This is a genomic window from Paenibacillus sp. 2003, assembly GCF_031455635.1.
GTDB lineage: Bacteria > Bacillota > Bacilli > Paenibacillales > Paenibacillaceae > Paenibacillus > Paenibacillus amylolyticus_B.
The window spans coordinates 173,014-230,684 of sequence record NZ_JAVDTB010000008.1 but is presented as its reverse complement, the minus strand read 5'-3'; the positions used below and the strand labels follow the sequence as shown (position 1 = coordinate 230,684).

At 44.4% G+C, this 57,671-nt stretch carries 46 protein-coding genes (2 of these 46 only partly in view); 34 read left to right on the top strand and 12 right to left on the bottom strand.

Annotated features, from left to right (window positions below):
• A protein-coding gene (locus tag J2X75_RS25275) for a DNA polymerase IV (RefSeq protein ID WP_310341383.1) crosses the window boundary here: on the bottom strand, positions 1 to 1,102 show its 5' portion. 143 nt of this gene lie to the left of the window's left edge; the window shows 1,102 of its 1,245 coding nt (coding positions 1–1,102); the start codon lies at positions 1,100 to 1,102; the stop codon falls past the left edge of the window.
• A gap of 857 nt (positions 1,103 to 1,959) precedes the next feature.
• Here J2X75_RS25275 and J2X75_RS25270 point away from each other — a divergent pair.
• The 6 genes from J2X75_RS25270 to J2X75_RS25245 all read left to right on the top strand — a co-directional run bounded on the left by J2X75_RS25270 (position 1,960) and on the right by J2X75_RS25245 (position 10,169).
• A complete protein-coding gene (locus J2X75_RS25270; RefSeq protein WP_310341380.1) occupies positions 1,960 to 4,188 on the top strand; it encodes a hypothetical protein in 2,229 nt (742 codons plus the stop codon).
• 26 nt (positions 4,189 to 4,214) lie between these two features.
• The gene (locus tag J2X75_RS25265; RefSeq protein ID WP_091018251.1) at positions 4,215 to 5,423 is read left to right on the top strand and encodes a HEAT repeat domain-containing protein; all 1,209 of its coding nucleotides are present in this window, start codon (positions 4,215 to 4,217) and stop codon (positions 5,421 to 5,423) included.
• Between the two features lie 22 nt (positions 5,424 to 5,445).
• Positions 5,446 to 6,846 (top strand): glycosyltransferase family 2 protein, encoded by a 1,401-nt coding sequence (locus J2X75_RS25260; RefSeq protein ID WP_179198584.1) that lies wholly within the window; start codon positions 5,446 to 5,448, stop codon positions 6,844 to 6,846.
• Positions 6,847 to 6,911: 65 nt separating this feature from the next.
• Complete coding sequence (locus J2X75_RS25255; RefSeq protein ID WP_310341372.1) at positions 6,912 to 7,715, top strand: response regulator transcription factor; 804 nt, start codon at positions 6,912 to 6,914, stop codon at positions 7,713 to 7,715.
• A gap of 154 nt (positions 7,716 to 7,869) precedes the next feature.
• Positions 7,870 to 9,237 (top strand): nucleotide sugar dehydrogenase, encoded by a 1,368-nt coding sequence (locus J2X75_RS25250; protein ID WP_150364294.1) that lies wholly within the window; start codon positions 7,870 to 7,872, stop codon positions 9,235 to 9,237.
• Between the two features lie 8 nt (positions 9,238 to 9,245).
• Complete coding sequence (locus tag J2X75_RS25245) at positions 9,246 to 10,169, top strand: hypothetical protein (RefSeq protein ID WP_310341369.1); 924 nt, start codon at positions 9,246 to 9,248, stop codon at positions 10,167 to 10,169.
• Between the two features lie 242 nt (positions 10,170 to 10,411).
• Here the strand turns inward: J2X75_RS25245 and J2X75_RS25240 are convergent, their stop codons facing one another.
• Complete coding sequence (locus J2X75_RS25240; protein ID WP_310341366.1) at positions 10,412 to 11,284, bottom strand: helix-turn-helix transcriptional regulator; 873 nt, start codon at positions 11,282 to 11,284, stop codon at positions 10,412 to 10,414.
• 735 nt (positions 11,285 to 12,019) lie between these two features.
• On the opposite strand from J2X75_RS25240, the gene J2X75_RS25235 reads away from it, so the two are divergent.
• The 8 genes from J2X75_RS25235 (at position 12,020) to J2X75_RS25200 (ending at position 20,910) form a co-directional block, all read left to right on the top strand.
• Positions 12,020 to 13,201, top strand: a complete 1,182-nt coding sequence (locus tag J2X75_RS25235; protein WP_310341410.1) for an LLM class flavin-dependent oxidoreductase — start codon at positions 12,020 to 12,022, stop codon at positions 13,199 to 13,201.
• Positions 13,202 to 13,427: 226 nt separating this feature from the next.
• The gene (locus tag J2X75_RS25230) at positions 13,428 to 14,702 is read left to right on the top strand and encodes an ABC transporter substrate-binding protein (protein WP_310341363.1); all 1,275 of its coding nucleotides are present in this window, start codon (positions 13,428 to 13,430) and stop codon (positions 14,700 to 14,702) included.
• A 3-nt stretch (positions 14,703 to 14,705) separates the two neighbouring features.
• Positions 14,706 to 15,578 (top strand): carbohydrate ABC transporter permease, encoded by an 873-nt coding sequence (locus tag J2X75_RS25225; RefSeq protein ID WP_017687487.1) that lies wholly within the window; start codon positions 14,706 to 14,708, stop codon positions 15,576 to 15,578.
• Between the two features lie 49 nt (positions 15,579 to 15,627).
• Positions 15,628 to 16,443: a carbohydrate ABC transporter permease gene (locus J2X75_RS25220; protein WP_192134087.1), complete on the top strand. Its 816-nt coding sequence runs from the start codon at positions 15,628 to 15,630 to the stop codon at positions 16,441 to 16,443.
• 113 nt (positions 16,444 to 16,556) lie between these two features.
• Entirely contained in the window at positions 16,557 to 17,774 is a 1,218-nt protein-coding gene (locus J2X75_RS25215; RefSeq protein WP_124116114.1) for an MFS transporter, read from the top strand.
• A 672-nt stretch (positions 17,775 to 18,446) separates the two neighbouring features.
• Complete coding sequence (locus J2X75_RS25210; protein ID WP_310341407.1) at positions 18,447 to 19,073, top strand: cell wall hydrolase; 627 nt, start codon at positions 18,447 to 18,449, stop codon at positions 19,071 to 19,073.
• 307 nt (positions 19,074 to 19,380) lie between these two features.
• Entirely contained in the window at positions 19,381 to 19,797 is a 417-nt protein-coding gene (locus J2X75_RS25205) for a DUF1259 domain-containing protein (protein WP_124116115.1), read from the top strand.
• A 351-nt stretch (positions 19,798 to 20,148) separates the two neighbouring features.
• Positions 20,149 to 20,910: a DUF2935 domain-containing protein gene (locus J2X75_RS25200; protein WP_240662101.1), complete on the top strand. Its 762-nt coding sequence runs from the start codon at positions 20,149 to 20,151 to the stop codon at positions 20,908 to 20,910.
• A gap of 225 nt (positions 20,911 to 21,135) precedes the next feature.
• On the opposite strand, the gene J2X75_RS25195 is transcribed toward J2X75_RS25200, so the two are convergent.
• Positions 21,136 to 21,693 carry a hypothetical protein gene (locus J2X75_RS25195; RefSeq protein WP_310341357.1) on the bottom strand — a complete coding sequence of 186 codons (558 nt, stop codon included), beginning with the start codon at positions 21,691 to 21,693 and terminating at the stop codon, positions 21,136 to 21,138.
• A gap of 646 nt (positions 21,694 to 22,339) precedes the next feature.
• Between J2X75_RS25195 and J2X75_RS25190 the strand changes: the two genes are divergently transcribed.
• The 7 genes from J2X75_RS25190 (at position 22,340) to J2X75_RS30400 (ending at position 33,859) form a co-directional block, all read left to right on the top strand.
• A complete protein-coding gene (locus J2X75_RS25190; protein ID WP_176872558.1) occupies positions 22,340 to 22,498 on the top strand; it encodes a hypothetical protein in 159 nt (52 codons plus the stop codon).
• Positions 22,476 to 23,354: a prohibitin family protein gene (locus J2X75_RS25185; protein WP_310341354.1), complete on the top strand. Its 879-nt coding sequence runs from the start codon at positions 22,476 to 22,478 to the stop codon at positions 23,352 to 23,354. Before J2X75_RS25190 ends, J2X75_RS25185 begins: the two co-directional genes overlap by 23 nt.
• Before the next feature lie 214 nt (positions 23,355 to 23,568).
• Positions 23,569 to 24,321: a peroxide stress protein YaaA gene (gene yaaA / locus J2X75_RS25180; protein WP_310341352.1), complete on the top strand. Its 753-nt coding sequence runs from the start codon at positions 23,569 to 23,571 to the stop codon at positions 24,319 to 24,321.
• Between the two features lie 365 nt (positions 24,322 to 24,686).
• Entirely contained in the window at positions 24,687 to 27,983 is a 3,297-nt protein-coding gene (locus tag J2X75_RS25175) for an RHS repeat domain-containing protein (RefSeq protein ID WP_310341349.1), read from the top strand.
• A 31-nt stretch (positions 27,984 to 28,014) separates the two neighbouring features.
• A complete protein-coding gene (locus tag J2X75_RS25170) occupies positions 28,015 to 32,688 on the top strand; it encodes an RHS repeat-associated core domain-containing protein (RefSeq protein WP_310341346.1) in 4,674 nt (1,557 codons plus the stop codon).
• 11 nt (positions 32,689 to 32,699) lie between these two features.
• Positions 32,700 to 32,930 (top strand): hypothetical protein, encoded by a 231-nt coding sequence (locus J2X75_RS25165; protein ID WP_310341344.1) that lies wholly within the window; start codon positions 32,700 to 32,702, stop codon positions 32,928 to 32,930.
• 665 nt (positions 32,931 to 33,595) lie between these two features.
• A complete protein-coding gene (locus tag J2X75_RS30400) occupies positions 33,596 to 33,859 on the top strand; it encodes a DUF4279 domain-containing protein (protein ID WP_397384267.1) in 264 nt (87 codons plus the stop codon).
• 200 nt (positions 33,860 to 34,059) lie between these two features.
• Here the strand turns inward: J2X75_RS30400 and J2X75_RS25160 are convergent, their stop codons facing one another.
• Together J2X75_RS25160 and J2X75_RS25155 are read right to left on the bottom strand one after the other, a co-directional pair.
• Positions 34,060 to 34,284 carry a hypothetical protein gene (locus J2X75_RS25160; RefSeq protein ID WP_310341342.1) on the bottom strand — a complete coding sequence of 75 codons (225 nt, stop codon included), beginning with the start codon at positions 34,282 to 34,284 and terminating at the stop codon, positions 34,060 to 34,062.
• A 286-nt stretch (positions 34,285 to 34,570) separates the two neighbouring features.
• Complete coding sequence (locus J2X75_RS25155; protein WP_310341340.1) at positions 34,571 to 35,137, bottom strand: DUF4879 domain-containing protein; 567 nt, start codon at positions 35,135 to 35,137, stop codon at positions 34,571 to 34,573.
• Positions 35,138 to 35,786: 649 nt separating this feature from the next.
• Between J2X75_RS25155 and J2X75_RS25150 the strand changes: the two genes are divergently transcribed.
• The 10 genes from J2X75_RS25150 (at position 35,787) to J2X75_RS25105 (ending at position 44,789) form a co-directional block, all read left to right on the top strand.
• Positions 35,787 to 36,995 (top strand): WXG100 family type VII secretion target, encoded by a 1,209-nt coding sequence (locus J2X75_RS25150; RefSeq protein ID WP_310341335.1) that lies wholly within the window; start codon positions 35,787 to 35,789, stop codon positions 36,993 to 36,995.
• Between the two features lie 4 nt (positions 36,996 to 36,999).
• Positions 37,000 to 37,329, top strand: a complete 330-nt coding sequence (locus J2X75_RS25145) for a hypothetical protein (protein ID WP_310341332.1) — start codon at positions 37,000 to 37,002, stop codon at positions 37,327 to 37,329.
• 407 nt (positions 37,330 to 37,736) lie between these two features.
• The gene (locus J2X75_RS25140) at positions 37,737 to 38,204 is read left to right on the top strand and encodes a hypothetical protein (RefSeq protein ID WP_310341329.1); all 468 of its coding nucleotides are present in this window, start codon (positions 37,737 to 37,739) and stop codon (positions 38,202 to 38,204) included.
• 158 nt (positions 38,205 to 38,362) lie between these two features.
• The gene (locus J2X75_RS25135) at positions 38,363 to 38,581 is read left to right on the top strand and encodes a WXG100 family type VII secretion target (protein WP_310341326.1); all 219 of its coding nucleotides are present in this window, start codon (positions 38,363 to 38,365) and stop codon (positions 38,579 to 38,581) included.
• Positions 38,582 to 38,645: 64 nt separating this feature from the next.
• On the top strand, positions 38,646 to 39,275 hold the full coding sequence (locus tag J2X75_RS25130; RefSeq protein ID WP_310341323.1) for a hypothetical protein: 630 nt from the start codon (positions 38,646 to 38,648) through the stop codon (positions 39,273 to 39,275).
• Complete coding sequence (locus tag J2X75_RS25125; RefSeq protein ID WP_310341321.1) at positions 39,209 to 39,508, top strand: CdiA C-terminal domain-containing protein; 300 nt, start codon at positions 39,209 to 39,211, stop codon at positions 39,506 to 39,508. The genes J2X75_RS25130 and J2X75_RS25125 overlap by 67 nt, the downstream gene beginning before the upstream one ends.
• A 16-nt stretch (positions 39,509 to 39,524) precedes the next feature.
• Positions 39,525 to 39,749: a hypothetical protein gene (locus J2X75_RS25120; protein ID WP_310341319.1), complete on the top strand. Its 225-nt coding sequence runs from the start codon at positions 39,525 to 39,527 to the stop codon at positions 39,747 to 39,749.
• A gap of 1,140 nt (positions 39,750 to 40,889) precedes the next feature.
• Positions 40,890 to 43,448, top strand: coding sequence for an N-6 DNA methylase (locus tag J2X75_RS25115; protein WP_310341317.1), 2,559 nt, complete (start codon positions 40,890 to 40,892; stop codon positions 43,446 to 43,448).
• A 4-nt stretch (positions 43,449 to 43,452) separates the two neighbouring features.
• Complete coding sequence (locus tag J2X75_RS25110; protein WP_310341315.1) at positions 43,453 to 44,328, top strand: hypothetical protein; 876 nt, start codon at positions 43,453 to 43,455, stop codon at positions 44,326 to 44,328.
• Positions 44,329 to 44,507: 179 nt separating this feature from the next.
• On the top strand, positions 44,508 to 44,789 hold the full coding sequence (locus tag J2X75_RS25105; protein WP_310341313.1) for a DUF6809 family protein: 282 nt from the start codon (positions 44,508 to 44,510) through the stop codon (positions 44,787 to 44,789).
• Positions 44,790 to 44,924: 135 nt separating this feature from the next.
• Here the strand turns inward: J2X75_RS25105 and J2X75_RS25100 are convergent, their stop codons facing one another.
• Both J2X75_RS25100 and J2X75_RS25095 read right to left on the bottom strand, forming a co-directional pair.
• The gene (locus J2X75_RS25100; protein WP_310341311.1) at positions 44,925 to 46,304 is read right to left on the bottom strand and encodes a right-handed parallel beta-helix repeat-containing protein; all 1,380 of its coding nucleotides are present in this window, start codon (positions 46,302 to 46,304) and stop codon (positions 44,925 to 44,927) included.
• A 656-nt stretch (positions 46,305 to 46,960) separates the two neighbouring features.
• Complete coding sequence (locus J2X75_RS25095) at positions 46,961 to 48,553, bottom strand: catalase (RefSeq protein ID WP_310341309.1); 1,593 nt, start codon at positions 48,551 to 48,553, stop codon at positions 46,961 to 46,963.
• Positions 48,554 to 48,809: 256 nt separating this feature from the next.
• On the opposite strand from J2X75_RS25095, the gene J2X75_RS25090 reads away from it, so the two are divergent.
• Positions 48,810 to 50,774, top strand: a complete 1,965-nt coding sequence (locus J2X75_RS25090; protein WP_310341307.1) for an ATP-dependent DNA helicase — start codon at positions 48,810 to 48,812, stop codon at positions 50,772 to 50,774.
• A gap of 500 nt (positions 50,775 to 51,274) precedes the next feature.
• Here J2X75_RS25090 and cysK read toward each other — a convergent pair whose 3' ends face one another.
• The 4 genes from cysK to J2X75_RS25070 form a co-directional block, all read right to left on the bottom strand.
• Positions 51,275 to 52,231, bottom strand: coding sequence for a cysteine synthase A (cysK, locus tag J2X75_RS25085; protein ID WP_310341305.1), 957 nt, complete (start codon positions 52,229 to 52,231; stop codon positions 51,275 to 51,277).
• A gap of 133 nt (positions 52,232 to 52,364) precedes the next feature.
• Positions 52,365 to 52,754 (bottom strand): YhjD family protein, encoded by a 390-nt coding sequence (locus J2X75_RS25080; protein ID WP_310341302.1) that lies wholly within the window; start codon positions 52,752 to 52,754, stop codon positions 52,365 to 52,367.
• 454 nt (positions 52,755 to 53,208) lie between these two features.
• On the bottom strand, positions 53,209 to 53,442 hold the full coding sequence (locus J2X75_RS25075) for a hypothetical protein (RefSeq protein ID WP_017687536.1): 234 nt from the start codon (positions 53,440 to 53,442) through the stop codon (positions 53,209 to 53,211).
• Positions 53,439 to 54,476 carry a nucleotide-binding protein gene (locus tag J2X75_RS25070; RefSeq protein WP_310341297.1) on the bottom strand — a complete coding sequence of 346 codons (1,038 nt, stop codon included), beginning with the start codon at positions 54,474 to 54,476 and terminating at the stop codon, positions 53,439 to 53,441. The genes J2X75_RS25075 and J2X75_RS25070 overlap by 4 nt, the downstream gene beginning before the upstream one ends.
• Before the next feature lie 948 nt (positions 54,477 to 55,424).
• Here J2X75_RS25070 and J2X75_RS25065 point away from each other — a divergent pair.
• Positions 55,425 to 56,159, top strand: a complete 735-nt coding sequence (locus J2X75_RS25065; RefSeq protein WP_036614465.1) for a YitT family protein — start codon at positions 55,425 to 55,427, stop codon at positions 56,157 to 56,159.
• Positions 56,160 to 56,284: 125 nt separating this feature from the next.
• Here the strand turns inward: J2X75_RS25065 and J2X75_RS25060 are convergent, their stop codons facing one another.
• Entirely contained in the window at positions 56,285 to 56,713 is a 429-nt protein-coding gene (locus tag J2X75_RS25060; RefSeq protein WP_310341292.1) for a DUF2188 domain-containing protein, read from the bottom strand.
• 391 nt (positions 56,714 to 57,104) lie between these two features.
• Here J2X75_RS25060 and J2X75_RS25055 point away from each other — a divergent pair, with 391 nt between their 5' ends.
• On the top strand, positions 57,105 to 57,671 hold the 5' portion of the coding sequence (locus tag J2X75_RS25055) for a lipid II flippase Amj family protein (protein ID WP_076216967.1). It continues 234 nt past the right edge of the window; only the first 567 of its 801 coding nucleotides appear in the window; it begins with the start codon at positions 57,105 to 57,107; its stop codon lies beyond the right edge, outside the window.

Genomic DNA, 57,671 nt, shown 5'->3' with positions numbered 1-57,671 from the left:
GGTCGTCAAACCAGGACAGCTGCACTTCAGAATCGGGTACAAGTCCGGTCAGTGACACGCTGATGCGGCGGATGGGTAATCCGTCCCAATGGCGAAGGAACAGAGCTGCTGCCGCATCATATACTTCATCCGTAATGTTGGTGGGTTCATTCACCTTCATCTGGCGGGAAAAACCGGTAGGCCGATCATAATCCTGTCCGCGACATCCAACCGAGACCACATGGCCCATGAGTGATTTGTCCCGGGAACGTCGACTGACAAGTTCCGCCAGTTCAAGCAGTACCACTTTGATATCTTCCCACGAGTCATAGTCCCGGGGCAGTGTCATCTGATGTCCGATTCCCTGCTGCTGATGAGCATATGTCCCGGGTTTGACCGGGGAATCATCAATACCGCGGGCGATACGCCACAATACCTCGCCATTCACACCCCAACGTTCTCTCAGCCGGGACAGTGGAGTCTGGGCCAGATCACCGATCGTATGGACCCCCATCTTATAGAGATGCTGCGCCATGCGGGAACCGACCATGAACATGTCTCGGACGGGTTTCTTCCAGATGGTGGACGGCAGATCCTTGCGAGGTAGCGTGCAGATGCCACTGGGGACTTTTTTGGCATACAGGTCACAAGCCATCTTACTGACGACTTTGGTATCACTGATGCCGATACGAATGTACACACCCGTCTCTTCCATCACCCTGGATTGAATGCTGCGCGCAATGGTCTCGGGATTGCCGAACAGATCCAGGCTTCCGGTGACATCGAGAAACTGTTCGTCAATACTATAGGGTTCCACCAAATCGGTGAAAGACTGAAGGATGCGCGTAATGTGAAGGGATACCCGAATGTACTCGGCCATCCGCGGGCGAACAACAACAACATCCGGACATTTGGCGAGCGCTTCGCCCAATCGTTCTGCTGTTGTAATTCCATAGGACTTGGCGAGTGGACAGGCCGCAAGAATAATACCCGAACGGCGCGCCGGATCTCCCGCAACAACGAGGGGGCGGTCCTTGTATTCGGGATGTGCAGACTTCTCCACGCTGGCATAGAATGACTGGCAGTCGGCCAGCATGATGACACGTCTGTCTTGGCGGGGCATAAGACTTCTCTCCTTATCCGTGATGCTGTACTCTACTTTAAAGTGTCGATTATCTTCATTTGAATATCTATAATTAACATTTTATTTACAGTATGGAACAAGTGTTCTTGTTTTATAAGCATATCCGACAATTCGAAATGCGGCAACCGGAATTATTTTGCAAATTGGACACAATTGCCCTAAGGCCATATTAGAGTCAGAAATTAGGAAATAAGATGTGCTTTTTTACATTTAATGTGAGAGATCCGTGACTTGAGGGTGATGACCGGGCGTTCATTTCGCTTTTTGTAAAAGGGTTATAAATGGGTACAGTCCTATAGAGGGGGACTGATGTCCTTTTTTGATTTTCTGCACTTTTCAGAAAACCTTGATGTGACGCGGAATATCGCTGATGCGTTATCGGACTATAGTATCAATTTTGTAATCTTTATGGTTAATACTGTAAAAAGGTCCGCAACTTTAAAATATAACTCGCGTTTAATGGGGTATGTGTTCAAACGGCAAACGTTGCCTGTACCCGCGTTGCACATAACAATAAAGGTTTCAGAAGTGCAAGATCAGCAGGGTATCTAATCCATGCGATTCCAGCAAATATTAGTGTTTGGGAATCAGACGTATCCTGGAGGCTTTCGGATGCTAGTTGATGGCGCTTTTTACGAATTATGGGCAGAATGTTCCATTTCATGTTTGCTTCCATCAGCCTAGTTACAAATGCAGAGTCTTAGCGCTATAGTGAGAACTACACCGCTGACATCTCTACCAAGCGGACATCCGAAGCGGAATGATTCGTAAACTTCATGTTGGACCATTCGATGTTGAAGCAGGATGCATATTAGAGAGGTGAGCAATCTAAAGACATGAGCAGACAAAGACGAAGACGCTGGCTATTAACGGTGTTGACAGGAGCAGTGGTGGTGACCGGTGGGATATTTGCCGGATGGCACTATATGCAACCCAAGCTCGTTACGTACACAGCGGAGAACGGCACGGAGATGAAATTCAAGACCGATGGAGACCGGTTCATGGAATACGGGCCAGATGGAACGTGGAGGGAGATGTTCGTCAAAGGTGTCAACCTGGGCGCAACTTCACCGGGGCATTACCCGGGAGAATTCCCGCTGACCAAAGAGGATTACTTGCGGTGGTTCCAGCAGATCGAGGATCTGGGAGCCAATGTAATCCGGGTATACACGGTTCACGAACCGATTTTCTACTCCGCATTGGTCGAATATAACCGCGGCCGGGAGCAACCGTTATATTTTATACAGGGCATATGGTCACCTGAAGAAGAGCTGATTGAGAAACAGGATGCCTACGCGGCCCATATTGAGCAGACGTTCAAGCAGGAGATTGAAAAGGCCGTATCTGCTGTCTATGGCGATGCGGACATTCCTGCCAAGCAGGGAGAGTCCAGCGGCAAATACAAAACGAATGCAGGAAAATACCTGATGGCCTGGCATGTGGGGACGGAATGGGACCCGGCGATGGTAGACAACACAAACGCAAAACATGCGGACGTGCCGCAGTACAAGGGAGTTCATTTCTCGGCGAGTCCAGAAGCGTCACCGTTCGAGAACTGGCTCGCAGAGCTGTTGGATCATACGGCGGTCCTGGAGAAGAAGTATGGATGGGAACATCCGATGACCTTCACCAACTGGGTAACGACCGATGTGCTGGATCATCCCGGCGAGCCGTTGTATGAAGAGGATCTCGTCAGTGTGGATGCCCGACATATTCAGCCGGAGGCGTGGCAGGGAGGTTATTTTGCAGCCTACCATGTGTACCCGTATTACCCGGATCTGTTCCATATTGATAAAACGCTCCAAACCATCAAGGATGAGAACGGTGAGTACAACACGTACAAAAGTTATCTGCGCAAACTCAAAGCCGAGTTTTCCGATATGCCTGTAATGATTACAGAGTATGGCGTACCTTCTTCTCTTGGTATTTCCCATCTGGGTATGGGAGGCCGGAATCAGGGTGGACATAACGAAGTAGAGCAGGGAGATATTGACGCGTCACTGACGCAGGATATCTATGATGAAGGATACTCGGGAGCGATTGTGTTCATGTGGCAGGATGAATGGTTCAAAAAAACATGGAACACGATGCCACTGGAAATTCCGGCTGATCGCCGTGCATATTGGCTGAACGTGCTGACAAACGAGAAAATGTTTGGTCTGCTTGCCATGGACCCGGGCAAACAGGAACAGTTGACCATCGATGGAACACTGGATGACTGGAATGATCTGAAGGATGAAGAGGTCACGACCTGGCAGGGCCAAGTGGACGGCATTCAGGAAATGAAGATGACCCATGATGAAGCCTATCTGTATATTGGGCTGACCTTGGATCAACCGTTTGACCCGGAGAAGACAGTGCTGCGAATTGGTACAGATACACTTGCTGGAGGCAGTCAGCCTGATAAGCTACTCCCGGGGCGGACACTCAGTGATGGTCTTGAGACAGTGATTACACTGGGGCAGGATGAAAAATCACAGGTGGAGATTGCCAAGGATTATGACTTTAATCAGCGTCTGTACGGCAAAGAAGGATACGATATGCTGCCAGATCAGCAGTCAGATTCCGTAGATAATCCGTTCCACCCATGGAATCTGGCAGTCAGCCTGAGGATGACACCGCCTGATACCCGATCTGCTCATCCATTCATGAATGAAAAGGTCGGAACATTGAAGCGGGGAACCACGGCTCCCGGTCAGCCTGATACGGATTCATTAACGGCATGGCAGTATAACGGCAATCAAGTGGAGATGCGAATTCCCTGGATGCTGCTTGGGTTCGGTGATCCGAGTTCGCTGCAAGCGATCGACTATGGACCGCTCAAGAATGGACGTGAGTTCTCTACAGTTGCTGTGGAAGGCGTTACTCTCATTCCGTGGTTAACGGACCGCGCCACGAAGAAAGTATCTTGGCCTGGGGGTGAACAGACGACCCTGGACCTGAAGACTTTGCCGGTATATAGCTGGCAGCCTTGGGAGCAGGTGCAGTATAGTGAACGCCTGAAGCTAAGCTACGAAAAAATGAAGAAGAGCTATGAAAAAATTCCTAGTTTTCAGATCGAATAAATGAGTATAAAGGAGGACCTTTTCACATGTTTCCAAGTTTGGCTTTGGCCTATCTGTTTTTGTACATCTGTATCGCACTTGTTGTTGTAGGCGTCATCGTATTGTTTGCCATGAAAATGTCCCACAATGGCAAACGACGCAAGACGGCGTTTTATGAATTGAAGCAGCGTGACTACTTCACCTATCTGCAAACAGCCTTGACTGAGAATAGTCCACTCAAATTGCCACCAGGCAAACTGGCTCCGCTGGAACGCAGAGTCATTCAGGACAGATTGATTGAATGGATCGACCAGTTCAAGGGTGAGTATCGCGACAAATTAATCGCACTGTGCCGTGAAGCAGGATTCGTAGAGCATGATCTGAAGGAACTGGGCCGTCTGCGTTATGGTCGCCAGATTGATGCAGCTTATCGCTTGGGTGGCATGCGTTGTCCTGAAGCCGTTCCGGGTTTGATGGAATTGCTGAAGGATGAGAAACCGGGCCCGATGGCCATTATGATTGGTCGATCCATCTCCAGATGTACGACTCGGCAAGGTGAACTGAAAGACATGCTCGCGTTGCTGTTAACCAAAGGTAAGTCCATTCACCATCTGGCAGCAGATATTCTGCTCGAAACGAGCCTGGATACGAGCAGAATTCTAATTGAATTGCTGGAAGATCGGAATCCTGATTTTGTAAAAGTCGGACTGGTTGCCATGTGGGGACAGGCTGTACCTGAAGTGATGCCTGCACTCGACAGACTGGTAGGCGCAGAACATCAGGATGTACGTGCCGAAGCAGTAAAGCTATATCTTAGCGCAAGTCCGGCACTCCGGGATGAGACAATTCTGAAGCTGATCCAGGACCCCGACCCGGAAGTTCGCGCCGAAGTGGTACAAGCGCTTGGTTCGAAACATGCATCTGGCAGTATTCCATTGCTGCGCAAAGCGCTGCGGGATGAGGACTGGAGAGTTCGATATAACAGTGCGGAGAGTCTGAGCAAGCTCGGTGAACCGGGATTCGAAGCGCTGTGTCAGGCTGCGGTGCAAGGTACAGTTGCTGAGCGCGAGATTGCGATGCAGCAGATTGAGAGTACCATGCAGCACACGAGAACCGATGACAGAGCTGTAGAGCAGATGATTGCACATAACAAAAAAAGACTGCTGTACGATCGCTATTTTGGCCCTGTCCGAGAGAACAGAACCAGCAAGAAACGCACAGGTGTCGCTACGGTAGGAGGGGATTACACTGCTTAGGGATCTACTATTAATCTACGGCATGGTCGCAATCTACTATGTTGTTTTTGTAAATACGCTCTATTTTTCCATTCTGGCCTTATCGTTCCGTAACATCTGGACGATCTTCCGCCGGTCACATTATTCCAAATACAATACATTGTCAGGCTCGGAACTAGTGCCTTCGGTTTCTCTGCTGGTACCGGCATACAACGAGGAACTGACGATTATTGAAAATGTGAACTGCCTGATGACGCTGAATTATCCAACCTATGAAGTGATCGTCGTAAATGACGGCTCCAGTGATGCCACACTGAAGATTTTATTGGATGAATATCGGCTGAAGCCAGTACCCAATACGAAGATTCGGGGCAAGATCGCCTGTCAGAAAATTCGTGGGATCTATCATAACCCGGAGTTCCCGGATCTGTATGTCATTGACAAGGAAAACGGCGGTAAGGCCGATTCCCTCAATGCCGGGATCAACCTGTCCCATTATCCGTTGATCTCTTCCATCGATGCCGATTCTTTGCTGGAGAAGGATGCCCTGATCCGCATGGCACGCATGTATATGGAGAATCCGGAAGAGACGGTAGCCATCGGTGGAGATGTAAGGATCGCCAATGGCTGCAAAATTGAAAACGGGGCAGTGCAAGATGTATCGCTGCCACGCAAAATCTGGCCCATGTTCCAGTCGATTGAATATCTCAAAGCTTTCCTAGGCGGACGGATTGGCTGGAGTCACATGAACGGTCTGATCATTGTCTCCGGTGCCTTCGGTATGTTCCGTAAGGACGCTGTTATCGCCGTAGGTGGTTACCGGGATGGTTATCCTGGGGAAGACATGAACATCATCATTAAACTTCACCGTTATATGCTGGAGAACAAATTGAAGTATCGCGTTGCCTTCTGCCCTGAGGCCGTATGCTGGACGCAGGCGCCGGATTCCTACCGGATCTTGTCCAGTCAGCGCAAGCGCTGGGGCCGTGGGAATCTGAAGAACATGATCGAGAATCGCGGCATGTTGTTCAATCCGAAATATAAAGTCATGGGTATGGTAACCATGCCTTATAACGTCCTTTTTGAAGCGCTGAACCCGTATTTCCGGATTACCGGCCTTCTGGCTCTCGCTGGATATGTCCTTCTGGATATGACGCAATGGCCGATTCTGGTTCTGTTCGGACTGCTGAACTTCGTGAGTGGTTATCTGCTGAGTGTAGGCGCACTTGTCCTGGAGGAGATTGCTTTCAAGCGGTATAACAAGCTCTCCGATCTGGTCAAAATGCTGGTCTACTCCGCGCTGAAATTCGTGGGTTACCACCAACTGGGCGTACTGTGGAGATTGCAGGGACATGTGCAGTTCATGCAAAACAACAACTCATGGGGTACCATGACACGCCAAAGCTGGTCCGAGGATGAGAAGAAAACAAGCGAAGCCGCTTAAGTACAGAGATCATGGTAAGTTACAGCAACTTGTATAGATAATCGAGGAGAAGGGTGGAAAAGAACATGCCAAATACGGCGACATTGCAGCGTGAGGCTGCCGTTAATGTGTACCGAAGTGTAGAACAGGGATTGAAGGATACGGGTGCCAAAACATGCGGCTTAATGTTCATCCATTGTGCAGGACACGCTCAACCTGAGCAGCAGGTCAGGACACATCTGGAGCAAACGAGTGAGACATCCTTCCAGGTGTGGAAGGATGGGGCTACCCAAGCGATTGCCGTCCTGCTGCCAGGGTTGTCACTGGATGAAGTTCATTATGAAGGACTTCGGATCAAACATGAACTGCAAGAGACCGTTCCCGGTGCCGATCCACAGATTACACTGGCCAGTTTCCCGGAAGGGGAGCGCCCTTCGAAGGCAACTATTCAGCATATGGCTGAGTCCTCAAAGCTCGTAGATTCGTCGGAGATTCATATCTACACGCTAGACAATACGGCGGACGAGCCGGAACGAATTTTGATTGTGGACAACGATCCTACGGTACGCGAATTCCTGCAGTTGCGGTTGAAGATGCAGGGATACGAAACCTATGAAGCCGTCGATGGACTGGCTGCACTGGAGTTGATCGAGAAGGTTACACCAGACCTGGTGCTCACGGAGCTGAATCTGTATGGCATCGACGGTCTGCCGTTCATCCATCATATTCAGAACCTGGAGATGGAGCAGCCACCCAAAATTGTCGTGTTGACCGAACAACGTGTCGAGCAGACGATTAGTCAATGTTTCCGCAGCGGAGTCGATGATTACATGACCAAACCGTTCTCACCTGTAGAGTTGGATGCACGAATCAGACGCTGCCTGCATTAGAAGACGGCTTGGAACAACTGATTGTGTGAAGTGCAAAGTAAGAGTTTTTTTTACACTATGAATCAGATAGATTAGAGCAACATTTAGAGCACAGACACTCATCTATTTATATGGATTTTAAGCACTACCAAATACACTGCCCGGAGGGAATATCATGGAGAATCAACAATTCCACACATTACTGAATGCGATTGAAAATAAAGAAGCTGTACTCGGCGTCGTCGGGCTCGGTTACGTAGGACTTCCACTTGCCGTGGAAATGGTCAATCAAGGTTTCACGGTAATCGGAATTGATCTGGATGCGTCCAAAGTAGAGAGTATCTATCAAGGGGATTCCTATATTCACGATATTTCGTCCGATGAGTTGAAAAAAGTAATGCAAAGCGGCCGTTTCCAACCAACGACAGATTACAGTATGCTGCGCGTGATCGACGCACTCAGTATCTGCGTACCGACACCGCTTAGTGAGAATCAGGACCCGGATACGTCTTACATCGAGACCGTTGTGGATCAGATCAAACTGCATATGAAACCAGGCATGCTGATTACCTTGGAGAGCACTACTTATCCAGGTACGACGGAAGAATTGATCCAGCAGCAACTGGACAAGATCGGACAAGAAGCAGGTAAAGACTACTTCCTCTGCTTCTCGCCTGAACGTGTGGACCCGTCCAACGGACGTTTCACAACATTTAATACACCGAAAGTCATCGGGGGCACGACCGAAGCTTGCTTGAAGCTCGGAACAGCGCTATATAGCAAATATGTAGAAACCGTAGTACCGGTATCTTCGCCAAAAGTGGCTGAGATGTCCAAACTGCTGGAGAACACATTCCGCAGTGTGAACATTGCCTTTGTGAATGAAATGGCGATGATGTGTGACCGCATGGGAATCGATATCTGGGAAGTTATTGACGCTGCGGCGACGAAACCATTTGGTTTCATGCCATTCTATCCAGGGCCAGGCATCGGTGGACACTGCATTCCGCTTGATCCGATGTACCTGTCATGGAAGGCCAAAGGCTTCCGTTTCTATAGCAAATTCATTGAGCTGGCGCAATCCACCAATGACAACATGCCATATTATGTGCTGAACAAAACGTCAACGATTCTGAACGAATACGCTAAATCCGTACGTAAATCCAATATTCTGCTCCTTGGTATGTCGTACAAACCGAATATTGCCGACCTGCGTGAATCACCAGGACTGGAAGTATATGAATTGTTCAAGGAAAGTGGAGCTAACGTAAGCTACTACGACCCACATGCGGATTCCTTCAAGGACAAACATGGCGAGACCGTACACAGCGAAGTGTTCAATCTGGAGCAGTTCAAAAAGTACGATTGCATCGTGCTGATCACCAACCACAGCGATTTGCCTTACTTTGATATTGCCGAGATGGGTGTGCCGATTCTGGATACACGTAATGCGTTCCGTTCGTACACACATCCGCATATCTACAAGATTGGTCACTCGGTGCAGCATCCTGTGCTTGAGCCAAGTGAAGCGTTGCTCGTCTGAGGAAATATATGAGGCAACGGGGCAAACTGGTGGGTATGGCGAAATGGGCCATTCTGGCTGTGGTGTTGTGCCTGCTGCTTCTGTCCTGGATGTTCAAATGGTTCTCGGCGGAGGAACACAAAGCGACTTGGCTGTGGGACGCGTCCATTATTGCAGAACAAACGCCTGAGATTATTGCTTTTTCCAAAGAACAGGGCGTGGATACCATCTTCCTGCAAATCCAGGATGAGGTGCCTGATGCAACATATCGCAAATTCATTGCGGCTGCAGGGCAGGCTGAGATTGAAGTGCATGGACTTAACGGTCATGCAGACTGGGCCTATGAGGAAAAGCGGGATGAAGGGCTTGCTTTTATCGAGCGAGTACGGGCATATAATGCAGCTTCCACCAAGAATGAACGCTTCGAAGGCATTCAACTGGATGTGGAGCCGTATCAGCTGAAGCGCTGGGAGAACGAGGAGAGCAGCGTCATTGCAGAGTGGCAGAACAACATGAAGGCCTGGACAAAAGCCGGCGAGGATGCCGGACTGTACATGAGCGCTGCCATTCCGTTCTGGCTTGATGCCCGTCAGTCGGCTGAAGGTGAGGGTACATTCAGTCGCTGGGTGATCTCCCACTTCGATGCGGTGGCCATTATGGCTTACCGGGACAGTGGGCAGCAGATGTATGATCTGTCCAAAGAAGAACTGGACGAAGCGGATGATCTCGGCAAGAAAGTCTGGATCGGAGCGGAACTCGCGGATACACACGAGGGGGATCACCTGACCTTTTTCCGTAAACCGGTTAGCAATATGAATGAGGAGATGGCGAAGGTGTTTGATCTCGGTTCCTCTCATTCTTCTTTTGCAGGTGTGGCTGTGCATCATTATGAAGCATGGTATGCGAAGAAGAACGGTATTCCACTTGCGCGCAAGGATGAAAAGAAGGAATAGTGTTAGGTCAACGTAAAAAGTTCCTGGTTTCGAGTACGTGCGTCAAGACTATAGTATAGAAAGAAGGCAAGTCCCGGGTAGATGGGGCTTGCCTTCTTTGGTGACGGATTTCGTAATGGGTTTTGCAGCACTATGCTGTGCGGGATATGAAACTCAGGAGTCCATTGTAATTTGGTAGAGGTGACATCTTACACAACGTATACAGGCGTGGATTATAGGCTGGGGAGCGAAAGGTCGCTCCCTCATTCTTTAGTACTCTCCGCTGTACGATAACGATTGGGTGGCAAACCGACTTGTTTTTTGAACGCTTTGGAGAAGGAGAACAAGTCGGGATAACCCACGGAGTGAGCCACTTCAGTTAAGCTTAGCGGCGTCTGCACCAGCAGGCGTTTGGCCTGATTCATTTTCAATTGTTGGATATATTGCACAGGGGACAGACCATAGGCTTTGCGGAACTGTTTGGCAAAATGGGTTCGATCCACACCCGCATGAGCGGACACGCCTTCCACGGAGATGCCGCCTGCAAAATGAATATCCATGTATTCCTTGCCTTTCTGGAGCCAAGGTGTGGCTGAATCCGGTTGCAATCCTTTGATTGCGGGGGACCGGGCAATTCGGTCGAAGAGGTTTAGAAATCGGGTGAGTCGTCCCAGATCACTCGCTCCGTCCTGCGGTTTGCGAACATCCTCCATGAACGAACGCATGGCGCTTGCAGTCTCCGGCGTCAGTACACCTGAACGATACGGTGAGTCGGGTGTAAGTCCAATTCGAGACAGTAGCTCGGCTGCATGTGCGCCGTCAAAGGCAATAAATATTTTCTGCAACGTGTCCTCCGGGTCCGTCCAGTACTCATGCGTAACATGTGGAAACAGACAGAACGCATCCCTGGCACGAAGGGCGTGACGCTGTCCGTTCTGTATGAATGTACCTTCCCCCTCCAGTACAAACAGCAAATAATAATAAGGCGTAGTGCGCGGGCCAATATGATAGTTGGTCTTGGCTATATTACGGCCGATGCGAATCGGCCAGGCGCCACCAGCTTTCTCGAATTCAGATGGAGTGAAGAAAATAAGTTCCAAAAACTCATGGTGGTCCTCCTTCATACTCTCGGTCATCAGGAACACCTCTTTAATGTATAAGTATCGTAGATACGATCTAAAAGTTTCACTTACAGATGTAGTCTAAAAAGTCCACTTTTGATTACGAATCATGTCAAGTGGCATTATCAACATCGAAGCTGAAATTCAGCCGAAATAAGCGGGAGGCTTACGAAGTATGTTTCCTTTGGAAACATTGTGGTTGCTCACGTAGGTTTCCTACGCTCCGCTACTCCATTTCTAACTTCATTCCATCTTCTCGGTACTGAAAACCAGACTTTTTGAACATGTATTTAAACCTATTATACAGGTGGGTTTTATGCATATTCAAGATCGGGAAGACCTAAATCTGTGAAAAGACCACAAAATGACAAAATGAAATTGCCGCGAAATGACATTGATCACAGACAAATCAATTGATATGATGTCCATACCTATTAAACCAAGTTAATTAATCGGCATTTGGGTGCCTACTTTGAAAATGAGTTATAAATTAGGCACACTTTAAAAATCAATTTCAACCAGTGCAAACGTAGTGGAGGGGACGAAATCGATTCTGTAGAAGCGAAGCGGTCGCCTTTATCCTTGAATTTTTACCTTTAAAAAGGAGAATCAAAAAAATTCAAGGATAACAGTGATCGGAAGAACGATTCGTAACCGGAACGGCCGAGTGGCAGAACAGTAATCTTATTTTTAACATGAGACTTTATTTATTCATAGAAGGGATTGACTTTTGTGAGCGAACAGGAAGAAATGGAGTTTGGATGGTTTTTGCCTACAGCAGGGGATGGTAAGTATGTAGGGGTTGTCCCGGAGCGGGAGCCAAGTCTGGATTATCTGATCGATGTGGCACAGACGGCGGAGAAGGCAGGATTCGAATTTGTACTAATTCCGACAGGGGGAGCCTGTCTAGACGCATGGGTGGTTGGCTCGGCAGTAATGAGTCACACAAAGACATTGCGTCCCCTTGTGGCCATTCGCCCGGGTTTGGTTACACCCGTACTCGCTGCACGAATGGGAGCGGCACTGGATCAGCTCTCTGGTGGTCGCGCCATGATCAATGTGGTGACAGGCAGTTCTGTTCGCGATCTGGAGGAACTCGGCGATCCACTGGCACATGCGCATGATGAACGGTATGTACGAGCGAGTGAGTATATGGAAGTCATGAAGCGTTCATGGACACAATCGACGGGACTGAATCTGACGGAGTTTGCCGGAAGTGGTTCAAACTCTGGTGCAGATGCATTCAGCGATCCCAATCCTGAATTCAATGGCCAGTATTACAACTTCAAAGGACCGGTAGGCATGCCGGAGACGGTGCAAAATCCGCATCCACCATTCTATCTGGGAGGAAGTTCTCCGATTGCCAAAAAGGTCGCCGTTGAACATGCGGATACGTTCCTTATGTGGGGCGAGCCTCATGACTGGATTCAGGAGCAGATCGAAGAGATTGAGGTCATTCGTCAGCAGGTGAAAGAGGAAACGGGACAAGATCGTCAGCTCCGTTACGGCATGCGTGCTCAGGTGCTCATTCGGGATACTGAAGAAGAAGCATGGGCAGCAGCTTGGGAGATTATTAGCAAAGTACCACCAGAAGCGATTGAGAAAGCCAAAGCCGCTTTTGCCGAGACGGATGCAACCAATCAACGCAGACAGAACGAGTTACGGGAACTGTCCGAGAAGCAGCAGTTTGTCGTAGGTCCCAACCTGTGGACAGGCTTGTCCGTTGTGCGCTCCGGCGGTGCAATCCTTATTGTGGGTACAGCTGAACAGGTCGCAGAGCGTTTGATGGAATATGGAGATCTCGGCGTTACAACCTTCATTCTGTCCGGTTACCCGCATCTGGAAGAGGCAGAAATCTTCGGACGTACCGTGATGCCGATCATTCGAGAGCAATGGAAAACAAGACAGAAGCAGCAAGTTACTACTAACTAAGTTACTACCAATCTAAGTAAGTGCCCCTTTTTTTACACTTTAACGGAGAGGGAGAACCGATCTGAAGAAGCGGAGCGCTCGCCTTTATCCCCGAATTTTAACCATTAAAAAATGATTCAAAGAGATTCGGGGATAACAGCGATCGGAAGATGGTACTGCACTCGGAGTGCGCCATGTAAAAACTTTCGTGCAACTTACATTAATCATCCTCAGGAGGTCGTCTTTCATGAAAAAAAATAAAAAATTGCTCCTACCGCTCGTCAGTATGCTGGTCATGTCCATCCTGCTGTCGGCTTGCGGCGGCGGGGATAACGCGTCATCTGGTGAGAACGGCTCCTCGGGTTCAGGCAAAGTTACGATCAGCTTCATGCACTGGCGTGGAGAAGATGTGGAAGCACTGAACAAGAACATTGACGCATTTGAGACAGCAAATCCAAACATTAAAGTGGAGATGCAGACACTGCCTTCCGATCAATATCAGTCCACCGTACAATCCAAAATCAGTGACGGTTCGGTAGGAGATGTATTTGCATCTTTCCCAGGTGCACAGTTCGAAGCTTTCACCAAAGCCGGCTTGTTCACGGATCTGACCGGATCATCGTTCCTGTCGGTCTACAATTCGAAGCTGATTGCATCAGGACAGCACGATGGCAAGCAATATGCAATTCCGTATCAACTCGTATATAACGATCCAATCTATAACGTAAAACTGTTTGAACAATATGGCTTGACGCCGCCGACCGATTGGGAAGGCTTCCTGGCCCTTTGCCAGAAGCTGAAAGACAATGGCATCATTCCGATTGCCTTTGCCGGAGCGGACATTGGCCCAGGGCAATTCATGAATACGATGGTGATGAACAATGCACCGAGTGACGACATTTTTACCAAAGTAGAAGCTGGCGAAGCCAAACTGACGGATGAGTTTTGGGTGAAAACGTTGACTCAAATCAAGGAACTGAACGATAAAGGTTACTTCCAGCAGGATGCACTGGGTACCAAAGACCCTGCGGCAGGCGCATTGTTCATTCAGGAAAAAGCAGCCATGCTGGCAAGTGGATCATATCAACTCGCTCAGAACAAACAGCAAAACCCGAATCTGGAGCAAAAACTGCTTGCACCAATTACAGTAAGTGCGGATCAGGCGAAATATGAAGGGGTGCATACCACTACATTCATGCTCGCGGTGAATAGCAAATCGAAACATCCGGAAGAAGCGAAGAAGTTCCTTGAATTTTTGAGCAATCCCGATGTAGCAAGTGACTACGCCAACCAGACAGGACAGAATGTAACGGTAAATGATGTGAAGTACGATACGCCTGAGCTTCAGGTAGCCGGAGAATGGGCGAGCAAAAAAACCGTGTTCCAGCCACGGTTCACCATCCTGAACGGAGATAATCAAAAAGCAGTAACCAACTCCATTCAGGCTGTACTGAGCGGCACTTCTCCAGAAGAAGCAGCACAGCAGGCACAAGCGATCATTGATCAGCATATCGGGAAATAAACGATGAAAAACCGTCTTCAGCTATCCCTGTTTCTGATCCCCGGGTTGCTGCTGTACGTTGGATTGTTCGTATTTCCTACATTGACGGGGCTGTTCTATTCCTTTACGGATTGGGATGGGGTATCCCCGTCGTATGCATTTGTAGGGCTGGATAATTACAAGGACAGTCTCAGCAGCATCGTATTCCGCAAAGCCTTTGGCAATAACGTGGAGTTCATGTTAACGGTTGTTATTGCACAAACCTTTATTTCACTTGTCCTGGCGCTGCTCCTGGTACGCAATACCAAGACACGCATTGTGCTTCGGGCATTGTATTTCCTGCCAGCGATTCTGTCCTCCGTATCGGTCGGACTGATCTGGGCATTTATGTATGATCCATCCATTGGATTGATCAATTATGGGTTGAATGAGGCGGGGATGAGCAGCATCGCTCGTAACTGGATTGGTGATCCCAAGATCGCCATCTATTCCATCGCTGCGGTACAGGTATGGGCCCATGCCGGCCAGATGATGATTGTATTCATCGCAGGTCTGCAAGGCATCCCGGCAGAACTGTATGAAGCGGCTCGCATGGATGGCGGCAGCAAATGGCAGGTATTCCGTACCGTGACCTGGCCGCTGCTGGCACCTTCGGCAACGATTGTGGTGGCCTATACGACCATTCAGTCGTTCAAGGCATTTGACCTCATTTTCACCATGACGGACGGAGGCCCGAACTACGCAACTGAAATTTTGACAACCTATATCTATCATACCGCCTTTGGCAGCTATTCATTTGGTCTGGCTTCTGCCGGTTCCATGATCTTCCTGGTGTTGCTCGCGCTCTTGACACTGTTGCAGTTCAAGGCACTGCGTGCCGACCGGGTAAGCTATTGAGGTTGATGTTGGAGCATTCATCCTGCAATCGAGGCAGAAGGGAGTTCACATGGTTTTAAAATGGTTCAATCGACTGATCCTGTTGGTGTACGCGCTGCTGATTCTTGTTCCGCTGTATTTTGTATTTGTATCTTCGTTCAAAACAAGCAGCAACTTCTTCACCAGTCCATTCAGCTGGCCGGATCCGTTCACGTGGGATAACGTCATTGGTATGTTTCGCAATCAGCCGATGTGGCAATACTTCGGGAACAGTATGGTCGTAACGCTGGGTACGGTTGCGATTGAGCTGCTGCTAAGCAGCATGATAGCTTACGCTATTGTCCGCTGGGGCGGCAGCGTAGGCAAAATCGTATTTGCGCTGTTCGTGGCAGGGCTAATCGTTCCTTCACAGGTGAGCATGCTGCCAATCTATTCCCTCACGCGTACACTCGGGTGGTCGGACAGTCTGACGGGATTGATTGTCGTATCTGCCGCGATGCTCATGCCTGTCTCAGTATTTATGCTGACAGGTTTTATGCGCATGCTCAATTCGGAGATTCTGGAAGCGGGCAGTATGGATGGAGCAAGTGAATGGAGACTCTATACTCGGATTGCACTGCCACTGGCTGCACCTTCGCTGGCTGCAACGGCTACGTTCCTGCTCGTCATGGTATGGAATGACTTGCTTATTCCGATGTTGATGCTCAGCAGTAAGTCCAAGCTCACTTTACCGCTTGCGCTTATGCAGTTCCGCGGGGAATACGTGACGAACTATCCGATGATGCTTACGGGTGTACTTGTTACTGCTATTCCGATGATTGTGCTGTTCCTGTTACTCCAGCGTTACTTCGTTGCAGGTCTGACAGCGGGTTCACTCAAGGGGTGAGGTATCGTAGAAATCGGAAGGAAAAGCTTATTTTGCATTGATTTCTGGAGCATTCTGCATAATAATGATTTAGTGTCAGAGTGACTACATAGAGATCAAGGGAGCTATAAGTGATGAGCAAACTGGAAGTATTGCGGAATCCCAAGCAGCGTAAGCTGCTGTTCAGTGCCGGCATGAGCTGGCTGTTTGATGCGATGGAAGTCGGAATGATCTCTTTTATCGTGGCTGCACTCGCCAAGGAATGGAGTCTCAGTCCCGGACAAGTCGGTGTGCTTACGAGTATCAACTCCATCGGTATGGCATTAGGCGCTTTGCTTGCAGGGGCACTTGCGGACCGTTTTGGACGGAAGGCCATTCTAATGTGGACCTTGTTAATCTTCACGATTGCAAGCGGTCTATCTGCATTGGCGACTGGATTTGCCGTATTGTGTGCACTACGTCTGGTTGCGGGTATTGGACTTGGCGGAGAGTTGCCTGTGGCATCCACACTGGTATCGGAGTCGATGCCTACAGCAGAACGTGGACGTGCCGTTGTATTATTGGAAAGTTTCTGGGCAGGAGGCTGGATTGTATCGGCGCTCATTGCCAACTTTGTCATTCCGGAGTACGGATGGAGAATTGCTTTTGCCATTGGTGCGCTTCCGGCGTTCTACGCATTATATCTGCGTCGTGCCATTCAGGACCCGCCGCGGTACAAGAATCATGCCAAGCTTCGTAAAATCACGTTCCGCGAGAAAGTGGCTACCGTCTGGTCAGCACCACATCGCCGTACAACGTTGATGCTCTGGATTTTATGGTTTACCGTCATTTTCTCTTATTATGGCATGTTCCTGTGGCTGCCTTCGGTTGTAATGGCTAAAGGATTTACGTTGGTCAAAAGCTTCCAATACGTGCTAATCATGACGATCGCACAATTGCCAGGTTACTTCACCGCGGCGTACTTCATTGAACGTTACGGTCGCAAGTTCGTACTTGTTGTTTATCTTACATTGACTGCGTGCAGTGCGATTGCATTTGGACTCGCAACCACGGAAGCAACGATTCTGGCTGCGGGGATCTGCCTCTCGTTCTTCAACCTGGGTGCCTGGGGTGGATTGTACGCGTACAGCCCGGAATTATATCCGACTTCCGTTCGTTCGACGGGTGTCGGTCTTGCCACATCGGTAGGCCGGATCGGTGGTGTACTTGCTCCACTGATGGTCGGTATGCTGGTTCAGCGTGAAGTGGCAATCAGCCTGATTTTCACGATTTTCTTCGTGACAATCCTCATTGGCGCAGCAGCTGTACTGTTCTGGGGCCGGGAAACGAAGGGTCAAGAACTGGCTGAGTAATTGTCAATAAATACAACGCAACTTTTGTACGGGTCTGCCTGCCTACGGAAATAACGGGTTGGACAAGCGGTATAAGGTTGATACAAGAAGGGGCATGACCATGGTGTGACCATGGGCTCATGCCTCTTTTTGTTATGTTCAGCGTCGTTTTTTCACTGCGTCATCGGTCCGATAGACTTCATTTTTTCTATATCCTATAATGACACTCGGGATGTCCAACTGTGTGGATTCAGAAAAGTGGAGGTAACTGGAATGATGAAGAAGTATAAGCAGATGGCACAAATGAATGAAACGTCTCGTGTGAATACAGTAAATGGAAGCCAAAATAACGTGATTGACATGGTGCGTGCACATATGAATAACGACATACATGTAACGTACAGCGATAATAACAGTAATGAACTGAGTCAGATGAACGGAATGTATGATGTGTATGTTGTGGACGAAAGTAAACCTATGAAAGAGATGGAGGTCACTAATATGATGAATAACATGACGATTACAAAAAACATGGACAACACGGGAAGCGAGAATGCACTGATTAGAACCAGTAGTACAGATGAAGGATCTGATGTGCGGACGTTTGCTGACACCATGGAACCTATCACTGTCAGTCGGAAAGTCACTCATGGGAAGGGGAGAACGGCTGGCAAAAGAGCAGGGCGGGTCAGCATGCTTCTCGGTACCTGCGCATTGACTCTGGGATTGACCGTGGCAGCTCCTTCTGCAGGAGCACAGAAGTTGGAACAGGGCGTTCGTAGCGAGCATGTGCTGCAATTGCAGGAGCAATTAAGCGATCTGGGCTACTTCGATGCTGGAATGACTGGATATTACGGTACCATCACCAAAGGTGCTGTCCGCAAGTTCCAACAGGCGCAGGGACTGAGTGCAGACGGTATTGCAGGTCCCGCGACACTGAACAGGCTGAACAAAAAGGCCAAAGCCGAGGGCGAAACGCTGCGCCAGTTGGCGAAGCTGATCCATGGTGAAGCGCGCGGGGAATCTTTTGAAGGGCAAGTCGCTGTTGGAGCAGTTGTCTTGAACCGAGTGCACTCGAATGCATTTCCATCATCGATCTCCAAAGTCATTTTCCAGAAAGGTCAGTTCACGGCCGTGGACGATGGGCAGTTTAATACCAAGCCAACCCAGACTTCTTACAGGGCAGCTCGTAAGGCATTGAATGGCGCTGATCCGACAAACGGAGCGCTGTATTATTACAATCCGAAGATTGCCACTTCGGTGTGGAGCAAGAGCAGACCGACGTTGCTGACGATTGGTCAGCATGATTTTACACGTTAAGTTAGGTAGAGGAATTAAGAAAAATAATTGTAAATATTAAATAACCCCCGGCTATGCGCTGCTGAATGCAGACGCGCCAGCCGGGGGTTTGTTAGTTTGACAGCTGAAACGTTAAGAAGTCAGTTTTGCGGAGAGTGCTTGACGTGACATTGCATGTTTTGGTGATGAGCCATATATCTCTGTCCTGATATGAGCTCTAACGGTATGTGAAAAATATACGAGTATACTCTATCAAATGTTCCTATCAGATTAAAATTGTTAATCATATTATATATTGTTCGTTGAATTCATAAGGGAGGTTTTTAATATGATTGAAAAAGCTTTATGTGCGCGTTTAGCTAAAATTATTGGCGGACAGGTAGCAGCGACTAAACCAGCTTGCGTTGTTCAAACTTTACGGAATTTAAATGTTAAGATTCTAGGTCGGCGCAGTAGATCTCCTTTAACATTACCATTTGCATTATCTGTAGAATCTCGTGACTCCCGTGGGCGCACTCTAAACTTGGGGGAAACAGTCATACTGGAAAGTGAAATCAATCCTTTTGTCTCAGAATTACGTAAGCGGGGTATCAAAGTTAGTGCAATTCATAACCACTGGATATTCCAAAATATTCAATTCAAATATATCCACTGGGAATCCATTGATAATCCGGTTGCGTTTGTAGAAAAAAGCGCTGCTGCTGCAAGGGCTGTAGGAATACTTCCAAAAAAGACTAAAAAGTAAAATACAGGGCGGTTTTAGTTATTAATCTGTTAAAGAGCAAAAAGGCGGATCCATTGGGACCCGTCCTTTTCGTGTTTAGTGTGAAATCCAATCCCTGTAGGCGGGTTTGTGAAATATATTTGAAAATTTTCCTCACTCAGAAGGCAATTGTAAAAAGTATTTAAATTCACACCTTATTAATCTTGATTTTTTATTTTTCGATAGCATATTGAAACATGGCATCCCCATATACTCTGCTATTATGGCATATTTAAATGGTCTACTTATTAATTGTGCTGAAAGGTGGGATAAGGTTTGTCGGATCCTTTTGTTGTCAAATCATTAGACGAAATACGGTTTTGGTCACGCATTATGAAAGAACATTCCTTCTTTCTTCGACTAGGATTTCGGTGTGAAGATACGCAGTTAATTAATGAGGCTAATCAATTCCATGCGATCTTTGAGGATATTGAAAGAAGATCACATTCTTTTCAAGCAGATACGGATCCGCAAACCATTAGACAGTTTAATTCAGAAGTTCACAATGCGGCTGCACACATATGGGCATTTAAAAGAAAAGTGCTTGGGCTTATACTACGGTGTCAACTTCCGGGGGGAACCAATTTCCCTTTGCTTGTGGATCATGTTAGCCGAGAAGCCAATTACTTTAGAAATCGGTTAGAGGAGCTCAATAGCGGGAGGCTTGAACCATTACCTGATGCGATTATCGATGAGAATGTATTTTTCCTCAAAATCATGGCAGACCATGCAAAATTTATAGGTCATCTTCTTGATCCATCCGAGCGAAAATTAGTGGAACAAGCAAGGGAATTTAGTCAAGATTTTGATACGCTGATGTTTCAAGCCATCGATTTAAGTTCCATGCGTCCACAATCGCAAACCCATCCCTTACTAAGTCAATTTGTTGATGAAAACCGCGTTTCAGTTCAATCGTTACGAGACTTTAAGAAGACTGCGCGCGACTTAATTGAGGAGTGTCGAATCAAAAGTATCATTCACCCCTTATTAGCAGATCACGTTTTTCGTGAAGCCGAAAGATTCTTATTTGTTCTTGACATGTTCGATCAGTCATTGTCTGGCATGAAGGTAAACAAGAAAGAAATCATGCATTAAAATACAGTAGATAGCAGGTCATAAAATGATAGTCATCTGACCCTAAGTTAAACACCACATGATGGTTTTACCCGTGATAGTATTTAAACCATAGAAAAAGGTGAATATGACCATGAACCTCCGGCTGTACGCTGCTGAATGCAGAAGCATTGCCGGGGGTTTGTTGATGTGAGCGAAACTGCTGAATATTCCTTATTTGAAAAAGGGCTGAAACGTGGGTGGACACTACTCTTGAAAGTTAAAAGGAATGTTCAACGAAGTGGGCTCTACAATGGTTTTCCCAGTCTCGTAGTCATAAATTCTATTGAAAACCAGTTCAATGGATTCCAGCTCATCCGGGTCATCGGTATATACCAAACCATAACGCGTATTATCGATGACTACGCCATCATACTGATTGTAGACATATGATTTTCTCATAAAATTGCGATCTGCGGAGATGGGGTTGCCCGTGTTCGGATGGACGGAATTCAAACCATAGAATCCGATATTCTGATCGGTTGTATTTTCCACAGTGTAGAGGATATTGATATAAGTGATCTTAGAACCGATATCTTCTCGATTCAGAATGGAAATGTTTTTCCGGGAATTCTCAGGAATATCAATGGCCTCTAATAATTGAGCATGAACAACATGAATGGTTAGTGGACCACGTTCAAAACGTGCATCCAGAGGTACAGACTTAAGCAATTTCAGATGTCCGCCGTAATCGAAAGTTCCTGTATCGCCAGGTTTGGATAGGATCGGTGATACAGCACTCTGGTAAAGCTTATCTTCAAGCATGCTGGCAGCCTGCTCGAATTCATCGAGTTCTGGCTCCCATCCATTATAATTGCGTTCGGACCGGAAAGGTTCTAAACCAGTTTCCATGACTTGTTCAGGAGAAGCATCCATAGGCTGCTATGATTATTATTACTTTGGGCTTAAGTTCATTCCACCAATACCATATCAGTGATATTATTTTTCAGATAACAACCAGGTGGGGTTGATGTTCCTATTTAATTATATTTTAGAGAGAAAGGGTGTCCCTCACATGTTTATTGTTCAATTACTACTCGCTATCGCACTGCTGGGCAGCTCAGGCAGCTCAAATTACGCCACTTCTACACAACTAGAAATCAACCAATCATTGCTCGAAAAGCCATCAAACAATTTGATGGCTCTTTTTTTGTGTCAGTAGGGCAGCATCGGCCACACGTACGCCACTTTCTGGTTAGAAATAACCGGGTACTGGAAGTCCCTCACTCACCATTTTCTTCCGCATATCGTTTTTAGAAATTCTAGGGCTACAAGAAGCGGCGCTGGATATCATTGAAACCAAATCGAATATAATAAAGTATATATAAAGAAGAATATAAATTATTAATTATAAATTTGGTTGAAGGGAGAAGTAGCATTTAAACAGAGCATTTTACGAAGGAGGACGAATATGCCATTTATTGGGGGAATCATTTTGATTTTTATCCTAGCATTTATTCTATGGGCATTAATGATCCCGCTATTCAATAAAATAGGTAGTAGAATTCTGAAGAAATACAATAAATTTAAACAAGAGGAGAATGTTGATGAAAAATTCAAAGACGTTTAGGGTAGGGGCAATTGCGGTTGCATTCGTTATTATTGTGGGAGTGCTAATGGTGACCTTCTTTTTAACACGAATTCCTAATGGATATGTTGGTGTCGTTTATTCACCAAATGGAGGCGTAAAAGATAGCACACTGAGTCAAGGGTGGAAACTCGTTGGAGCGTTTGATAAAGTGACGAAATATCCGATCCGAATTCAAACGGTGGAATACAGAGACATTCAGATTGCAACTTCTGACGGAAAAAACATCACCATCGATTTTGCTTACAACTACCAAGTAGAACCAAGTAAAGTATCTTCTATCTTTAATACATTTGGGCCAATTAGCATTCAAGAAATTGAGGATACATATCTCAAAACACGTTTCCGTGACGCAGCCCGTAAAGGAATTTCCAAGTTTACAGTCATTGATGTGTATGGTGAAAAGTCATCTGAAGCAGGCGTCGATGTTCAACAACGTTTCTCTGATGACGTTAAAGAGTTAGGATTTATTGTATCCAACGTTACTGTAGGTGTTCCTCAACCTGACGCTAAGACTCAGGAAGCAATCGATAAGCGTGTCGAAGCTTCTCAAGAGCTGGAACGTAAAACGACTGAACTTGAGATCGCCAAGAAAGAAGCAGATCGTAAGCGCGTAGAAGCGCAAGGTAATGCAGACAAACTATTGATCGAAGCAGAAGGTCAAGCTAAAGCCAATAAAGAGCTTCAACAATCCTTATCGAGCCAACTCGTTGAATATGAAACCATCAAGAAATGGGATGGAGCCCTTCCATATGTAAGTGGGTCCAATACGCCAATGATTCAATTGCCGACTACAAAAACAGAGCAAAATAGCGGCGCGGGGAACGTATCTCCCTAATAGCGGTTGAAAATGCACTTAATACTTACTAATCCAATTGAATTTATTGAATCTAATGAACAAGCCGGTCCAATTGTGGGCTGACTTGTTCATTTTTGAGTCTTTTTAAAGATACCGCAGGAGAAACCGTTAGCTTCACCATTGGATTCACTTAGCCAATCCTGTACAATGGATAACGACAATAACAACGGTAGATTAAGGATGGATCAGCACGATGAGAATTATCATATCACCAGCTAAAAAGATGAAGATCGATACCGATCTTATGGCTATCGCGGAGATGCCACAATTTATAAATGAGTCAGAACAGCTATTGAATTTGCTTCAAAAGTTATCCTATGACGAGCTCAAGGCGATGTGGAAGTGTAATGATGCAATCGCCGAACAGAACGTGGAGCGGATTCGGAATATGAATATAAAAGCAAATCTTACGCCAGCCATCTATGCCTATGAGGGCATTCAGTATCAATATATGGCGCCAAGTGTTTTTCAACATGAGGAACTGGCGTATCTTCAGCAGCATTTACGTATATTATCCGGCTTTTATGGCATGTTGCGGCCTTTGGATGGGGTTACCCCTTATCGGTTGGAGATGCAGGGCAAGCTGCAAGGTCCAGGTTTCAAGTCACTCTATCAATTCTGGGGCAGCAAGCTGGCAGATCAGCTTCAATCGGAAAGCAACTGCATTCTGAATCTGGCTTCCAAAGAGTATAGCAAGAACATCACGCCTTTCCTGAAAAAGGAAACCCGGATGATCACTTGTGTGTTCGGACAAATGGTTGATGGAAAACTTGTTGAAAAGGCAACCTGGGCTAAAATGGCCAGAGGTGAAATGGTACGTTATATGGCAGAGCACAAGATTACAGATGTGAAGGACGTGAGAAACTTTGATCGGTTAAACTTTGCCTTTTCAGAAGAGCGATCCGATGAGAGTACGTATGTATTCATACAAGCAGAGGGAAAGTAGCCTGCTGTCCGCTGATCATATATCAGAATGTTAACTATTTATTCACCCAAAAGTCGCCAACTGGCGGCTTTTTTTATTTTTTGGATATTAAATCTAAGTTCTAATGAAAATAGGAAAGACGATTAATTCAAATGAAATAGCATTTGAAATACATCTAAGCTATTATTCTATTTTGTATCAGGATAATGACAGGTTATATTTTAAATTGTTATCTGAGATATAAAAGGAAAAAAGTCCCTGAATTTAGGGACTAATTTACTATGTCCTAAAATAAGGAAAATGACGATAATTATTTATTAGGCTCCATTTATATATCTGTTGAGGGAGGAAATGGAGGAAAAACATAAAGGAGGAATATGAATTCCATGAGTTTAAGAAAAGGTTTTATTGTTTTTCTGATGGCTTTGTTGTTGATTGGAACCGTGTATCCGACTAGCGGTTATGCGCTTTCGGATCAATCGGATGCCATAATAACAAGTGAAAGTAGCGCGGAGAATGTTGATGTTTCTATGGAGGAATCAGCTTTAACAGACAGCGAGTATCTGGATGTTATTGATCCGGATGTCTACGAAGAACCAGAAGGTGTAGACGAAGTTATCGAAGAAGCAGAAGATGAAGCGACGGTAACTGATGATACATACGGGGAAAACTCTTTCTCTCCTCAAGCTATGGCCATGGCAGACGGAACTTTGACCATGAGTCCCGGAGATTCCTATACGTTCACGAATAACGGAAGTGCCGCAAGATCGTTAAGTACCAATGCCGCGACTTCAAGAAGCAGTGCATACGATTACGTTATTTATAGACCAGATGGCAGCATCATGAGCGAAAACATGGACTCTACTAGTAGTTTATCAGTAGGTTCAGGTTATACAGCTGTGATCACCTCGACGGGTCAGAATCCTTTTACAGTGACAATTCGTTCAGAATTTTCCTACAGTGTATCAGCTAACCCTGCCATGCTTAGGGTTTTGTTATCCAAAGGAGAGAGCTATCGATACTTTAATGAAGGGACACAGTCAAGAGTTTTAAGTGCCGATACTTCCACGGCTCAGGACAGAAAAATAGACTACGCTTCTTACAAAGAAGATGGTAGTCTTGTAGCTTCCAATTTTGAAACGACGGGAAAACCTTCACTTGCAGGAGGGAATGAAATTATTATTACTGGAGCGGGCTCGCAGCCTGTTAGTGTTGGTTTTCCCTATGAAGTCTATACCGGTGAGTGGAGCGATGAGCCAGCCTATACGCGTACAACGCTATATCAGGGCGAGAGCTACCAGTTCACCAACATCAGTTCCAAATCGGATGCGCTCCAAACGGATGGAACGACCAAAGATAAGCATGATTACGTTGTTTATCTTCCGGATGGAACGGAAAGTTCTACAGGGACGAATACGACCACTAAACCTACTGTAGCAGCAGGAAGAACCGCCGTTGTAACCTTGGTTACAGCAACGCCTGTAACATATGGTGTGCCCTATCGGACATTTGATGTCCAAAAAGCCGGTGGTGATGCGATTACTCGAATCACTGTATATCCTGGAGAATCTATGATTTTCAGTAATAATGGTTCGTTGGCCAATCCGATAAAAAACAATGCAAGTAGTACCAATGGAGCCGTTTTTGACTATGTTCTTTATACAGCAGAAAACGTTGTTCATTCGGATGGATTCAACAAAAATACTAATCCGATCATTCGCTCACAAGGTTACGCAGTCGTGACCGTAGTTGGGCAAGTCCCAATTGAGTTTAGTTATACGGATGATTTCTCGGTTGAAGAAAGCATGGAACCTGCGTACCATCGCGTAACACTGAAACAGGGAGAAAGCGCGACATTTTGGAATAACAGTACCGACCGGGAATATCTAGATAGTGATGCGTCCACCACCCAAGGGCGGATATTTGATTACGTCACCTATTATCCGGATGGCACAGAACGGAGTACAAGAAAAGCAACAGCGGTTGAACCAGTTGTTTACTATGGAAATAAAGCAGTAATCACAGGCGTATCTGCGGAGCCTGTAACCATAGGTGCGATTTACACCATTTTTGATGTAGAGGATCGACCAAATGAAGCACTAACTAAGATTACGGTATCACCGGGTCAATCGGTAAAATTCCATAATGGAGGCTCACTCAGCAACCCAATACGGAGTAACGCCAAAAAATTAGGTGCACTGTTTGATATTGTGGTGTATAAGGCAGACGGCAGAGCACATAGTGACAAATTCAATAGCAATGTAAGTCTCGCTACCATTCCTTCTGGTGGTGAAGCCGTCGTTACCGTAGGGGGAAGTACACCTGTAACATTTGAATACACGGATGATTTCTCTGTAGTGGATAGCCAGGAACCAGCTTATCTGCGCGTTACGTTGAACAAAGGCGAGAGCTATGCCTTTACCAACATAAGCTCAGATTCGAAAAGGGTCCGAAATGATGCTTCCAGCAGCGCGGGACGGGTGTATGATTACACGATTTACAACGTAGATGGAACAGTGTCAAGCAGTAGAACAGCAACAGCGATCGAGGCGTATGTCTTGGGTGGTAAAAAAGTTGTTGTTACCAACATCTCGGATCAACCCATAACGTATGGTGGGATTTACCGCGTTTTCCGTGGACAAGATGATCAAGTCCCTTCACCAGAATCGGAAATCACTGTTAACCAAGGGCAGAGCGCAGTATTTACAAATCCGGGTTCGGAACCTGCTCAGTTGAATCGGATTAGAGCAACCAATTCCATTGTGGATTTTGTGGTCTATGAAGGAACAGATAAATATCGGTATCTAACAGAAGGTTCAAGTCTTGAAACATGGGAAGTTCCAGCGGGTGGAACGCTAGTCTTAACCGTAGTATCTTCAGAGCCGGTAACGATTGAGTATGACATTCCTGTGACAGCTAGTCCTAGTCAAGAGCCTGCACTCATCAAACGGAGTTTGGCTCCAAATGACACGGTGTTATTCTCCAACACATCATCTTATTCAGCACCGCTCATTACATCTCATGTAGAAGGGTTGACCTATGATTACGTTATTCGGAATCAGAATCAAGGGGTTGTTAGGGAAGGGAAGAATGCGATAGGATCACAAAACATACCTGGGAAGTTTGACTTTCAGGTGCATAATGTGTCATCCCAATCGCTGAGATTTGTAGGTCCTTACCGTAACTTTACGGTCAAGGAAGTGGAAGTGGAGTTTCTGACTTTGTATGAAAATACAGAGACGGCGCTTCCCACAGTTCAGCAAGGGAATGTGTACTACCGTTTTAGCCCCTATAGCTCTGACAAGTATCGGATTGCGATAAAGGAATCAGGTGATTTTTCTATTGAGCCTCGGATCGAATTGTATTCAGATAAGGAATTGAGCATTCCGGTAGCTGCTTCAATAGAGCAAGAACAGGTATATGGTGAGCAATATACCGTTCTTGAATGGGAGCTTGAAGGTGGACAGAATTATTATCTCAAGCTAAGTGAAAAAGAAGGAAAACCGATTCAGGGAGCCATAAAAGCAGCATGGATGAACATTCGTAATGACAATAGCTATGAGTACGGCTATGGCAATCAATTGCTTAAAGTCGTTCTATTTACAGGAGATCAAATTGTGTTTGAGTATGATCGCAACGGTAATTTAACGAAACGAACGAAAAAGATTTTCCCATTTAATTAATGATTGTCTAAATCTAGGTTGAGGTGATGGAGTGTTTAAGAAAATAACGATTACTTGGTTATGCGTCATATTGGTTCTTAGTGGATTCGGTTCTTTTGGATATGGAGGACAAACAGCAGCGGCGGCAGAAGGCAGGGATTCCCTTCCTTCCGCTACCTACATTACTATCCATAGTTTAAAAGAGCAATTTGGTATCAAGGAAGATTGGATTGAGAAAAAACTAGATCAAGGTTACTCGCTGTACCAGTTGTATAAAGCTTTACAGACAGATCGCACAGGCGGCGAGGCTGCTGAGAAATGGCTAGAAGCACAAGAAATAAGCGAACCAATTCAAATGGAGGGGCTACGCCCTTCCGGTTCATCACAGCAAAACAACTTCTCGATTAATGCTCTTAATGAGGATACTCCAGGTACGGGAACGACCGTGGACGAAACTGGACTTAACCATGTCGATATCCGAGATGACGCATCGCTTTATATGACGTCTTATGGAGCAGAATCCATCTCAACCGCTACAGGGGAAATGATGATTCAGAGTACTGACCTTTCTCTACCTGGTCTCATTCCGTTTGATCTGACACGCGTCTATGACAGCGCTAGAGCGAGTGGACAGCTGGGCGTTGAATATGACGAAACGACACAGACATATTCCAATATGGTTACGCCACGCAAGGAAGAACTCTCTGCTGGATTGGGGCAAGGCTGGCGTTGGGACATTCCTTTCATGGAAAAGCGTGGTGATAATCAATATATTCTGATTCCAGGCGTGGGCTATTACCGCTTAAACTCGAACCTGGAACTGGAAGGTTACGTATGGAATGACTTAACCGTTAAGCGAGATGCGACCGTGACTGTTGATGGCGTATCTAGCAGTTATCGTCTATCCATCCGTAACGGCTATGATTATCTATTTAATGAAGCCGGAGAACTGTTGCAAATTACAGATGGCTACCGCAATAGCGTGAATTTTCACTATACGACATTGAATGGAAACCAAGCCATTGCAAGAATTGAAAACAGTGAAGGTCAGGCGCTGACATTTGCTTATGACAATCTGAAGGTTACTGTACAGCTTGCCGGAACGGATCGGAAAGCAACATACACGCAACGCGAGGACGAAGGCATTCGCATTTTGCGAGAATACACGGATGCTCTCGATCGGACAACGACGTATACGTATTATTATCCGGAATCCAAATTCAACTTTTTACCTGAGTTGCAAAGCAACCAAAATGCTCAAGGTGTGATGCATACAGCGCTGTTATCGCGTATTACAAGCCCTTCATCAGCTATAACGGATTATGCATATATTCCGGCGCTGAAGCAGATTGGCGAAGCTTCCTCCCATTTCGTATTCAAAGTAAGAGAGCGCAAGAGCCAGTTTAGTACAACGGAAGGCGAAGGCGTTCTGGACAAGGTTAACTTTGAATATTCTGGAGAAGACCTGGAAGCATACGGTCAATCCGCCTCATGGACAACGAAATTGAAAGCAGTGAACACTGTAGATACTCGGACGTTCTCTAAAACGTTTAGCGATGCAGCGCATCCAGATTTGGTTCAAGCAGATAAGCACACGTTAACTGGAGATGATGTGACTTATTCCACGGAGTTACAGTACGATAACCAAACGAAGCGAAACCTTCCGACTCAAATGACGGAGTGGGTTAGTGAGGGTGGACGTGCAGGCGAAAAGCTGATAACGACTATCGCTTATGATGCCAACGGCATGGTGACGTCCGAGAAACAAAGCACAGGACAGGAATCCACCTTTGCTTACGAAACTGGCAAAGCTCCATACAACTGGATCAAACCTATTCGTTCGACCAGCAAGATTAATAGTACCTTGGACAGATACACCGAAACAGCATATAACAGCCAAGGTTCCGTTTTGAAAAGCACAACTAAAAATGGATACGGTGGGCAGTTGCTCACTGAATTGGAATTAAAGCTAGATGATAAGGGAAGAGTCATCAACACCACTGCTAAAGGCGGTTATCTGGCTAAAGACAGCGTGGCAACGCTGAGTTATAATGCGAACGCAGGGCATTTAGTCCAATCAAAAACTATCACGGTAACTGATGTGGCTGGCAGAGCAGAGTCCTATGTGGATTCCTATGAGTATAACAGCGCCGGCGAATTGAAAAAAACAATAGATGCTTCAGGAGAAGAAGAAACGTATCAGTATGACCAGACAGGACGAATCCTTCAGGTCACACATGCCGATGGCACGAAAACAACTACCTCATATGACGATATGAATAATGTCATCGCCAATACGACGCCAGATAATATGGTTACCAAAGAACGATACAATCCGTTAGGTCTTTTGGCTGAAGAACAGACGGCTGTGGCTACTTATAAGTATGCATACGATCGTGAGGGCAATGTCACGGCTGTAGAAGACGCGGAAGGTAATGTTACAAGATACGGAATGGATGCATTTGGGCGAACACTTAGAACACAGTATCCAGATGAGACTATAGCAACGAAAGTCTATAATGCTGCGGATCGGACGGTTATCTATGAAGACGCGGCTGGTAACAAGACACGAGAGAAGCAAGATTTATTAGGTCGTGTGACCGTAGTGGAAGAGTATCGTAATGGCACATACGTTCCGTTACAACAAAACGAGTACGATCTCGATGGAAACGTAACTGCATCCACTGATGGTAATAATCAACGAACGACTTATACGTATGATGCCGCAGGGCGAATTGCAACTGCGACAACAGCCAAACAAGAAACAAGTCGCTATTTCTACAGTCATCAAGGCCAAGTGACTCAGGTCGTTTCAGCGAATGGTCAGACAGTTACCAAACAGTATGATGAATTAGGAAGACTGATCAAGCAGACACCACCAATTCTTGATGGCTCTGCAACCAGCTACTACTATGATAAAAGAAGTAATCTGATCAAAAAGCAGGATCGACTTGGAAAAGTAACAGAATATACGTACAATAGTGACGACATGCTCACAAGCATGAAAGCACAGGATACGAGCGTGTCTTATACGTATGATCATGTTGGACGCAGAACATCCATGACCGATGATCATGGCAAGACCACTTATAGTTATCAAGTATCAGATGGTATGTTGAACGGATTAACGTTTCCAGATGGAACACAACTGAATTATGAAAATAATACCCAGCAACGTCTAGGGTATACCCTGACAGATAACAAAGGACAAGCATTGCGCGTTCATGGTGAAGTAGATGCTATGAAGCGAGTAACTTCCATGGATATTACCTCTGGAACAACACCTGTAGATCGTATGACATTCAGTTATGCACCAAACAGCATGTTGGAAAAATTGTCATTTGGTAAAGGTCTTAGTACAAGTTATCAGTTCAGCGGATATGATTTATCAGGAGTTACGGTCTCGCAAGGAACGTCCGCAGTTCAACAGTTTAGTTATGAATACGACGGCAACAAAAATATCACGTCCCGTACACAGAACGGGGAAACTGATCAATATACGTATGATGAACTGAGCCGAATTCAGACAGAAACGGGTACGCAAAAGGAAACATACACATACGATCGCAATGGTAACCGATATAGTACCGGAAGCGGTAAGGTGTACGGCTTAAAGGATGCTCAATATACGTATGACAGCCAGAATCGTTTGATCAAGGCAACAGGTGAAGGCAAAACGGTAACCTACAGCTATAATGGGGATGGATTGCTGTACGAACGTGCGGAAGGCGAGCAACAGACTCGTTATTATTACGATGAGCAAGCCAAACTGATGGCAGAGGCTGTTGTAAATTCTGGAAAAGCAGAACTGACTTACGCCTATATCTATGACTTGTATGGACAACTATGGGCTCGACAAGACAAGAAAACTGGTAAACTGGAATACTACCAGTTGAACGGACATGGAGATGTCGTAGGCCTCGTTGACGATACAGGCAAGGTTCTGAACAGTTATACTTATGATATCTGGGGCGGACCGTTAACGACGGAAGAAACCGTACCGAATATGCTTCGCTATGCAGGGGAGTATTGGGATGATACGGTTGGGCTGCAATATCTGAGAGCACGCTGGTATGATCCAGGCATGGCACGTTTTATTGGTGAGGATACGTATGAAGGGGAAATGACGAATCCACTGAGTCAGAATCTATATACTTATGTAGAAAATAATCCTTTAAAGTATAGTGACCCAGGTGGAAATTTTAAAATAAGAAGTGCCGATTTTCTTGCTTTAAAATCTTTCGGCATAACTGTAGGCGACTACGTGCAAGGAGAAAAAATTGGAAAATATGACTATGACAGAGCTAAAGACAGGAAAGCCTTAACCGCAGCAGAAAGATACGTAGTTGATATATTAAGACATATGGGGAAAGATGTATACTTAAACCCTGCGAAGGTAGATTCAAAACAGTATGACTTCAAAATTAACGGATACCATAAGGTTGAATTAAAAACTGCCAATCCCGAACAAGGGGAATTTAATTTGACCAGTGCTATGAGTGCGATAACATATGGAATTGAAAAACAAGGAGCTTATGTGGCTATATATGATTTAACATACTATAATGTTGAATATGATTTAGAGGATATAATGAATCTAAGCACCAAACTTGCAGAAAGGTATAAAGGAACAACTATTATGTATGCAATTCAAGTTTGGGCAGATGAAGGAATTTACTATTTTGATTGGAAAGCTGGAAACAAAAATTTAATAATTAAGATGTAGGGGGATAGATTGTGGAAAAACAAGAGATATTTATGAAGGGGTATCTAAATAGAGGAATCAAGGTAACTTTTCTTGACAACTTAAATGTAATTGGTATCTACATTAATTATTATTACCTTAATAATGTTATAGTGATTGTACCTGAAGAGGCTCACGATGATACACGATTACTGATTCCGTTGAGTGCAATAAAAACGATAGAGCCTTGGGACCTTGAACACGATTTACTTAAGGATATTTGATGAAATAGATCTGCATTAAATGGCTGGAAAAACTATAGACCACATGTAGTTAAACATCACAAGAGTATTTGATTCAGTAACAACAATTAGTTTGATGATGCCTTTTTTAGTTTTAATGATTAAGCCAGTCCATTAGTGGGCTGGCTCATTTGTCTTAAGTCTTTTGAAAGGCACTATGACGGGGCGAGTGTACCTGGGAATTGAATTCACCTAACCAACTAGGATGATTCAGTAAAGTAACGGCTAAAGAGATTTTTAATTCTCTGGTTCAATTCCTTGAATATACATCAACTTTTTATGTGAGAGAAGATCAAGTGAATTCCATAAACTATAATTTCCTTTCTTCAAGAGATGCTAACAAAGCATTTATATTTCATGTTGTTTTCTACTAGATTACTAGTAAAAGTCCACTTGATTAAAGGATCTTAACAGTAAATGAGAGGACAAGGTGTGTTATGTGTAAAAGTGTAATAACCAAAGTGTTTTTTGATATGTTTCCTGAATTTGAAGTAGCATATCAAGAACACATTTCAGATTATGATGAAGAGCTAGCACATGTTTTTTTGGCGACAATGTACCATTTTAGCAAGAATTGGTGATCATCTAAATATATATATAGAAGCACAAAAATATATGGGTGAACGGAACAAAAACTTTCGGATGAAATTGAATCGTTTATCGGGAGAAAAAAACATTACCAAATAAACTATAATTGTGCAAGGAGACACTCATTTCTATTACTTGAAAAGTTAAAATTTAATATTATAGGAGATCATTTTGAGCCGAAGTTTATCACAGAACAGATTGGAATCGAGCCATCAGGAACCTATATAAAAGGAGAAAAGATTGATGATAGAGATTTGTATCGAAAAGAAGCCTGTTGGTTCTTGGATACGGAGTATCAGGAATTTTTTGATATCAATCAGTAATTGAACCAGATCCTCATTTTTTGAAGCCACATATTGAAAAGTTGAAAACGTGGTAGTGGCGGGCTGTAACTTCTAGCTTGTTCGTGGCAGGATACTCGGCGATGCTCTTTGCAATGTTGCTCTTAGGATCACGTCACAACGGAGAAAAGACGCAGGGGATGTATATCCCTGCGCCTAATCAAGAATCAAATCCGTTTACATCAATCCAGATAAGATAGAAAAGACTCTAAAAAATGCTTTTCTAACTCAAGCTGGGCAGAGCTTTTAGCACTTGTTAACGGATGATTAGCTCGTTCCAAAGCCGCACGAATTAGGGACTTGGCGGAATCTTTGTCTGCAAACACATGGTCCATGCGAATGCGGGCTTCCTTAGCGCCATAACGAAGCATCAGATTGTATTCCATCTCCATATGTCGCGCGAGCAAGGAGGAACCTGCAAGTTTACCATCAGCATCGGTTAAGGGATTGAAGCCACTGTTTTTTTCCTCTGCTTTATTCCATGCTTCCTGGACTTCTTGAGATGCATTTACTCAAATCCGCCTGAGAAAATGTACTAACATAATTGTTAGCAGAAGAGTGAGCTGTCATATTAAATTTAGGTGCGATTGGATTCGTATCCAAAGCTGATGTGCCTTTGGGCTTACTTCCCGTAGTCCTCATGATAGAACCAGGATGGCGAATTCCCCGAATATTCATATAACATCCTTCCTGTTAACGAACATTAATCCAAGCGGTCCACTGTGTTGGGATGTTAATGGAATAGACCGTACCTACAAATTGTCCGCCTGTTGAATTAGGGGATTCATAAACCCAAGAATGGGCAAAAGCATCTATGACACGATCACCGTCCAGATCAATAGCTTCAGACCAGTTGTTTGTCATTGTATTGCCGGCGAGTGTGCCGTAGTGACTGCTGTCATAACCGATCTGGAACGTAATACACTGAATCCAAGCTCCACCATGATCATTGGTCGTGGAGAGCGGATTGTTATTGAAACCGTAAATTTCTTGACCGCCATTAGGAGATACAACACCGTATACATTAATGTGAGATACTTTCGGTGCAGGCGCAAACAGAACTGGACCACCCGCATTATCAGCTTTCTGCGCTTCAAATTCAGCCTTAGCCGCTTTTACAGCTTCACGGAATTCTTTGGAATTAATAATTTCTTCCTTTGTCAACGGTTTGGCTTGAGTCACATCACCATCTGCGTAGGCAGCTACATTAAACGAAAGCACTAGAACAAGTATAAGAGCTAAACTAAACAATTTTCTCATAGCAATAAACTCCACCTTTCTTGTTATGGGTATTCTTTTACAAAAATATTGAAACGACAAATAGACCTGCTTGCAGATTAAAGCCTCTTGCCCTCCTTTCTTATGAAAATGGTTCTTCCCTCTTTTTCTTTACTGAAAACAGAAATAAAGGAGATAGAACTCTACAGGCTAGAAAACTCTATGAAGTAGGAATGTATATGTAAAATGAATGCCTGCCAATGATTATGTGTTGCAGACAAAATGGGAAATTCATGTATAGGCATTAATATCTTAACTACTGGTAGGTTCTTATACCCATCTTGAAAATATAAGATTCAAAATAAATATTTAAATTGTAATATATTCCATTTATACAAACATATAGTACAACCGATCTCCAGTTAAAGTCAAGTTTATTCATTAGTTCTATGAATTGTTAAAGCGTGTTGCTCGTCGCAGTAAAGATGCTACAGTATTCTGTATTCGTCAAATAAAAAGAACCCTCAGGAACATGTATACACCTACATAGAGATCGTATGGGGCTGAAGGACGGATATAAATCATTCTGTGCGTAGATTCATGCAGTGAAATCAGGAGGTTAGGCGGATGTATTGTACTAGTACTTCTGCTAACATAGGTTGATCATATATCAGATGAGCGGTGAAAACGGATGAGTACAATTAAGGTGACTCCTGAGCAACTACATCATGTATCCAATCAGGTAGATCAGTCCAGACAACAGTTGGAGCATATTCGCAGTGAACTGACGAGACAGATCATGTTCGTTCAGATGATGTGGATGGGGGCGACGCAGGAGCGATTCTACTATGAGTTTGAACAGTCGCGCCCTATATTGGATAAAGCACTGGAGAGTATGGTGGGCATCTCCAAGGAACTCAAGGAGATCGCTACGCGATTTGAGAATGTCGATGCTGAAAAGGTGAGTCTTGGAAGTGCTGTTGGCGCTGTGGGTGCGGGAGCAATGATGAAGACCTTGGGTAATGATGCGGGTACGGAGGATAAAGGCTACCGCATGGCGCAAGTCAATGTGTATGGGAAGCTGATGTGGATGCCTGTGAACGAGAATGGTGTTACGGATCAGGCAGCCCTTCAGGCATATAAGAAGGATCAGGGGCATTTGGATTTTAATCGGATGCAAGCTACGGATGCTGAAGCGCCAGGGGAAGATATTTATGCGATGCAGATCAAAGCCTTTGAAAATGGAATTCATCCCTTCACAGGCGAGCCTGTATCCGATAAGTATGCTCAGATGATGTTGACTTCTCTGAAGTTCAGTCAGCTATTTATGGCATTTCAGATGGTTCGCGGGAGTATGCCGGGTGGCAAAGGACCTTTTCGGCTACCTTCTTCCCATCCAGCTGTGGCGAAGATTAAAAAGAATTTGGAACTTAATGAAGCGAGGAAAGCGAGCAATATTAAGGGGACGGGTGATGTTTCAGGGATTAAGAGTGCAAAAGAGGTTGAGATTATTAATAAAAGGGGAGAATCTCTTGGTGAATTTGATGAAATTGACTTGAAAAAAGGCGTCTTCTATGAAGATAAGTCTGCTCAAGGTCTTCATAAATTTAATCCTAAAACAGGACTACCTGCACAAACACCGCAAGAATTCGCGGACAAACAAATATTTACCAAAACGCGAAATCGGATTTTTGCTCTAGAGAACGCCACATCGACAAGAACAACTGTGAATGGGTCGCAGGAAATACCGGCACTTCAAGAAATAAAAGGCATTAAAGAGTTTGTTTTTAGACTAGACGGTGATACACCTAAATTGAGGCAAGCTGTTAACAAAAGCATTAATAAACTAAAAGAAGAGTTTCCTGACTACAAATTTAGTGCTACTTTTGGAGGTGAATAAGTGCATGTCAATCAGTGCTGTAATATATGAACCGCAAAATGATTTTGAACAGAGTTTCTTTGTTCCCATTGCTACAGAATCGTTTTTTAAAGAATGTTGGCAACCTGCGATTGAAGCACTAGGGTTACAATGGACAGACCTTTTTTCATCAGGTGTTGATGTAGAGGAGGAAGATGTACCATCAATTATTAAGGAACTAACTCAAATCAAAGATTGGGCGGTAAAAAACTTAACTAAGGAAAAAAGGGATAAAATGTTCGAAAGAATAACAATTCTTCAAAATAAATTGCCCCTAGCATTTCAGCGCAAAGATGCTGTTGTTTTTATAGGATAAATAGGTTATTAGTTATGTTACAGTTTGAGGGGACTACCTAGTGCAGAGTGAATCCATCATTCAATCAATAACATAAGATTTGTATAAAGACTTCGTCAATTGAGTTGTACGCAGGAAAAGGCTTTGGGTTTATCCCTAATTAATGTTATTCTGTTACATCAAACAGGTCGATTATGGTTAGATATCACTATGATTGATCTGTTTTTTTTTGTTACCTTGGTTTTTCTGCGTTTTTTAAGAAATGACTTGGACACAACTGTTTGGAGAATACCACAACTACTAATATTGTCAGGACTTAAATGAGCATTTGCCAACGGGAAGTCATGTTATAGACAGCCAACTGGCCGCTAATTAAGCCCGAAAATCACGTTAGCTTATTCATGTATCAAGAGATTGGAGATATCAACATGATTAAGTATAGATATACCATCGAATATAAAGAAGATTTCAACGAAGTTATTCTTAACTTAGGCATTGATTCATCTTTAAAGAATGGTTATCTGATTAGTAATTCTTTGGGATCAGATATATTTGGAGATTTAGCCGCGATACAGGAAGAAATCGGAAACTTAATCAAATTACTGAAAAGGAAAATAACGTTATACGAAGGTGGGGGGAATGTGAACTTAATTAAATCTGATAAGTGTTTTACAACTTTTGAAGATATCTTTGCAGAAGAAGATGAAGAGAACAGTACATGTGAAATTGAAACGTTACAATATATAAAGATACTATTGTTATGGGCAAAAGAGAACTTTCAGTATAAAAGCCAGCGAGGTGTTATCTTGAAAGAAGAAGCAGAATTAGCATTAGACTGGATAAACAAAAAATATATTGAGGTCAGTGAGGTTGAGCGTATCAACAATTTGAATTAAATGAATTGTATGAACAATAGATTTGTAATATTTTGCGAAAAAGTGAAACTACTCATTGCTCAAAAGGTACTGTAGTCCTCTGAAAATAAGGCAAAAATTCATTCCATGGGTTTATGCCAATATGTCTCAGTATATGTTAACATTTGGCGGTGATACATATGAGAATTACGGTGCATCCGGATGAACTGGCTGAGAAGGCAAGATTGATTCAAGCTCAAAAGATGGAGCTTGAACGTATGGTGCATGAGTTGGAAAAGTCAATCTATATCGTTCAATCTGAATGGTCAGGCGTAACAAGAGAACTTTTTTTCTATGAATTTATTCAAATGAAAGAAATCTTCCCTACTACATTTAGAAAAGCTGAAAAATATTTATGAGGAACTGAATTTTGTTGCCCACCATTTTAGAACGGTAGATGGAAAGAGAGAACTCGTACTTGATGTGCCCACGCAATTGGAACCAAGCTTTACTAAGGGTATGGTGGACAAGTCCATTGGGGATGCAGTGACGGGATTGGGCCAGATGGCAGACAGTGTTCTGTATGATCCGTTTGGTACGCTTCCCCGTTTCGTCTATGATATGACATTGGGAAAAGTAGTCGATGCGGGACGTGGCATTGCATTTGCCTGGGATATGGCTTGGGGAACCGGAACTGCACGCTCAGATGTGGATCAGTTTGTTGAGCAACAGAAACTACAGATGGCGCAAGATGCTACCGGCTATTATACCGGTTCTGTCCTTGGTCAAGCGTTTTCCTATCTTTTGTTTGGTCGAGCATTTCGTTCATTAGAGAATAAGCACAGCGATCATGGAGGAGCGGGAACGGGGAAAATAGAGCAGCGGAAGAATCAAGAAACAGCAAAATTCGAATTGACTGAACCTGGTTCATCATCTGGAGGGGCACCCAAGGAAAATACGGAAGCCCGGACCCCAATGATCCACGCCCGATTGAGCTTCAAAACACTGCTGCTGATGTGCTTGCTAACAAAGGGTATAATGTGGAAATGCTGCCTGAAGTTAAAGGTGGGAACGGATACGGCATTAAGTCAGCGTCGAATCCTGATTTCTTGATTAATGGACAAGCATTCGACTGTTTTTCTCCTAAGGAAAATACTTCTGCCAGAAATATTTGGAGTACGGTGAAGAACAAATCAGAGACTCAAGCAGAACGGATCGTCATTAATCTAAATGACCACAAGGGATCTATTGAAGACTTAAAACAGCAGTTTAACGAATATAAGGTGGACACATTGAAAGAAGTACTAATCATCAAAGAAGGAAAAATTTCAAGATTAGTTCCATAAGAAGAGGAGGCTAACTATGTTTTATACATTTTATTGGTCCGTAAACATGAATATTGAACAGTTGAAGCAATTAATAATCGAGACGTTAAGTGAAGGGGAAAGCGTTGAAAATTCAAATCACCGATTAGAGCTGTCCACCTCTGGTTTTAATCTTAGTTTAAAAGAAGGCGGAGATGGCGTCAGATTCAAAAGTGAAGACTACGGAATCGATTTTAAGTTCGAATTATGGTTTGACATCTAGAGTTATCATACAGAATGGGCTAAGGAATTAATAAAGTTTATAGGTGCTTTGCTAAAACGAGCAGGTGGCGAATGTGTACTAGAGTCCAACGGTGATACACCTATTTTGCTAAGGCGAGAACAACAAATCACTGTAGATGACAAAAAACTATCTGGCTCTGCAAAATTTCCATTTGCTGATCTTAACATAGAGTATGAAGAAGGGGATTTAGAACATCCACAGTAATACGCTTGCTATGTGAAAATCACTAGAGGTATATTACGGAATGATCAGATAGTCGTTAAATGGTTAGACGCTTATAATTGGAGGTGGTCGTTTTGATCTGGGTAGAGTCCTGCGAATTTCCGTCATCGATCTCGTTGGTGATTTGCCCAGAAAGGGCAGTTCACTTCGATAGACGATGGTCAGTTCAATTAGAATCCGACTCAGAATTCCTACCGCGTCTCACTAAACGGCAGACTCAACGAGCAGGGAATGTATTGCAATCCGAAGATTGCGATTTCGTTGTGGAGTGGAAGTAGGCCGACCTTGGGACGATTGGGAGTATGTATTTACGCGATGAGGTAAGTTATGGAATATGGGAATTGAATAGAATGATGGAGATCCCGGTGATGCGCTGCTTAAGGTAGAAGAGTCGCTGGGGTTTTGTTGTAAAGTATAACTTAGCAAAGAAGAAAACTTGAATGCTATCTTGAAATTGTTATTTAGATTTTAAAAATGTACGTTCGAGACAAATACTTGCCAATCGTTATTCTTGTGCTTTCCTATAATTACCTAGTACTATAGTGTTAGGACAATGTTACGTGAATGATGTTAGAGGGTCTCAGACTGATGATTGAGCAACGGCATTTAATGAAATTAGTGAATAACTCTGTTGCTTCTTCGCTACATCGAATGGGGTAAAGAGACTGCGATTTTATATAAAAATGCTGGAATGATAAGCGTGTCAGCAATGCGAAGTTCTCATGCTTCGGGGATTCCGCGAGTACTCTTGCCCGCAGAGGCTTCATGTCAAATAGCTCTATCAGTCTAGAAAACGTAAATTGAGTAAGGAGTATAGTGAAGTTTTCAAAAGAAATAGACAGTTAGATAAACCTTTCATTAGCGATGTAGTAATAAAACGAAAAGAGGTGAAAATAAATGGAAAACGACAAAATTAATGAAGATTATCTGGAGTTAATTGAGAATCGTTTCTATTATTCGCTTGAGGTACTTCGAGGAAACTATTTTTTTCTTAAAAATGATATCGGGTTAATAATGATTGCAAAAATAGTATATTATAAGCTTAAATCACAGCTTGATGATAATTCGGCTTGGCATGAAATATTAAGAACTAACGAAATGTATTCAAGCGGGGGATGTGATAGAGAAGAATACATGAATAGAATTCTTCATATTATTAATTTTGAAGAATCTAGAGATATATTTTTTTCAAACAGACATAGTAGCTCAGTTTTGCGCGAATTTATTTATAATATTGATTTTAACTTATTTGATAATATGTATTTCACACAAAAAGTTGCAGCAGAAATATTCTATAAGTTCAACTCTAAGTTGTTTTCAAACAAATACAATACTTTTTTTTCAGGATTCGAAAATGAAGAGTTGTTTTCGACAATAATTCAAAAAATAATAACAATTAATAAGAAAGAGATTATATATGATCCTTTTATTGGTGCTGGAGGACTTCTTTATAAAGTATTATCGGATTCAAATCCAAATGAAGTTATGATTGAAGGCCAAGATATTAATGCACTTTCACTTGAAATATGTAGACTTCAATTTGATCTATTTGGGACTAAAAAATTTTTTTTGAAACATGAGGATTCCTTAATGAAATCCGATATGACGTTCCGGAAATATGACAAGATTGTCACTCAGTTACCTAAAATAAATTTACATTTAACTAGGTCGTTGAGGTCAGAATATTCTTCTTATGATTACTTACTTAGTTTGGTATTGTCTCAACTTAATCCCCAAGGGCAGGCATATATTATTGTTCCTAGCACTTTTCTTTTTAGTGAGTCAAAAGAACAGAAAATTCGTGAGCAGCTAATTAATCAAGATTTAATTGAGACAGTAATTGAATTTTCTGGAAATGGACTTCGGAGAAATACAGTTAATTTCGCTATATTAATAATTAATAAAAAAAAGGAGTACTTTAAAAAAAATAAAATTCAGGTTATAGAATTTCATAAAAAAGATTATGATGAACTATCTTACTCAATAGAAAAATATGAAGAAGGTTACAATAGTAGAATAATTGACTATGATAGAATTTCAAAAAGGAATTTTAATTTGAGATTTAATTCATTTGATCCAATATTCGATGAAGTTAAGTTAATGTTACATTATAGAACTGGACAAAAATTGTGTGATATTGTAGAAGTTGTTAAACCTATGAATATCAATAGAAACCTTGAAGTGGAATCTGGGATTCCAGTAGTGAGAATCAGTAATTTAAATAGAAATTTGGATGAGATGTATTTAGATCTTAACAGTAGAGAAGGTCCAGATTATAATATTGAATTTGTAAAATACAAAAACCTTCTAAAACAGAAAGCATTAATTTTATGTATTCAAGGTAAAGATCTTAGGCCAACAATATTTGATCCACAGTATACGAAGTATAATGAAGTTGTATTGACCAATCATTGTGTGGCTTTGATTATTAAAGAAAAATTTCAAGATTCATTTTCAATAGAAGATCTATACTTCAATTTTTATAATCCTAACGTAATAAGACAAGTTGAAGCATTTAAAAGAGGAGGAATTATACAAAGAATTCCTTATAAAGATCTTTTAGATGTTGTGATACCTAAGCCTGAATACGAAAAACAAAATCAAATTACTAAATATCAAGAGCAACCATTAAGAGAGTTAGAAAAATACAAAAAAATGTATGAGGAAACACTAATTAACTTGGAACAAGAAAGGATAGCAGCAGAGAATAAAGTTGTAAATATGTTGATTCACAATGTTAGTAAACATGTATCGGTCGTAGGTCATGATATTTTAAAGTTAGAAAGGTTTCTGTATGAGCAAAATTTACAAAATTCTGTTTATGCGGAAGCTGAGACACAGCTTCATAATAATTCTCCAGAAGTTAGGAATGGCTTAAGAGAAAGAACAGAATTGATTAGGATAGGAGATATTATTAATATTACCAAAGAGAGATTGGAGTTGATAGAAAAAACTTTCTCAGATACTCAAAAATCAATAAACTTAAGTTTAGAAGATAAGGATTTTGAAAATATCGAGATAAAATCACTTTTAGAAGAAATAAAGAAAGATAGGGGGGTAAATCAACCAATACCATATTTATTGGAGGTGACAGGAGAAGAAGTTGAATTATATATAAATAAGCAAAGTTTTAAAGAAATGATTCATTTGTTAATTAACAATGCCGAAGAACATGCTTTTAAAAGCGAAGTGGGAATAGAAAGATATAGAATAGAATTTAAAGTTATTAAATTAAGTGAAGGTATTATTATAGAGTATTACAACAATGGTTCAAAATTTGAATTAAGTAAAGAGGAGTTTATCTTAGCAGGAAGAAGGAGTACAGATAGTAAAGGGAGTGGACTTGGAGGCGCTTATTTAAATAGAGTAATCACATCTCATAATGGGAATTTTGAAATAGGGTATTCGGATCAAGGGGTAAAGTTTATATTTAAATTCAAGGGAATGGGGAAGTAATAATATGCCGATTTATGTACTATTAGTAGATGACGATATACAGTATGCAAAATCTTTGCAATCATTTTCCAAAAATGAAGGAATTGAAATGTATCATGTCAGATCATTAGATGAAATGAAAACATTTTTGCCGAAAATTCACAGTGGTCTAACTGCGATTATTCTAGATATTAAAGGTCTAATCAATCTCAATGATAAATTTGACGATGAAAATTTTCTGGCATCGGCAATTACTTTTTTAGATAAAGAATATAATACAAAGCCTAGAATTGTATTAACTGGTGATGTTGAAGGTTATAAATATGTTAAGAGATATAGAAAGAATGAGAAGGTTTATAGGAAAGGTAACGAATCGGAAAAAGAAATGTTTATTTTAATAAAAGAGATTCATGAAAATTTAGATGAAATTCAGATTATAAAAAAGTATGAGGACGTTTTTGATGTGTTTGATAAACAACTATTGCCCTTATCTCGAAAGGCCGAACTCGTTGAACTAGTTAAAAATATGGAGAAAACTGATTTAATAACAATAAAGAATTCTTTAGGCAGGATACGTGATATACAAGAAGAAATACTGTCTAAAATTAATGCTTTAAATAAAACATATCTTCCTGATCAATATGCGTTTAACCAACGCGGCGAAATATCTTTTACGAGCTCGCATAGGTATTTACGAAATAATTCATATAGGAATGGCATTGAATTTCCAAAGTATGTTAGTGAAATTGCAATATCTACATATAAAGTTTCTTGTGAGTATGGTGTACATACTACAAATATTAGTGTAGCTTCTTCATTAAAGCCATCTCAGTATACCGTTATAAATGCTTTATTCGCACTATTTGATTTTATTAAATGGTTTAAAACAATTTTTACATAAGTGGTTGATTTTATGGATTACTCTGCTGAAAATGAAGGTGATTTAGACCTGAAACTGTACTTTGCAGTTTTTATTCTTTTTTCTTTCGTTTGAAATCTAATTAGATCTTAGCGGATTTCCCGCTAAATCCCCATCTCACCTTATCCCTTGAGTTACAATCTTTCTGAGGTGACCTTACCATGAAAGATAATATGTCAAACCTGATCGAGGATTTGTTTCACGGAAACCTGCGGTTAGATGAGTCAATTCATCCTGAGCAAGAAGAGTATCAGGAGATCAATCGCCAGATAGCGGACCTTATGCAAGACTACAGAACACAGCTTACCGTGAACGAGTACGATGCCTTGGAGCAACTGATAGACTTGATCGGACAATCCACGTCCATGTATGTGGAAGCGGCATTTGAGCAAGGTTTTCGCACAGGCGGCAGACTGATGATTGAGGTTCTAGCCAAACCTTGAATATCTATCAACCTAGAAGCCAGCGAGTAGACAATACACAGCAATTCAAAAATCCCCTCTCCATTACCACCGATTAGGCTGGCATGGAGGAGGGGATTTTGCTTTTTATTATTTTTTTATCTCAATAACTACCACCTACCGTGCACCAATATTCGTACCCGAAGGTGTACCCGACCCAATCAGATCACTACCACCCGCAAGCTTCAGGAAATTACCCAAGACAGGTGTTCCGTCCGCGCTACGTGTTACTGAAGGCACGAGGGAGACAAAGTCGGCTGCGCTGGCGAGCAGGCCCTTGGCGTTCTCGCTTTTTTTGTTCTTCCACCAGACGTTGGTGCTGCTGACGTCGGTTCCGCTGATTTTGTCGCTGGCGCCGCCTTGGAAGGACAGGTTGTTGGTGAAGATGTGGGTGCCTACATCAAAGGCAAAGTTGCTTTGCCCGTTGTTCCAGGAGGAGTTGTTTTTCATCTGGATCGAGCCGGGATTGCTGTTGTAGGTGAAGCCATGCTTTTTATTATTAAAAGCAATATTGTTCTCAACGATATGATTCACCGCAATCTTCTCGCCGCCAAGCTTGAAGCCGTTGCCATCACTGTTGGAGGTAGATGTTCCGTCTGAAGTTGCGCCGTTGGCGTAGGCAATACTATTGCGGATCGTGACCGCGCCGATGGCGCCTGTGTCCGTTTTGCTATACAGATCCCAGCCATCGTCCACATTATAGGCGGCAATGCAGCCGTCGAAGACGTTGCCCGGGCCAACGGTCAGTTTAGCGGCAAAACCGTCTGCATCCTCACCGTCATCCGGGTCATAGTTGTTGTGGGAGTAAGAACGAATGACTTCATTATATGCAGGCCATTCACTCTTGGCGGCAGTGGAAGCATAACGTCCCATTTGAATCCCCGTATCCCGATTGTGATGGGCCTCGATCTGCTCCAGGCGGTTGTAGCTGCCTCCGATGAAGATTCCATTGTCGCCTGCACCCTTCACCTCAAGACCTTTGACGAACCAGTAGTCTCCGAACATTTGCAGTCCACGATTGGTGGAAGCGAAGGCTTGAGCGGAGAAATCAAAGACTGGTTTTTCCGATCCATACGCCACCAGATTTTTACGTTGTGAGGAGGTACCGCTGTTACCACGTTCAATGGTAATGGTCTGCGAGAAGCTGTAAGTTCCGCCGCGCAGATAGATCGTTTTGCCCGGGGCGATCTGGGTCAATGCGTTAGCCAGAGATGTAGGACTATTTATGGTTCCTGGATTGCTGGCTGAGCCGCTAGGGGAGACATAGAGATCACCCGCAGCAAGTGTCGCACTTGAGGTAGCCACGGCTTCTGATGGATTATTCTGCAAGCTGCTCTCGATTACATCCGCCGCGCTAACCGATCCACCACCAATTAATAAAAGAGGGAATGCGGCACTCAGACAGATCTGGGCCATTTTTGATTTGAGGGAGCGCTCCTTCAGAGAATGTACAGATCGTGCAGATACATGAGTAGATGTGGATGGGAATAATTTCATTAATAGACCTCCTTGGTTAATGGAAAATAGAATGCGTGAGCTGTTGCGGTATGCCGGACAGATGCATCGATGAAGTAGATCATTGCGATGGAATGAATACTCTCTGTACAGCATAGTTTTATGGTAAATGTTGTAAACGTTATCTTCAATAATCATTTGATCAGATGGGTCTAGACATAGGCAGGTTAGGCGTAGTCGCTCCCATTGCTTGGGGTTTCACAGGTTACATGTAATCCTGACATTGGCTGGTAGCCCTGATTTAACGATGAATCATCTGAAATGAACCTAGAGATGCACGCTTTTACAACCCTCAAGGCACGAGACTCACCCTCAATCCACCCAAATGAACTTCGCATTTTCAAAAAAAGAGCCGCACGCATCCAATAGGGGAGCGTAATCATAATCTGTGCCCTCTATCGAAATGATGGGGCAATCAACGCATAACAAAAAGCCCCATAGCGGCTGCCAGAGGCAACGAGGCTATTGGGGCGATGTTCGAAGTGGCATTATCTGATCATTGTAGGCACTGTCCTTCATGGCAAGACTCATCGAATCAAGCGATGTGCTCTATTAAACCAACGCGGGGAATTATCGATCCGAACAATCTCATGCATTATAAGCAGTGCATAGACCAGAGTTCTACAATGCTGTCCATTTTAATATCCGTCCGTCTCACGACCGCGCTTCTTCGCTTGCTCGACACTTGGTTCATTTTTCGGCTGGACTGTCGCACTATCATCGGTAGGCACTGACGCCAGTCCTTCCGCTACACGACGACCGTAATCGGCATCCGCTTGGGTAAAATGAGAGATCATGCGCTCCCGGATATCCGGTTTGCATTGGGCCAGAGCATCGACCATGTTGCTGATCAGCTCATCCCGCTCCCAATCCTCGAATGCCCGGTACGTATCCCCGGCCTGTCCAAAATCATTCGTACGTTCGATCTTCTCACGCACTAACCTGCCTTCCACCAACGGTTCATGTTCCGGACCACGTGGTGTAGCTTCTTTTAACCCACCAAGGGAGGAAGGCTCGTAGTTCACATGCGGATTCTGCCCCGGTGCACGATCCACCTGATACTGCATCTGTCCGCCGCTCTGATTGGTCGCAACACGGTTCTTCGGCGCATTCACAGGCAGTTGCAGGTAGTTCGCACCGACCCGGTGACGCTGGGTATCCGAATAGGAGAAGGTGCGTCCTTGCAGCAGCTTGTCATCCGAGAAATCCAGCCCATCCACCAATACACCTGTGCCAAATGCCGCTTGCTCCACTTCATTGAAATAATCCTCGGGATTACGGTTCAACGTCATTTTTCCAACGGGTAGAAAAGGAAACTGATCCTGCGGCCACAACTTGGTTGGGTCCAGCGGGTCAAAGTCCAGCTCCGGGTGCTCGCCATCTTCCATCACCTGTACGCACAGCTCCCATTCGGGATAGTCGCCTTGTTCAATGGCATGATACAGATCAAGCGTCGCATGGTTGAAATTCTGCCCCTGAATCTCGCTCGCATCTTTTTGCAGCAGGTTACGTATGCCTTGATTCAGCGGTTCCCAGTGGTATTTGATGAGCACGCCTGTGCCTTCCTCATTGACCCATTTGTATGTATTGACACCTGACCCTTGCATCTGACGGTAATTGGCCGGAATACCCCAAGGGGAGAAGAGGAACGTCACCATATGGGTTGCTTCGGGACTGAGTGAGACAAAATCGAAAAACCGCTCCATATCCTGTGCGTTGGTCAACGGGTCGGGTTTGAAGGCATGTACCATATCCGGGAACTTGAGCGGATCACGAATGAAAAAGATTTTCAGGTTGTTACCGACGAGATCCCAGTTGCCATCTTCCGTATAAAATTTCACGGCAAAGCCACGCGGGTCCCGCAGCGTCTCGGGAGAATGCCCACCGTGAATAACCGTTGAGAATCGAACGAATACGGGGGTTTCTTTTCCTTTTTCCTGAAACAGACGTGCCCGTGTATACTTCGATACCGGTTCATTCCCGGCCGTTCCATACGCTTCAAATACGCCATGAGCACCAGCACCCCGGGCATGCACAACCCGTTCCGGGATGCGTTCGCGGTCGAAGTGAGTGATCTTTTCGAGAAAATGATAGTTCTCCAGTGTTGTTGGTCCGCGACTGCCCACAGTTCGTACGTTCTGATTGTCCGTGATGGGGTGACCCTGTCGGTCCGTTAAAGTCTCGCTTGATTGGTCTGAGGAATGCTCGGATTGTGAAGAATGGTTATCCATGGAGTGGAACGCCACCTTTCCTTAAGTTGGATTCCTGTATATATTTTCCCTGTGGGCAGGTTCTATACATCGTGGCAACCAACGAACATCAAAGCTACCTTTTGAAAAACCTAACCAACTGCCCTTCGAGCTCTCTCGTAAAAAAAGCTTGTCACCCGCCTCGCTGCGTGAGATAATTAACTTTTGTCCAGCGGCCTTTTTGGTACGGGAAAATGAAATAGGACCGCTTTGTCTAAGAATGGAGGCTGACCAAGGATTGTCTACACAACGTTATCCTTTTGCATATGATCCGGCTGAACCTTTTGTATCCCGTCTGGGAGAGTGGGTTGCCGATGTTTTTTACGATATTTTGCCTGAGTTCGGCTTCGAGGTACGGGATGAACAGATTTTTATGGCGTACCAGCTCGAACGGGCCTATGGAGATAAAAAGACCATTATGGCGGAAGCCGGAGTAGGAACAGGCAAGACGTTAGTCTATCTGCTCTACGCGGTCTGTTATGCACGTTATACGGGCAAACCGGCGGTGATCGCCTGTGCCGATGAGTCCTTGATTGAACAGCTTGTGAAGCCTGGCGGAGATATTGCAAAGCTGGCTGCACATCTGGATCTGGAAGTGGACGCACGTCTGGGCAAGTCCCCAGACCAATACGTCTGTCTGAACAAATTAAGTGCGGTGCGATTCGCCGATGAGGATGCGCCTGTTATTGAAGAAGTGCACGAGAGCCTGCCGGATTTTGTGAACACGCCGGGTACGCTTCAGGCTTTCCATCCGTATGGTGACCGCAAACAGTATCCACATCTGAACGATCGTCAGTGGAACAAAATCAACTGGGACCCGTTCCAGGATTGTTTTGTTTGTCCAAAAAGACAACGCTGCGGCCTGACGCTATCGCGTGACCATTACCGTCGTTCCAAAGACATCATCATCTGTTCCCATGATTACTACATGGAGCATGTCTGGACCTATGATGCACGCAAACGCGAGGGACAACTGCCCCTGCTGCCTGATCACAGCTCGGTTGTATTTGATGAAGGACATTTGCTGGAAGAAGCAGCCCTGAACGCACTGAGTTACAAGCTGAAACACCGTATTTTCGAGGAACTCGTGACTCGCCTGCTTGAAGGAGAGATTCGTGAATCCCTCGCGGAGCGTGTGGATGAAGCCATTGAGAGCAGTGAACGCCTGTTTGCGTTGCTCGATACGTATACGGTGGCGATTCCCGGATCGGAACGGAAAGAAGTTCGGGTAGAAGCACCACTTCTGCGTGAGATTGAACGTCTGACGAGTGTGCTGGATGCCATTGGCGAAGAATTGGTATTTGAAAGTGGATTGTTCTCGCTGGATGGGTACCAGATGCGTGTCGTCGAAGAACATTTGGACATGATTCAGTCTGCACTTGCGTTATTCCGTAAGGAAGACGGCTATATCTGCTGGGCGGAAGAGAGTGAAGACGAGACGACATTATCGATCATGCCGCGTACCGTGAAGGAAATGCTGAATGAGCGTGTGTTCAACACAGGTATTCCAATCGTGTTCTCCTCTGCAACGTTATCTGTGGATAGTTCATTCCGTTATGTGGCGGACAGCCTGGGCATTGATGATTTTGTATCCTTCTCTGTAGCTTCCCCGTATGATTATGCGGACAAAATGAAGATGAAGATTACCGATGAAGCTATACCAGGCCATCCCGAAAATGAAAATCGCATGCGCGATGCGGTGTCCATGCTTCAGGAGAGTGGAGGACGTGCACTCATCCTGTTCCGTACGATGGAGGAATTGCGTGCGTTCAAGCAGGATATCGTTCATGTGCCTGAAGCAGAAGGTTTGCGCTTTATGTATGAGGGTGACCGGGAGATCAGCGATCTGATCGCGGCGTTCCAGCAGGATGAGGAGAGTGTGCTGTGCTCCGTTAATCTGTGGGAAGGGCTGGACGTTCCAGGACCGTCATTATCCAACGTGATGATCTGGTCGCTCCCGTATCCGCCACAGGACCCTGTCTTCAATGCAAAACGCAGTGCGTCGGCTGCACCATACGAAGAGATCGATCTTCCGTATATGCTCCTGCGTGTGAAGCAAGGTCTTGGACGTCTGATCCGGACAAGCACGGATTCCGGTTCTGCGGTCATTCTCGATGAATCGCTGTATACCAAAAAGGAAGCCAAAGACCGCATTGCGGCTCTGCTTCCCGAAGGTGTGGAATGGACAACCCTGACATACTAACCAGCTTACGTTAGATGTTCTTGCTTTGTTTTTGATGATAAAGTTTCTTACCAAAATAAGTTCTTGTTCTCTGCGGATTCATCATCCGTATGTGAGCAAGAGCTTATTTTTTATTTTGATGGTTTCTCCAATGTACTTTTATTCCCTTTTTTTCGAGGGATTTTCCCTCGCTCCCAATCGCTCCAACATTCTAACGAATCTACCGCACCTTATTAGAGTGATAATGAAGAGATGTAAATTCTAACGAATCTCAGTATCGTTATCCCGCCGAAAATAGCTTTTAAGCCTGTAAATCGACTGAATTCGGAGTAATAACGTCGCTATGATTCGTTACATGTCAGACCTGCGCAAATAGGAGCGAATAGCGTGTGTCAGGTTCATTTAGAACCAATGACCAATGAATGCTCATAAGGGAGGGCCTCTGTCAAGCTTATAACTTATGGGCTCATGGCTTGTGGGACATGGGAGCCCCTTTTTGATGTGTACAGATGTTAGCTGTGTTAAAAAATACCCATGCTCAGATACCGTTCCCCGGTATCCGGCGCAATGCAGAGCACCCGGTGCCCCGGCCCCAGTTTCTTCGCAATACGAAGGGAGGCCCACACCGAAGCGCCAGAGGAAGGGCCGAGCAACAGCCCTTCCCGGGCAGCAAGCTGCCGCATCGTATCCAGTGCGTCCTCATCGGACACCTGGATGATGGCATCCCACACGTCGGTATTCAGGATGTCCGGAATGAACCCCGGACTTGTACCGACGAGCTTGTGTGGTCCGGGTTCGCCACCGGACAACACCGGAGAACCTTTGGGCTCCACCGCATAGATGCGAATACCGGGTAACTGCTTGCGCAGTTCTTCCCCAGTGCCCGTAATGGTTCCGCCGGTTCCCGCGGTAGCGATGAAAGCATCCAGCTTGCCATCCATCTGCTGCATAATCTCGGGCGCCGTCGTGATTCGGTGAATGTCCGGGTTCGCCTGATTCTCGAATTGCTGCGGAATGAAACTTCCCGGAATGTCTGCCTGAAGTTCTTTCGCTTTGCGAATCGCGCCAGGCATCCGCTCCGCAGCGGGAGTGAGCACCACATCTGCGCCGTAGGCTTTCAGGATATTGATGCGCTCCTTGGACATATTGTCAGGCATGATCAAAATGGCTTTATATCCTTTGGCGGCGGCATTCATCGCAAGACCAATCCCGGTATTGCCGCTGGTTGGTTCAATAATGGTAGCACCAGGGAGCAAGTGTCCCGCAAGTTCAGCCTGAACAATCAGATTATAGGCGGCACGGTCTTTGACGCTGCCGCTTGGGTTGAAATATTCCAGTTTCACATATACGTCAGCGGAGTTGCTGTCTGTGAGTCTGTTCAGTTTAACGGCAGGTGTCTGGCCGATCAGTTCTGTTACATCTGCGGCAATGCCTGTATGTGCGGGTGTTCGTTTAATCGAATGTGTATTCAAATCCATGAAGTACAGCTCCTTGATTGATAAGACGTTGAGAGTATATCCAGCTGAAATCAATTCATGCCTTATTGGAATGGTTGGATATCTCTATTCCATCTTAATGAACACAGCTAGCGATGGTCAACCCGTTCATTTGTCAAACCTGTTGTGTCAGATCCATCTGCAGATGTTGACTCAGCTCTTTTTTGACCTCATTGCGTGCAAATGTCCAGAGCATATAGAACCGTTGCATGTATCCCCTGCACAAATAAACGGTTTCAATGCCATCCTTTCCCCGCGTTTCCTCCAGAACTTTTACTCCACGGGTTCTCATCTGTTTGCGCAGTCCTAGCATCTCCTTAAGTACTTCATTCTGAATGCGGGTGAGCGACAGGATATAGACCTCAGGCATTTTCAGAAGCAGCGTATCCAGAGTTCGAATATCCCGTTCCAGTACATCCAGCAAAAGCGTACGCACAACCATCCCTTTGATCAGACGATGATCTTCATCCGCAGGAGTTGGGGCTGAAGTGGAAGAGGAGGCCATATGTTCACTTCCTTAGCCTTTAATTGGAATTTTATATTTACAGAACATGTGTTCCTATATTATAATCAATATATGTAATGGAGATACACAATACAACCGAGAAATATTGGAAGCACATATTACCTCATTTTTCTAAAGGTACAGATAGTGGATGAAGCTAGGGATTTAAGGACAAGCCTGCTCCAAAATAAGGTATAATTTATGGGTTTTGCAGGAAACCTAAGGCCATAAACCAAATAAGCCTTATGCAATGTAGTCTGCTACAGAAGTAATTACAAGCAATGAATTGCGATCATGATTCAAGGATGCTTTGTCTTAACACCAGGGCACTAGGTCAACGAGTAGAAGCAGTTTTATTTTAGCGAAAATGAGCAACAAAAAAGCCCCTGCCTTGGGCGGCGGGGCTTATGGAATACTGCCGATTCAGCGGCAGGTTTGATGATGTGTTCAGAAATTAAGCAAGATATTGAGGCTTTTCGTAGAACGCCTCTTTTTCAAGGATGACCTTATAAGGTCTTTCCTTGCCCTTCAGGGAGGGCCCAATGGTAGTTAGCGGTACGGCCGGCTTGTGGAAACGATCTTCTTCCTTGGGTTCCGGAACCGGTCGTGATGATTCGGGCGCAGAACTGAGGCGTACCTTTTTTTCGCTGCCCCAGCGCTTGCTTATTTTTTTCGTTTCCGGTTTCATTCCGGTTCGCCTCCTAACAAATCGTTGATGGCGTTGAACAGTTGACGATTCTGTAGGTCAATCTGCTGAAATACCGCCTCATCCGCTTCAATATGTCCAATAATGTGAACGGTGATTACATACCTCTTGGCTACAGGATAGCATAGCAGATACTCTTTCTCAAGGTAATCATCATACAGGTTAATCTTGATTTTATTCTCCCGGTAAGAATCAATCACCAGGATGCGCTTGGGATCATCCGGTTGTTTGTCGTCATTAGCGGACAAGTCATACTTTCTCCCCGGTTCTCCAACATTACCACATAATTGCTCAATATAACCACTGTCATCTGTACGGTATATGGCTGTGCCACGTACAGCGAATGGAGGATGAGAGACAAAGGCAGTACGCAGGGCATCGCTCATTCGCTCCAGCATCTTGGCATCTGCTTTGCGGGTACGCAGCAATTCCCTAAAGAACCGCAGCAACTTAAGCAGTTGTAACCTTGCTTCTCCCTCAGTGCGTTTATGCTTCTCAATGATGTCCTCCAATTCTGGATCACTCCAGCGTCCTTGTTCCTCAATACTGTCTGCGATTTTGGAACATGCCACGGACACGGCTGGTGCCCACTTTCCGTCAGAACGGATTTCATATACGAGTGGATTTAACCCCAGCAGATCTGTGGGCATACGCAATCCTTCGACCTTGGTTGTGTCCTTGATGTCTGTAATATCCTCAGGAAGAATGAAAAAAATACGTTTTCGTCCCAGACGACCCATAAACAAACCCATTTCCAGCATTGTATTATCCCGGACCGACGCGTAGTACTTCCCGCGAATTTTGGATATATCATCCGGATGAAAAATAAAAATGGCAAAGTCAGTCGTACGGACCTCTACTTCCAGATCGTCCATGGTATAGCTGCTTGGATTAAAAACCCCGGAATACCAAGGGGTAACTTCGGCTGAAAAACGTAAGTTTTCGTGTACTGCGGCTGCAATCGGCTTTGCTTCCAGCGAGCAACCAATAAAGACTCTTGGCTTTAACGTTTTCATCAATCCGCCTCGCTTAAACGGTAGTGGGATTCAATTGTTATATTATACCATAAACAGCAGAGTAAGTCTGGAAACGTCTGAACTGGACAAAGAATAAGCCGATTACGTTTGCTATAGTGTATGTATGAAAGGAAAATGATTCCTTTAAAAAGCGCAAGAAAATAAAAAAAGGCTCCAATTTGTCACAGTTGGGTGACTGACAGTTATTTTTGGAAGCTTTGGTCATAGAATAAAGGAGCAGGTTGCACCATTAGCAAGCATTGCTTATCCTGGTGTTGCCGTATGACTGCTGGAGCAGTCCAAAGGCTGCTTTATGCCTGTTTTTGAGGGGTCCGCTGTTTAGACCCGGTCACGTTGGTGTTATATAATAGAAGAACAAGCAAGTTAGCTTTGGTGTTTAAACTGAATGAACTTGCAACTGCTGTAAGTTGGATTTACAATTTACACAGGAACGAAGAGTGCAGAACCCATCTGTAGAAGCGAAGCGTTCGCCTGAAAGCTTTTTGAATGAAAGCAGCTTGGGAAGCATAAGCTATCACCGGATTTTCCCCAGAGGGAAAATGGAATTCCAAAAATCCGGGGATAACCGCGATCGAAAGAGGGTACTGTAATCCAAGTGTAAGTGTACAATTAAATGTTCAAGCTTATGCATTGTAGTTATTTTCAGTTTAACTGAGCACAGCTAACCACAACAGAACAGAAAGGATCAGGATACCATGAGTTCCCGAAGGACAATCTCCCCAAGGACGATCTGGAAACGTTACGATCTCTCATACACATAGCGCCCCTTGTAGAGTACACCAACCGGTTCAAAAAAACGGCTGACTCTGCGAAAGAGGGGATTGGAATGAATATTCGAAGGACGTACACGATGATTTCTTCCAGGCTTACCTTTTGCAGGGTACGGTCGGTCTAAAAAACCAACCTACAAACTGCGAGGGAACCTGAATGAAGAGAACATCGTTAACCTTACAACACGTTAAAACAGAGGCGATCAAATTCGCCATTATGCTGCTCGGTACATTTATTTTAGCTTTTGCCTATTATCACATTAACTTTCAGAATCATTTATCGGAGGGCGGATTTGTTGGTCTGGCCCTGCTCGGAAAATACGCAACAGGCTTATCACCTGCTATCGGTATGTTGTTACTGGACATTCCGGTCATGATCCTGGCTTGGTTCCTCAAAGGCTGGAAATTCATGATTCAGGCATTGCTTGGCGTTGGTGCATTTTCCCTATTCTATGACGGCTTTGAACGATACTCCACACTCGTATTGTCGTTTAACGGAAATCTGTGGATTCCGGCAGTTCTATCCGGTATATTGACAGGGGTAGGCGCTGGGATCGTGCTTCGATTCGGTGGAGCGACAGGCGGAGATGATATTCTCGCCGTGCTGGTTAGCCGCTGGAAGGGATGGAAGCTGGGAACAGTTTTCTTTGTCAGCGATGCTTTTGTATTGGGATTGTCGCTTTTCTTTCTTCCGGTAAAAGAAACTTTATATACGATTCTGGCCGTATGGATTGCCAGCAAAGTCATCACGTACGTCGTTAGTGTTCCGGCTCGCGGAACCGTGGTTACAACTTCGGCTGTGAAATTGCCGATGCCATCGGCTGCAGCCAAGGCAGTTAACGCTGCTGCTATTTCACAACGGACTACGGTGGCTAGAGGGGTATCCAATTAACCATACGTTTCAGAACAACCATAACCTGTATGAATCATATTCAGGTCTTGATAGTTAACGTTCATATAAAATCCCTTTTGACTGCTCTTCAGCAGCAAAAGGGATTTTGTTGTTTTCCGATCCATTCAGGGCTTGATCGAAGAAGCAATCTGACCATCCTGATTATGGATAATCGCTCGAATATTTTGTTTTTTACTCAGTTCTTTGGCCTTATCTACAGCTTCTGCCTTAGTATCAAATGTGGACAGATAGGTAGACTTTCCTTCTTCTTTGATCGCCCAACCGGAGTCGGTAGGTACTACATGGATGTTATCATGACTTTTGGACGAAGAAACGGGCTCGGAATGACGACATTCCGTGGAGTCCGATTTCGAACTTTCCGGTGCGGGATGATTCTCATCCCATTCTTCCGCCTTAGCTGTCGCTATGGCAATCGAGCGTCCTTCCTCATACCCGTCATCGAGCAGAGCATTGGCAATCTCAATTGCTTTGTGTCTGACTCGTGGTTCCAGGTTCTTCATGGATACCGGATAATCCTGTTTGTTCCAAGGCATATGAACCCCTCCTGTACAATAATGGATTAGTTGTATATTACCCTGTGAGGGGGAGGATAAACGATGAACATCCGAGGTCGTAAGTGCATTTACCGATGATCTATATAAATTGAAATAAACATTTACACGAAACGGAGAGGACAGAAAAAACCTGAAGAAACGAAGTGTTCGCCTTTATCCCCGGATTTACCCCTTTATAAAAGGAATCAAAAAAATCTGGGGATAACAGCGATCGGAAGGTTGTTCTGTCATCGGAGTGTCCAGTGTAAACATTATTTATTTCAACTTATATAAAAGGATCTCGTTCCTATACTTTTGCAAGACAGAGGCGTATAATGCTGTCCATGAAAGAAATAAGTTCAACAAAAGGAATATAAAGGAGTACATACATATGTTTAGTCTTAGCCTGGCAATCCCTATGCTGTTCACCATGCTGATTCATGCCGCAGATAGCTTGTCCTATGCGCTGCGCCTTGGTGGGCTACGCACTCGCAGAATTGCGCTTGCCATTTCTTTGGCAGGTATCTTGCTGTTGGTTTCTCGAACCTCGAATATGGCCCAGGGTCCAATGGTAGGTAATCTGGTGGATACCGCAACACGTGGAGCCAATCCACACTTTGCAGCACAGCTGCACTGGTTAATGGGTGCGGCAACGATTGGAACGGCATTAGCCATATTGTGTTTTCCAACCATGGTGAAGCTCTCGTCGAGAATGGTTGTACATTTTGAAGCAGCCGGTTCTATCCCAGCAATGGTTCGCGGTATGCTGAAGCGAAGCAAGATTAGAAATGCAACGTATTACATCACCCCGCCATCCTGGAAGATGGCCAAACGATTGGTACAACATGGGATGCCAAGACGGTTAATGTTGCTTAATGTAGCGGTAACCGCAATCTATACCACAGGTGTCCTGTCCAGCTTATACGCAGCGTACCTTTACCCAGGGCAGGCTGTAGCT

What these genes read in the sequence shown, in the direction of transcription:
- J2X75_RS25115 (WP_310341317.1), top strand. Translation starts at nt 40,890, where the DNA reads ATGGAAAACGACAAAATTAATGAAGATTATCTGGAGTTAATTGAGAAT.
- J2X75_RS25095 (WP_310341309.1), bottom strand. Translation starts at nt 48,553, where the DNA reads ATGGATAACCATTCTTCACAATCCGAGCATTCCTCAGACCAATCAAGC.
- J2X75_RS25080 (WP_310341302.1), bottom strand. Translation starts at nt 52,754, where the DNA reads ATGGCCTCCTCTTCCACTTCAGCCCCAACTCCTGCGGATGAAGATCAT.
- J2X75_RS25240 (WP_310341366.1), bottom strand. Translation starts at nt 11,284, where the DNA reads ATGACCGAGAGTATGAAGGAGGACCACCATGAGTTTTTGGAACTTATT.
- J2X75_RS25230 (WP_310341363.1), top strand. Translation starts at nt 13,428, where the DNA reads ATGAAAAAAAATAAAAAATTGCTCCTACCGCTCGTCAGTATGCTGGTC.
- J2X75_RS25145 (WP_310341332.1), top strand. Translation starts at nt 37,000, where the DNA reads ATGTCAATCAGTGCTGTAATATATGAACCGCAAAATGATTTTGAACAG.
- J2X75_RS25250 (WP_150364294.1), top strand. Translation starts at nt 7,870, where the DNA reads ATGGAGAATCAACAATTCCACACATTACTGAATGCGATTGAAAATAAA.
- J2X75_RS25210 (WP_310341407.1), top strand. Translation starts at nt 18,447, where the DNA reads ATGCTTCTCGGTACCTGCGCATTGACTCTGGGATTGACCGTGGCAGCT.
- J2X75_RS25235 (WP_310341410.1), top strand. Translation starts at nt 12,020, where the DNA reads ATGGAGTTTGGATGGTTTTTGCCTACAGCAGGGGATGGTAAGTATGTA.
- J2X75_RS25135 (WP_310341326.1), top strand. Translation starts at nt 38,363, where the DNA reads ATGAGAATTACGGTGCATCCGGATGAACTGGCTGAGAAGGCAAGATTG.
- J2X75_RS25255 (WP_310341372.1), top strand. Translation starts at nt 6,912, where the DNA reads ATGCCAAATACGGCGACATTGCAGCGTGAGGCTGCCGTTAATGTGTAC.
- J2X75_RS25185 (WP_310341354.1), top strand. Translation starts at nt 22,476, where the DNA reads ATGAAAAATTCAAAGACGTTTAGGGTAGGGGCAATTGCGGTTGCATTC.
- yaaA (WP_310341352.1), top strand. Translation starts at nt 23,569, where the DNA reads ATGAGAATTATCATATCACCAGCTAAAAAGATGAAGATCGATACCGAT.
- J2X75_RS25150 (WP_310341335.1), top strand. Translation starts at nt 35,787, where the DNA reads ATGAGTACAATTAAGGTGACTCCTGAGCAACTACATCATGTATCCAAT.
- J2X75_RS25110 (WP_310341315.1), top strand. Translation starts at nt 43,453, where the DNA reads ATGCCGATTTATGTACTATTAGTAGATGACGATATACAGTATGCAAAA.
- J2X75_RS25175 (WP_310341349.1), top strand. Translation starts at nt 24,687, where the DNA reads ATGAGTTTAAGAAAAGGTTTTATTGTTTTTCTGATGGCTTTGTTGTTG.
- J2X75_RS25200 (WP_240662101.1), top strand. Translation starts at nt 20,149, where the DNA reads ATGAAAGAACATTCCTTCTTTCTTCGACTAGGATTTCGGTGTGAAGAT.
- J2X75_RS25215 (WP_124116114.1), top strand. Translation starts at nt 16,557, where the DNA reads ATGAGCAAACTGGAAGTATTGCGGAATCCCAAGCAGCGTAAGCTGCTG.
- J2X75_RS25265 (WP_091018251.1), top strand. Translation starts at nt 4,215, where the DNA reads ATGTTTCCAAGTTTGGCTTTGGCCTATCTGTTTTTGTACATCTGTATC.
- J2X75_RS25220 (WP_192134087.1), top strand. Translation starts at nt 15,628, where the DNA reads ATGGTTTTAAAATGGTTCAATCGACTGATCCTGTTGGTGTACGCGCTG.
- J2X75_RS25225 (WP_017687487.1), top strand. Translation starts at nt 14,706, where the DNA reads ATGAAAAACCGTCTTCAGCTATCCCTGTTTCTGATCCCCGGGTTGCTG.
- J2X75_RS25060 (WP_310341292.1), bottom strand. Translation starts at nt 56,713, where the DNA reads ATGCCTTGGAACAAACAGGATTATCCGGTATCCATGAAGAACCTGGAA.
- J2X75_RS25190 (WP_176872558.1), top strand. Translation starts at nt 22,340, where the DNA reads ATGCCATTTATTGGGGGAATCATTTTGATTTTTATCCTAGCATTTATT.
- cysK (WP_310341305.1), bottom strand. Translation starts at nt 52,231, where the DNA reads ATGGATTTGAATACACATTCGATTAAACGAACACCCGCACATACAGGC.
- J2X75_RS25070 (WP_310341297.1), bottom strand. Translation starts at nt 54,476, where the DNA reads ATGAAAACGTTAAAGCCAAGAGTCTTTATTGGTTGCTCGCTGGAAGCA.
- J2X75_RS25195 (WP_310341357.1), bottom strand. Translation starts at nt 21,693, where the DNA reads ATGCTTGAAGATAAGCTTTACCAGAGTGCTGTATCACCGATCCTATCC.
- J2X75_RS25075 (WP_017687536.1), bottom strand. Translation starts at nt 53,442, where the DNA reads ATGAAACCGGAAACGAAAAAAATAAGCAAGCGCTGGGGCAGCGAAAAA.
- J2X75_RS25155 (WP_310341340.1), bottom strand. Translation starts at nt 35,137, where the DNA reads ATGAGAAAATTGTTTAGTTTAGCTCTTATACTTGTTCTAGTGCTTTCG.
- J2X75_RS25100 (WP_310341311.1), bottom strand. Translation starts at nt 46,304, where the DNA reads ATGAAATTATTCCCATCCACATCTACTCATGTATCTGCACGATCTGTA.
- J2X75_RS25065 (WP_036614465.1), top strand. Translation starts at nt 55,425, where the DNA reads ATGAAGAGAACATCGTTAACCTTACAACACGTTAAAACAGAGGCGATC.
- J2X75_RS25245 (WP_310341369.1), top strand. Translation starts at nt 9,246, where the DNA reads ATGAGGCAACGGGGCAAACTGGTGGGTATGGCGAAATGGGCCATTCTG.
- J2X75_RS25105 (WP_310341313.1), top strand. Translation starts at nt 44,508, where the DNA reads ATGAAAGATAATATGTCAAACCTGATCGAGGATTTGTTTCACGGAAAC.
- J2X75_RS25120 (WP_310341319.1), top strand. Translation starts at nt 39,525, where the DNA reads ATGTTTTATACATTTTATTGGTCCGTAAACATGAATATTGAACAGTTG.
- J2X75_RS25270 (WP_310341380.1), top strand. Translation starts at nt 1,960, where the DNA reads ATGAGCAGACAAAGACGAAGACGCTGGCTATTAACGGTGTTGACAGGA.
- J2X75_RS25260 (WP_179198584.1), top strand. Translation starts at nt 5,446, where the DNA reads ATGGTCGCAATCTACTATGTTGTTTTTGTAAATACGCTCTATTTTTCC.
- J2X75_RS25140 (WP_310341329.1), top strand. Translation starts at nt 37,737, where the DNA reads ATGATTAAGTATAGATATACCATCGAATATAAAGAAGATTTCAACGAA.
- J2X75_RS25125 (WP_310341321.1), top strand. Translation starts at nt 39,209, where the DNA reads ATGCTGCCTGAAGTTAAAGGTGGGAACGGATACGGCATTAAGTCAGCG.
- J2X75_RS25205 (WP_124116115.1), top strand. Translation starts at nt 19,381, where the DNA reads ATGATTGAAAAAGCTTTATGTGCGCGTTTAGCTAAAATTATTGGCGGA.